Consider the following 57,671-nt stretch of genomic DNA (forward strand, 5'->3'; position numbering starts at 1 on the left):
TCACCGCTTACTAAGCAAGGGAAAGAAGATGCTTTAAAATTAGGTGAATATATGAAAACAATACATATTGATCAAGTATATTCTTCGCCTTTATTAAGAGCAAAATCTACAGCTAGACTTATTTTTAAAAATGAAAATATTATTGAAGATAGTCGTTTAAAGGAAATGAACTTCGGTGATTATGAAGGAGAATATATTCAAGATTTAAAAAAGAAACATGATTATTTTTGTTTGTGGCATCAACCGCAATTGTCATTTTCTTTGCCAAATGGAGAAACATATGAAGAAGTTGTTTTTCGTTTGAATGATTTTATTTTAGAAAAATATAACGAAGATCCTCAACAAACAATTTTTATAACAATTCATGGTATGTTATTTACAATATTACATGGAATTTTTTTAGATTTACCTGTTGAACGATTAAATGAAGTTAATCAAGAAATTGTAAGAGGATGTTCGCTTTCGTTGTTTGAATTTGATGGAAAAAAACATAAAATAGATTTTATTGGGAAAGATTGTTTTTTAACACCTTTAAAAGAAAAAATTAGTTATAAATAAAAAAGATTAGTTTAACGATCATAAACTAATCTTTTTTACATCCATTGAATTTTTGATTCAGTATGATTTTTAATACGTTTGATATTATCTTTATGTCTATAAACTAATAAGATAACAGCTATAAGCATGCATAATTTTGCTGTTATGGACACCGCTAGAAACGGTGTAATACATAAAACAATCAAAGCAGTAGAAATTGAAGATAAAGATACATATTTTGAAATTTTTAAAACAAGTAAAAATACAACAATAGCAACAACTGCATATAATGGTTCAATACATAAAAAATAACCTAGACTTGTTGAAACAGCTTTCCCTCCTCGAAATTCAGCAAAGATAGGATAACAATGTCCAAAAATACATGCTAATCCAGCGATATATTTAATATCAGGATTTAAATTGAATTTTAAAGATAAATAACTACTTAAATAAAATATAATAACTGCTTTAAGAGCATCTAGTACAATTACAGAAATACCTGCTTTTTTTCCTAAGACTCTGCCAGCATTTGTTCCTCCTAAATTGCCCGAGCCACTTTCTCTAACATCCGTATTATAAAATACTTTTCCAATAACTAGGGCAAAGGGGATAGAACCGTATAAATAACCTAATAGAATCAATAATATTTCATACATTTTTATCACCAAGCTAAATTATACAGTTATCCTATAAAAATGCAATTAAACTTTGAAAAAAAACAAGAGTATTGATATAATAGTTCAAGTATAACAAAAGGAGTGATTATATGGCAAAAAAGAATACATATGATGAGTCAAATATACAGATTCTAGAAGGATTAGAAGCAGTTAGAAAAAGACCTGGTATGTATATTGGATCTACAGATAGTAGAGGATTACATCATTTAGTTTGGGAAATTGTTGATAATGCAATAGATGAAGCTCTTTCTGGATATGGTAATTTAATAGAAGTCACTATTTGTAAAGATAATAGTATTATGGTACAAGATCATGGACGTGGAATGCCAACAGGCATGCATGCTTCAGGAAGGCCAACAACAGAAGTTATTTTGACAATTCTTCATGCAGGGGGTAAATTCTCTGAAGATGGTGGTTATAAGACTTCGGGAGGACTTCATGGAGTAGGTGCTTCTGTTGTTAATGCACTTTCTCATTGGTTAGAAGTGACTGTTTGTAGAGATGGAAAGATTTTTAAGCAACGTTTTGAAGATGGCGGAGAAACAATAGGAAAATTAACAGTTATTGGAAAAACAAAAGAAACGGGAACATTGATTCATTTTTTACCAAATGATCAAATTTTTTCAACAATAGAATTTAATTATAAAACAATTAGTGAAAGACTAATGGAAAGTGCTTTTTTATTAAAAGGCATCAAAATTGTTTTAAAAGATGAAAGAACTGGAAAAATGGATGAATTCCATTTTGAAAATGGATTAGAAGCATTTATTGATTATTTAAATACTAATAAAGATGTACTTCATCCAACAATTTCTATTGAAGGTGAACAAAATGGGATGGAAGTAGATATTGCTTTACAATTTACTTCTGGATATCAAGAAACGACATTATCATTTGTTAACCTCGTAAGAACGGGTGATGGTGGAACACATGAAACAGGTTTTAAATCTGGACTTACAAAAACATTCAATGATTATGCGAGAAAATATGGTCTATTAAAAGAAAAAGATAAAAATTTAGAAGGAAATGATGTACGAGAGGGGCTTTCAGCGATTATTTCCATTAAAGTTCCTGAACATTATTTACAATTTGAAGGGCAAACAAAATCAAAATTAGGGACACCAGAAGCTAGAAATATTGTAGATAGTATCGTATATGAAAAATTATCTTATTTTTTAGAAGAAAATAAAGAAATTGCAGATAATCTTGTTAAAAAAATGATTAAAGCTGCTCAAGTAAGGGATGCAGCAAGAAAAGCAAGAGAAGCAGCAAGAAAAGGAAAAGGTGCAAGACAAGAAAGAATATTAAGTGGGAAATTAGCTCCTGCTCAAACTAAAAATAAAAAGAAAAATGAACTTTATTTAGTCGAAGGGGATTCTGCCGGAGGTAGTGCTAAACAAGGACGAGATAGAAAATATCAAGCAATTTTACCTTTAAGAGGAAAAGTTTTAAATAGTGAAAAAGTATCCTTACAAGATATTTTAAAAAATGAAGAACTTGCGACATTAATCAATACTATTGGTGCTGGATTTGGTGCAGATTTTAAAGTTGAAGATAGTCATTATGATAAAGTTATTATTATGACGGATGCAGATACGGATGGGGCTCATATCCAAATATTATTATTAACTTTCTTCTATCGCTATATGAAAGATTTGATTACAGCAGGGAAAGTTTATATTGCTCTTCCACCTCTTTATAAAGTATCTAAAAAAAGTGGAAAAAAAGAAGAGGTTATTTATTGTTGGGAAGATTATGAACTTGAAGATGCTAAAAAGAAAATTGGCAGAGGATACAATGTTCAACGTTATAAAGGTCTGGGGGAAATGAATGCTTCTCAATTGTGGGAAACGACCATGGATCCCGAAACAAGAACCTTGATTCAAGTTTCAATTGATGATGCTGCTGTGGTTGAACGTAATGTGACTGTTTTAATGGGTGATAAAGTTGAGCCAAGACGTGAATGGATTGAACAAAATGTACAATTTACATTAGAAGATAATTATCAAATTTAGGAGGTTTTTATGTCTGATAAAAAAATTGTAATGAATTTAGAAGCAATCATGGGTGATCGCTTTGGAAAATATTCAAAATATATTATTCAAGAACGTGCACTTCCTGATGTACGTGATGGATTAAAACCTGTTCAACGTAGAATTCTTTATTCAATGAATAAAGAAGGAAATACGGCTAATAAACCTTATCGTAAGTCGGCAAAAACGGTAGGGAATGTTATTGGTAATTATCATCCTCATGGTGATACGTCAGTTTATGATGCAATGGTTCGTCTTTCGCAAGAATGGAAAATCAGAGCACCATTAATTGATATGCAAGGAAATAATGGATCAATTGATAATGATCCTGCTGCAGCTATGCGTTATACAGAGGCTAGACTTTCACCAATTGCAAGTGAATTATTAAGAGATTTAGATAAAGATACTGTATTAATGTCTTTAAACTTTGATGATACAGAGTATGAACCAACGGTTTTACCAGCTGCATATCCTAATCTTTTAGTCAATGGATCTACTGGAATATCAGCTGGATATGCAACAGATATTCCACCACATAATTTACAAGAAGTTATTGATGCAACAATTCATCGAATTAAATATCCTCATTGTCATTTAGATAAATTAATGGAATTTATCAAAGGACCTGATTTTCCTACAGGCGCTATTGTTGAAGGATTAGATGGTATTAAAAAGGCCTTTGAAAAAGGAAAAGGAAAAGTTATTGTTCGAGCAAAAACTGAAATTATTGAAGAAAAAAACATGAATCAAATTGTGGTTACTGAAATTCCTTATGAAGTCAATAAAGCTGAATTAGTAAGAAAAATTGATGAGATTCGTTTTAATAAGAATATTGATGGTATTTTAGAAGTAAGAGATGAATCAGACAGAGAAGGTTTGAGAATTGTTATTGATTTGAAAAAGACTGTAAATGTTCAAAATACTCTCAATTATTTTTATAAAAATACCGATTTACAAAAAAACTATAACTATAATATGGTAGCCATTAAGGATAAAAGACCTGTTTTAATGGGAATTGAAGAAATTCTAGATGGTTATATTGATCACCAAATTGATGTTGTAACACGAGCAAGTTTATATGATTTAAATAAAGCAAATGAACGTTTGCATATTGTTGATGGGTTAATTAAAGCAATTTCTATTTTAGATGATGTTGTTAAAACAATTCGTGCGTCAAAAGATAAAAGCGATGCAAAAAACAATTTAATAAAACAATATGCATTTTCTGAAAAGCAAGCAGAAGCAATTGTGATGCTACAACTTTATCGATTGACTAATACTGATATTGTTTCTTTACAAGAAGAAAAAGCAGAACTTGAAAAACGTGTTCAAAGATTGAATGAAATATTAGAAAGTGATGATGTTTTACGACAAGTCATCATTAAACGTCTTAAAGAAATCAAACAAAAATATCCTATGCCTCGTTTAACACAAATTAAAGAAGAAGTTAGTGAAATTAAAATTGATGAAAAAGCTATGATTATTTCTGAAGATATCTATGTATCTGTTACTAGAGATGGTTATATTAAACGTATTTCACAAAGATCAATGAAAGCAAGTACGAATATTCCATTTGGTAAAAAAGAAGATGATATTCTTATTTCTTTACATCATGCAAATACTTTAAATCATGTATTATTATTTACTAATAAAGGAAATTATTTATTTGTACCAGTTCATAAAATAGAAGAATTTAAATGGAAAGATTTAGGTAAACATGTAAGTTATCTTGTAAAAGTAGGTGCAGATGAAAAAATTATTTCTTCAATTCTTGTTCAAGATTTTAATTTACCTCTTTATGTTTTAATGGCAACAAAAAATGGTCAAATCAAAAGGACGCTTTTAAAAGATTTTGAAGTTTCTAGATATTCAAAAGCAATCACATGCATGAAAGTAAAAGAACAAGATACTATGATTTGTGCTTTACTTACTGATAACCAACAAGGAATATTTATTGTTTCTAAAGCTGGCTATGGTGGATTATATAGTGAACAAGAAGTATCGATTGTTGGTTTAAAAGCTGCAGGTATAAAAGCTCTTAATTTAAAAAATGATTCAATAGCAGCGGTTGATGTGTTTGATCCTTTAGAAAATTATTCAGTATTGATTCTTAGTGAAGACGGTCAAATGAAACGTTTAAAATTGAATGATATACCAGCATGTAAACGTACAACTAAAGGAACAACATTGTATAAAAATTTAAAAACGAAAACAATTTATGTAAAGAATGCATTTGTACTTTCATCTAAAGAAAGTGCTTCTGTCTATACTTCAAAATCTAAAGAGTATACATTCAAGCCAACAGATTTCAATAACGCTTCATTAGAATCAAGATTTTCATCGTTTATTAAGTTAGAAAAAGACGAAACTATTTTATGGAGTCAAATAAATCGAGTAATCACAACAAATGATTACAATGTAAAACAAGAAAATCAAAATTTACAAAGTGGTGTTATTGAATTAAAAGAAAGTAAAGAAAAAACTTTATTAGATGATTTTGATATTCAAGAAGTTCCTATTAAAAAAGAAACATCTAATTCAAAAAAGAAAAATACAATTAAATATGAAAAGATTACGTTAGAAGATATTTTAAATGATGATGAATTTTAAAAGAAGGATGATTGATTATCCTTCTTTTTCTTGTAAATAACATTTTAATAATTTAATTAATGCTCTTTTTTCTATTCGAGAAATATAAGAACGTGAAATGTGATACTCTTTAGCAATTTCTTTTTGGGTCATTTTTTTAGATGAATTTAGCCCATAGCGTTTTATTAAAATATCTTTTTCTTTTGAAGTTAATACATCAAAACATTGAATAAGCTTTTGAAGATTATCAGCATCATATATTTGATCTAAAATAGGTTTTTCCTTATTATCAATTAAATCTTCTAAAACAACTTCACTGCCATCTTTATCAACTCCAATTACTTCATTTAAAGAAACTTCTTGATTTATTTTTTTTGCTGATCTTAAATGCATTAGAATTTCATTTTCTATACATTTTGAAGCATAAGTTGCTAATTTTGTTTTTTTATCAATACTGTAACTATCGATGGCTTTAATAAGTCCAATAGTGCCAATTGAAATGAGATCTTCTTGCAAATCTCTATTGTTATTATATTTTTTGGCAATATGGGCAACAAGCCTAAGATTCTTTTCAATAAGTAGATCTCTGGCGGCTTTATCGCCATTACATTTTTTTTGTAAGTAAAATTGTTCTTCTTTGAAAGTGAGTGGTAAATCAAAAGTTTTAGACTTGATATAAGATATAAAGTAAGCATTATTCAATAATGAAAGTAATAAAGAAAATATGTTGATCACCTCATTATAATTAATGCTATTTTTGACAAAAAATGATAAATAAAATTAATATTTCTTTTGCTTAACATTTCTTTAAAAATCAAGTATAATAGAGTACAATTGTTATGTGATAAAGAGAGGTAATTTATGGAAGAGTTAAGATGTTACGGCTGTGGAGCTATTATTCAAAGTGAAGATGAAAAAAAGATTGGTTTTGTTCCTAAAAATGCACTAGATCGAAGTCAAGTATTATGTAAAAGATGTTTTCGTTTAAAAAACTATCATCAATTACAAGCAACAAATTTATCAGATGATGATTTTCTTGAAATTTTGAATAAAATTGGAGAAAAGGATTGTTTAGTTGTTTATCTTGTTGATTTATTTGATTTCAATGGAAGTTTAATTCAAGGATTGGTTCGTCATATTAATTATAATGATGTCATTGTTGTTGGTAATAAGAGGGATATTTTACCTCGTTCAATCAAAGATACGAAAATTATTCATTGGTTGAGAAGGCAACTTAAATTAGAGGGAATTAAACCGTTAGATGTGTTACTTACAAGTGGAAAAAAGAATTATCATTTAGATGAATTAATGCAAATGATTGATCAATATAGAAAAGGTAGAGATGTTTATGTTGTAGGAGTTACTAATGTTGGTAAATCATCTTTAATCAATTCTTTATTGAAAGCCTATAGTGATGTTCAAGATAATTTAATTACAACTAGTGAGTTTCCTGGTACAACATTGGATCTTATTGAAATTCCATTAGATGAAAATTCGTCCATTTATGATAGTCCAGGTATTGTCAATAGACATCAAATAGCACATCTTATTGATGAAAATACATTAAAAGATATTTTACCACAAAGTGAATTACGACCTGTTAATTATCAGTTGAATTGTAAACAAACTTTATATTTTGGTGGATTAGCACGTTTAGATTTTTTAAATGGTTCAAAAACATCAATGACATGTTATTTTCATAGAAGATTGCAAATTCACCGTACAAAATTAGAAAATGCGGATGCTCTTTATAATCGACATAAAACATTAAAACCTGAAGTTGAAGAATTAAAAGATATTCAATCATTTAAAACATATCAATTTAGATTACCTGAAAATAAAGTCGATGTTGTTATTTCAGGATTAGGATTTGTGACAATTCATTGTCCAAATGCATTAATAGAAGTGAAAGCTCCCGAACAAGTTGGAGTCTTTATAAGAGAAGCGTTAATTTAAAGGAGGATATATTATGTTAACTGGAAAACAAAAAAGATTTTTAAGACATGAAGCGCATCATTTAAACGCTATTTTTCAAATTGGAAAAGATGGTTTACATGAAAATCAAATTATTGGAATTGATGAAGCTTTAGAATCAAGAGAACTTATTAAAGTAAAAATTTTAGAAAGTTGTCAACAAGATAAAAATGAAATCGCACAAGAATTATCTTTAAAAACTGATGCTGAAGTTGTTCAAATATTAGGGCGTACAATCATTTTATACCGTGAAAGCGAAAAGGAAATTTATCGTTTACCATGAAAATAGGAATTTTTGGAGGCTCTTTTGATCCTATTCATTTAGGTCATACAAGAATCATTAATGAAGCAATTATATCTCTTCAACTTGATAAGATGTTAATTGTACCTACCAAACACAATCCTTGGAAAGAAGACAGTGTTGCAAATAATCAACAACGTATAGAAATGATTCAAATTGCTCTTAAAGATAATTCAAAATGTGAAGTGTGTACATTAGAAATTGATCGACAAGATAATGAAAAAAATTATACGATAGATACAATTAAAGAATTAAAAAAAATATATAAAAATGATCAGCTCTATTTTATGATGGGAATGGATCAAGCTAGCCAATTTGATAAATGGAAATCTGCTAAAGAAATTAGTGAACTTGTTCAATTAGTAGCTTTTAATCGAAAAGGATATCAAAAAAATGATGTTTTAAATGATTATCATTTTGAATTTATTCAAGCTGATTCAACGACTGAATCAAGCACTCAATTTAAAGCGGGAAATAAAGAAATCGTTGATCGAAATGTTTATACATATGCATTTCAAAATGGCTTATATTTAGAAAATTTTGTTTCAGGATATATGAGCGAAAAAAGATTTAAGCATACATGTTCTGTTGCAAAACTTGCTAGAGAATTTGCTGTTGCAAATGGAATTGATGGTAAAAAAGCATATATTGCAGGAATGTTGCATGATATTGCCAAAGAAATGGATAAAAAACAAGAAGATGATTTGATGGAAAAGTATTTTAGTAAATATGTTGATAAACCAAGAGCAATTTATCATCAATGGTTATCAACATATTTAGCACAAAAAGATTTTATGATTGAAGATGCTGAAATATTACAAGCAATTCGTCATCACACAACAGCTTCAACCAACATGTCTTTGTTAGATATGTGCGTATATTGTGCAGATAAACTTGATCCTTTAAGAGGGTATGATTCTTCAAAACAAATTGCATTATGTAAGGAAGATATCATAGAAGGTTTTAAAGGAGAACTAAAGAATTTTTATAAATTTTCGAAGAAGAAAAATAGACCTATTGATGAATGTTTTTTTGATGTTTATCAAGTATATTGTAAAGGAGATTTAAATGGATAAATTAAAAACAATTGTAAAAGTATTAGATGAAAAATTAGCAGAGGATATTGTTGTTATTGATATGTCAATTGACAGTCCTATTTGTGATTATTTTGTAATTGCAAGTGCAAGTAACGAAAGATTACTTCTTGCATTAAAAGATCATATTGAAGATGCTTGTGATAAAGAAAGATACTATGTAAAAAATATTGAAGGTAGAAAAAATTGTAAATGGATTTTAATGGATTACGGTGATATTGTTGTTCATTTATTTGATCCAGAAGAAAGAAAAAATTATGGAATTGAAAAACTATGGTCTGATAAGCCATTTGTCCAAGTAGAGGATATTTTGTAATGTCGTACGAAGCATTTGCCTATTATTATGATAGTTTAATGGATCAAAATTTTTATAATGATTATATTCAATTTATTAATGAGCATGTAAAAGATTATCAAACTGTATTAGAGCTTGGATGTGGTACAGGAGAAATTGCAATACGTTTGGCTCATTTAGGAAAACAAGTTTGTGCTACAGATATTTCAAAAGATATGTTAGAGGTTGCTAAATACAAATGTATTGATTTTAAAGTGGATGTGATGTTATCACGTATTGATATGTGTGATTTTGCAGTTGATAGTCAATTAGATCTTATTCTTTGTTTATGTGATTCTTTAAATTATGTTATTGATTTAAAAAATGTAAAACAAGTATTTGAAAATACGTATAATGCTTTAAAAAAAGGTGGATCATTTATTTTTGATATTGATTCTATGTATAAAATGGAAACAATTTTAAAAGATTATGATGAAGAAAATGATGAAGATGATTTTTATTTTCATTGGCATGTTGATCGTATCAGTAAAGGATATGTAAAACATAGTGTAGAAATTATTGATAAAGTAGAAAATGATCGAGTTTATGAAGAACATTATCAAAAAACGTATGATGTTGAAACCTATATTGAATTATTAGAAAAAATTGGTTTTAAAAACATTAAGTTATATAGTGATTTTTCTAAATATGATACTGAATGTGAAAGAGTTATATTTGTATGTCAAAAGGGGTGATTTTATGATAGGTATTATTGGAGCAATGGAAGAAGAAGTAAAGGCTTTGTTAGATAAAACAGAAGATATTCATGAAAATAAAATTTTAGATTGTGTTTTTTACGAAGGAAAAATAGATAATAAACAAGTCGTTATCTTACAAGGTGGAATAGGAAAAGTAAATTCTGCTATTTGTGTAACATTATTACTTACAAATTATGACATTGACTATGTTATTAATATTGGTTCTGCTGGTGGTTTAAAGGATTATCAAAATGTTGGTGATGTTGTAATTTCTAGTCATGTAGCATATCATGATGTTGATTTAACAGCTTTTGGGCGTCCTATGGGTGAATTACCAGAACTTCCTGTATTCATTCCTGCAGATGAAAATTTGGTTAATAAAGCAAAAGATATTCTTCATAAAATGAATATTCATGAAAATGTTGGATTAATTGTTTCTGGAGATCAATTTATTGCTCAAGAAGGACAAGTTTCTAAAATAAAAAAAGATTTTCCAAATGCATTATGTTCAGAAATGGAAGCTTCTGCAATAGGACATACTTGTTATAAATTTGGAGTTCCTTTTATTATAACAAGATCTTTATCGGATGTTTATGGTCATGGTGAATCTTCTATGCAATTTGATGAATATTTAAAAATTGCTAGTGAAAATTCGGCTAAATTATGTGTTGAATTAGTAAAAGCCTAAGGAGGTTTTTTATGAAAAAAAGAGAAGATATAGAATTATTAGCTCCTGCAGGGAGCTTTGAAGCATTAGTCGCTGCTGTTCAAAATGGCGCTAATGCTATTTATTTAGGTGGCCAAAAATTTGGGGCACGAGCGTTTGCTCATAATTTTGATTATGCTGCATTAAAAGAGGCTGTAGATTATTGTCATTTAAGAAATGTTAAATTATATGTTACTGTAAATACTCTTTATAATAATGCAGAAATCGATGAAATTTTTGATTATTTAAAATATCTTTACCATATTGGTGTAGATGCTCTTATTATTCAAGATATGGGGCTTTTTTCTCTTATTAAAAATCATTTTCCTGATATAGAGATACATATGTCAACACAAGCAAGTGTTAGAAATATTGAAGGAGTCAAATATTTTGCTAAACAAAATATAGATCGTGTTGTACTTGCAAGAGAAATGAACATTCGTGAAATTGAAGAAATATGTCATAATTGTTCAATTGATATTGAAGTGTTTGTTCATGGTGCATTATGCATGTCATATTCTGGTCAATGTTTAATGTCATCAATGATTGCTAAAAGAAGTGGAAATAAAGGCGAATGTGGTCAACCGTGTAGATTGCCGTATTCTTTATTAGAAGATAATAAAATAATCAAAAAACAAAAATACTTATTATCACCAATGGATCTATGTACAATTGAAAAAGTACCTAAACTTATTGATGCGGGTATTAAATCATTTAAAATAGAAGGACGTATGAAAAGACCTGAATATGTTGGTGAAGTCGTAAAAGCATATCGTCAAGCTATAGATTATTATTTTGATCAAAAAAATTACACGCCTGATATTTTACAGATGAAAAAAGTATTTAATAGGGGATTTACACAGGGATTTCTATTTCAAGATTATCTTAATCTAGCACAAGATATACCTGGAAACCAAGGCATCAAAATTGGTAAAATGGTTAATTATTCTAAAAAAAGAAAAATGCTGGATATTAAGTTATCAGATACCCTTTATCAAAATGATCGTATTTATTTTCCTAAAAATGATTTTACACGTACAATTACTAAATTATATAAAAATAATCGATTAGTTAATACTGCATATCAAGGTGATCTTGTTTCTATTGAAATGGACCAGTTATTGGATTTTCAAGATATTTATAAGGTTGTTGATGCAAAAATTGTTGAAGAAAATAGTAAATATATAAAAAATGAACATATTAAATTACCAATTCAAATGAAAGTTTTTGGGTTAATTGGTTTACCATTACAATTAACAGTGATTTATAAAAATAAAAAAATTAGTGTTAAAAGCGATCAATACATTGAAAAAGCACAAAACGTACCTTTAACAAATGAAAGAATAAAAGAACAATTATCTAAATTAGGAAATACAACTTTTTATTTAGAAAAATGTTCAATACGTTTTCCAAATGATGGAATTATTTCCATTAAAGAATTAAATAATTTAAGAAGATTGGCTATTGATGAACTTGAAAAAGAAATGTTAGATATGTCTTTTAGAAAGATGAATGATTTAGAACAATTTAATTGCCTTTCTAAAAAAAGAGAAGATCATAAGAAAATAGCAATTCAAGTATCTGATATTTCTCAACTTGAACAGCTTGATTTGCATGGTGTTGAGCAAGTATTTGTTCCTTTTTACCAATATCAAGCGCAATGCGATAAATATATACCTTATGTGCCATTTTTATATGATGAACAAGATTTTATTGAATTTTTAAATAGTGTTTATTATCAAAAGTGTCAATCAATTCAAGTGAATGATTTTGGTGCATTGAATCTTGTTAATGATAAAAATATAGTCTTAGGATATCATATGAATATTACAAATAATAAAGCAATTCAAGAATTCAATTTACCATTTGTTGTTTCTTATGAAGCATCGAAAAATGATATACAATCTTTTAAAACAAATCAGGACATTTATTTTACAGCTTACTCACAAATTATTAATATGAATTTAAAACATTGTATTATTTCAAATCATTATTTTTCTAGAAAACAAAAAGGCTGTCATTTGTGCAAACAACATCAATATTGTTTAAAAGATAGAAAAGAAATGAATTTTAAAATAGTAACAGATCAATACTGTAATAATTATGTTTTACATACACATCGTTTTTACTTTGATAAAATCAATGATCTAAACGTGGATTATATTTTATTGAATTTTTTAGATGAAACATCTCAAGAAATTCAAACAATTGTTAATGATTATCTTAATATTACAAAACATTTATTATCTAAAAATAAGAATAATTATGATATTTTTCAAGGATATTTTACAAAATAAAAATAATTTTTATTAAATGTTTTTTTTAAAAATAATAATTAAAAAAAATATAATTGAATGTCTTTAATGAAAATGCTAAAATTTTTATATGGGAGGATTATTGTATGGCGATTGATACTGAATTAGCAAAAAGATTACGTTCATATCGTAATTTTAAACATTTAACACAAAAAGATGTTGCTGCGCATTTAAATGTTCCTCATTCTGCAATTTCCGATATAGAAAATGGTAAAAGAGACATTACTGTTAGCGAGTTAAAAGTGTTTTCAAATTTATATGGTAGAAGTGTAGAAGAAATTATGAGCGGGAAAAAATATGACTATTATAATATTGCCAATATCGCTCGTTTACTTACTGAACTTCCTGATGATGATTTAAAAGAAATCATGTTTATTATTGAATATAAAAGAAAAAGAAATGAAGAACGTCATTTGAAATAATATTATTTTTGACAAGCAAAACGTTTAAATTCATTCAAAATATCTTGATCTTTATCAATTAAAGATTGGGGTATTTTTTTTTGTGTTCTTGAGTCAAAAAAATCAACATGAAGTTTATCATCAACAGATACAATAGCATAGCTTCCACATTGAGATTGCCCTCTATTAAACATAATACTACCAGGATTAATAAATATTTTATTCTTATATATTTCATAATGTGGGACATGTGTATGTCCATGAAAACAAATATGAATATCCGCTTTGTTCATGTACTCAACTAAATAATCATATCCTGCATAAACATTAAATTTATGGCCATGTGTAATTAATATATTGCCTAATGCTGTTGGTAATGTTGCAGTTAAAGGGAAAAAACCTTGATCATGATTTCCATCTACAATAGCAGCAAATTCTTTTATAAATGGAGAATTTTTATCAAAACAACTATCTCCACAATGTATTTTTAGATCGCATTTTACATTTTCTAAAACTTTTTTTAATTCATCATCATAGCCATGGCTATCGCTTACCAAAAGTATCTTCATAAAAAACCTCCATTATATCAATATAAATTATTATAGTCTAATTTTAATAAAAAATCTATTTCAAATCTATTTTCTGAAATAGAAAAAAAAGAGCGGAAAGGGTTTACATTTAAAGGGATAATTGATAAAATATATATAGGTTATAAATGAGAAGGAGTGTTAAAAATGAAACAAATTTTATTAGTTTGTTCAGCTGGTATGTCTACTAGTTTATTAGTAACTAAAATGGAAGGTGCTGCTAAAGATGCTGGATATGATGCAAAAATTTTCGCATTACCATTTTCTGATGCACCAAGAGTTTTAGAAGACGTTGATGTTATCTTACTTGGCCCACAAGTTAGATTCCAAAAATCTGCTATTGAAAAATTAGCTGCTGGACGTAAAAAAGGACCAATTCCTGTTGAAGTAATTGATATGAGAGATTATGGAACAATGAATGGTAAAGCTGTTTTTGAAATGGCTAAAAAATTAATTGGTGATTAATCACATAAAATAGTAAAAATTGGGGTTAACCCTTTAAAAAATCAGTTAAGGAAGGTATTTATTATTATGAAAAAAATTATGTTAGTTTGTGCTGCTGGTATGTCTACTAGTTTATTAGTAACTAAAATGGAAAAAGCAGCTGCAGCAATGGGTGATGAAGTTGAAATCTTCGCTTTACCAATTTCTGAAGGAGAAAAACGTGTTGGTGATGTAGATTGTATTTTACTTGGCCCACAAGTTAGATTCCAAAAAAATACTATTGAAAAAGCTATGGAAGCTGCTGGTGTAAGCAAACCATGTGACGTAATCGATATGAAAGATTATGGAATGATGAATGGTGAAGCTGTTTATAAAAAAGCTAAAGCTATGATGGGTGAATAATTCACTAGAGACGACTGTTTAACAGTCGTTTTTTATTTTAGTCTTTTTTAATTTTTTTTCATATGCTATAATATTCCAAAAGTATAAGGAGGATAATTATGGAAAAGGGTATTATTACTGTTGTTGGGAAAGATCAAGTTGGAATTATTGCTAAAGTTTGTACATATTTAGCTGATAACAAACTTAATATTTTAGATATTTCTCAAACTATTATTCAAGGATATTTCAATATGATGATGATTATTGAATTACAAAATGCAACAAAAGATTTTGGTGCTATTTGTGATGAACTTAATGAATTAGGAAATGAAATAGGTGTTAATATCAAGTTACAACATGAAAATATTTTTAATAAAATGCATCGAATTTAAAGGAGATTAGAATGATTAATTTATTTGAAGTTGCAGAAACAAATAAAATGATTGAACAAGAAAATTTAGATGTACGTACAATTACTATAGGGATCAGTTTATTAGATTGTATGGATCATGATATTGATGTTTTATGCAAAAATATATATAACAAAATAACAACTGTAGCAAAAGATTTAGTTAAAACGGGTGAAGAAATTGAAAAGAAATATGGTATTCCAATTGTTAATAAACGTATTTCTGTTACACCTATTGGTTTTGTAGGTTCTAATGCATGTAAATCAACAAAGGATTTTGTTAAAATTGCTAAGACTTTAGATCGATGTGCTGCCGAACTTAAAGTTAATTTTATTGGGGGATATAGCGCTATTGTTTCTAAAGGAATGACACCTGCTGAAAGACTTTTAATTGAATCTATTCCAGAAGCAATGAAAGTAACAAACAATGTTTGTAGTTCAGTAAATGTTGGTTCTACTAAAACTGGAATTAATATGGATGCTGTTAAATTAATGGGTGAAATTATTAAAGAAACTGCTGATTTAACAAAAGAAAATGACTCAATTGGATGTGCTAAACTTGTTGTTTTATGTAATGCACCTGATGATAACCCATTTATGGCTGGAGCATTTCATGGTGTAAGTGAAGCTGATTGTATTATTAATGTTGGTGTAAGTGGTCCAGGAGTTGTGAAAAACGCAATAGAAAAATGTAAAGGTGAAGATTTTGGTAAATTATGCGAAACAATCAAAAAAACTGCTTTTAAAATTACTCGTGTGGGTCAACTTGTTGCTCAAGAAGCTTCAAAAATGTTAAATATCCCATTTGGAATTATTGACTTATCTCTTGCACCTACACCAGCTGTTGGTGATAGTATTGCAGATTGCTTAGAAGGTATGGGATTAAAGAGTGTCGGGGCACCTGGAACTACTGCAGCATTAGCAATACTTAATGATCAAGTAAAAAAAGGAGGCGTAATGGCATCATCTTATGTTGGGGGACTAAGTGGTGCATTTATTCCTGTAAGTGAAGATCAAGGAATGATTAATGCTGTAGAAAATGGAGCATTAACACTTGAAAAATTAGAAGCAATGACATGTGTATGTAGTGTCGGATTAGATATGATTGCTATTCCTGGTAAAACATCATCAGCTACTATTTCTGGTATTATTGCTGATGAAATGGCTATTGGTATGATCAATCAAAAAACAACAGCTGTAAGAATCATTCCAGTAACTGGAAAAGATGTAGGTGAAACGGTTGAATTTGGAGGATTATTAGGTTATGCTCCTATTATGCCTGTTAATGAATTTGATTGTTCAGAATTTATAAATCGTGGTGGAAGAATACCAGCACCAATTCATAGTTTTAAAAATTAGAGGAAACTCTAATTTTTTAATATATAAAAAATATTGACGATAATAAATTTGCATTATACAATATTTACGTCACGGGGGTATTATATGGATTATATGGATAGAGAATTACATGAAGAATGTGGTGTTTTTGGGATAATTGGTCATCAAGATGCATCACAAATATGTTATTATGGATTACATAGCTTACAACATAGAGGTCAAGAAGCTGCTGGTATCTGTTGTGAAAACAATGGTAAAATGATTTTTCATAAAGGCGAAGGACTTGTTACAGAAGTATTTAACCAAGATAAATTAAAAGAGTTACATGGTAATTCAGCTATTGGACATGTTAGATATTCTACTGCTGGTGGAGGTGGAATTGCTAATGTTCAACCATTTGTATTTAGAACTATGCAAGGATCTATGAGTATATGTCACAATGGAAACTTAGTTAATGCAAATATTCTAAAACAAGAATTAGAAGAACAAGGAAGCATTTTCTCCTCAACTTCTGATACTGAAGTATTAGGGCATCTTATTAAAAGACAAAGTGGACATATGATTGATAGAATATGTACTTCTTTAGATAAATTAGATGGTGCATTTGCATTTTTAATCATGGTTGATAATAGAATTTATGCTGCAAGGGACAAATATGGATTACGACCTTTATCAATTGGAATTTTACCAAATGGTGCTTATGTGTTTGCATCAGAAACATGCGCATTAGATGTCGTTGGAGCAAAATTTGTAAGAGATGTTGAACCAGGTGAAATTGTTAGGGTAAAAGATGGAAAATTATTAAGTAAGATTTATACAAAAGATCCATTACAAGATAAAATATGTGCTATGGAGTATATTTATTTTTCAAGACCTGATAGTAATTTAGATGGTATAAATGTTCATACAACAAGAAAATTAGCTGGTAAGCAATTATATTATGAAAATCCTATCGATGCAGACGTTGTTATTGGTGTTCCAGATTCATCGATTTCAGCAGCAATTGGGTATTCAGAAGCATCAGGAATTCCTTATGAAATGGGATTGGTAAAAAATAAATATGTGGGTAGAACATTTATACAACCAACTCAAGAAATGAGAGAACAAGGTGTACGAATGAAGCTGTCTGCAGTATCGGCAATTGTCAGTGGAAAAAAAGTAGTTATGATTGATGATTCAATTGTACGAGGAACAACTTCGAAAAGAATCGTAAGACATTTAAAAGATGCTGGTGCAACAGAAGTACATGTTAGAATTGCTTCTCCAGCTATTAAATTTCCATGTTTTTATGGTGTAGATACATCTACAATAGAAGAATTAATTTCTAATAAAATGAATGTTGAAGAATTATGTAAATATATTGAAGCTGATAGCCTTGCGTTTATTAGTGAAGAAGGATTAAAAAAATCTATTCATTTTTCAAAAGAACATACATGTGGGTTATGTATGTCTTGCTTTAATGGAAATTATGTAACTAATCTATATGATTCATTTGATAAAGCAAATAAATTTGAAAAATAATTTATTTTGATATTATTCAACAATTATTGATCATATTTATTGAAATATTTCAATTTTTACTGTATTCTTTAGATGTTGGTAGTAGGATCATCTTAAAATTAGAGATATCCTAAAAGAGCAATATTTATTGGTAATTTAAAATAACGAGGGGTTTCTCATATTTTAATTATCAAATGATGTGGGGCAACATTTGCCCCACGTTTCTTTATACATTAGAAGTCAATTTTGGAAATATCTAAATCTGATGATGTATCAACATCATCATTTTTTATTAGAGCTAGCTGTATATCACCTATTCGGTTAGAAATCGATGCCAGACTATTAAGAATATCTTCTAAAATTACATCTTCTTCGACAATAATTGGTTCATTATCTTCATCAATAACAAGTGTAAATACTTTTTTCATTTTAATTTTTGTCCTTTCTTATACATGTAAAATAATATATCGTATCATCATTTAAAGTGCAGAGAATACAATTACGGAATCTTTCCCAGTTCAGATAGCCATTCGAAGCATGTTTGATAAGTTTAATAGTCTTATTTCTGTTTTCAATGATGGTAGTGTTCATTCTTCTTTTTGATTTGTCATCTACAATGATAAAGCTAAGGTTGCATTTGGAGATTTAAGATCCTTGAGAACATTGGATACAGTAACAATAGAGAGTCTACCTCCAAAAAAAAGAAATATAATCAATAATAAAGGAAACATGAGAAGACGATAAAAAATCTTTATTTTTTAAAACATCAATGATGATATCAAAAGAAACAATAGAATAAGGAATCGTATCTTCAATCAGGACAGCATGGGTAGAATTACAAGATGGGCATTTAAGGCGTAATATTCTGATGGTATGATTTCGATCAAAGATATCGACATGGCGGTCATAGTAGGCATGAATGATCAAACCGTTGGAATGACAAGGAAAATGAAATGTTTTATGGATTTGAAAATACATTTGAATCATTAGATAATTTAAAACAAGCGATGATAGATTATATTCATTATCATAATAATTTTAGAATTACAGTAAAGGGAAAAGGCTTAACTCCTTTACAAATTAGGAATCAAGCCTTATCATTAAGTTAATTATTTTTTGTCCAACAAAGTCGGTTCAGTATAATGCCCCTGGATTATTTATAGCTTGAGAAATCCCCACGATTTTTTAGTTACTCTATTTATTTTTAATATTGCTTTTTATTTTAACAACATTATATACAAATAAATAAAATATATTTGCACTCATTGAAATGATTTTTTATATTACTATAATACTTGTTGTTTTACTGTTTGGCATTCTAGATGTTAAAAATAGAAATCATTTAGTATAAGATTAAAATGTACGAATTGGAGTTGTTAATTTACAAATTATTTTGTATGAAATCGAACAGGGTAAGTTATCTATGAAAATAAATTTAATAGTTTTTGTTATAAATGATAATATTTGAAATCAAATTACAAAATTTGAATTCGAGTAGATTAAATTGCTAAAAAAATATAAACTTATTATAGTAGATAAAAGATAAAGGAGAATTTCAAATGAAAAAAATCATGTTAGTTTGTTCGGCTGGAATGTCGACAAGTTTATTAGTAACAAAAATGGAACAAGCAGCAGAAAAAGTAGGAGATGAAGTAGAAATCTTTGCTCTTCCAATGTCTGATGGAATTAACAGACTTTCAACTGTGGATTGTGTTTTACTTGGCCCACAAGTTAGATTCAATTTAGGAAAAATTAAAGAAGAAGCTGCCAAAGTCAATCCAGGACTTCCAGTAGATGTTATTGATATGAAAGATTATGGAATGATGAATGGTGAAAAAGTATACAATTATGCTAAAAAACTAATGGATGAATAAATTTTAATAAAAATACTATTATAATTTTTAAGATCTATTATTTATAGAAGGAGAATAATTTACATCTTGCATTTATTCTCCTTTTAAATTTTAACTATTAGCAAAGTAATGTAATTTGCCCAGAAGGCGTCGAAACAGAAGTTATGAATAGTCAAAAAATATTAGCCAATTTGGTGGGGGGTATAGATTATATAACTTTTAGGACTAATTTCAAGAATAAAAATCCCGTTCATTGAAAAATTAAAATAAAAGAATAAAATATAAGAGGAGTAAAAAGATTGCTCTGATTAGTTTATCGTATTACATAGAAAAGTAATCACAAACTTTCCAGGCTGGTGATTACTTTTTTTCTTTTCAATCTTTTAAACGTTTTAAACTTTTTAAAAATAAGAAAATAAAAACGACTTGCTTATTTTCCTGTTTTCAAAATTTCTAATTTGTGGTAAAATTAATTTGCTGATGGCAAAAAACTAGTGTATTTAGCACTAGGATAGTTATCGTTTAAAATTAATTAAATCAAATTTGCCTCTAGTTTAAACAGCGCGAATATGACAGAAAAACTATATTAGAAAAAAATTCTCAATCCAAAATTTCGAAGTGTAGAATATATTATTGCCGTTAGCAAAAAGGACATTAAGTTGTCCTTTTTATTTTTGCACCTTTTTCTAATTTTTAACTTTTTGTTTTACATCCTTCTTACTATTCTACTTAAATTCATATTCTTTTAAATGAAGTCCATCAACTATTGTCAATTCAAAATACATTTCATAAAAATACTGATTAAAAATTATCATTATCATCTTATATCCATTTATATCAATTCTTTTCATTGTGTCAAAAACAATGTTTATTTTATCAACGTAATATACATCCTCTTTTTCAATATTTTCTTCAATATTATCTCCAACATTTTTATCAATTCTTACAATGTTTTCTACATTATTTTTCTCTATGTTTTCAAATACATTCTTTTCTAAAAAGTTTCACGACAAAGTCTTTTGAAATAACATTAATTTCGAAGGTTACTCTTATAGTATGACGAAATAATTTTGGATAGGTTACACTTTATTGGACAATTCTAAAGAGAACTGTTTATAATAAATAAAAATGAAATGAGGTAACCAAAATGGCAAGAAAAAGAAGAAATTACACTGATGAATTAAAAAAGAAAATTGTTGAATTGTATAATAGTGGAAAACCAAGGGCTGAACTTGTAAGAGAGTATGAGCTAACACCATCAGCTTTATCATCATGGATCAATAAATGCAATAATTCAGGTTCATTTAAAGCAGAAGATAACAGAACTCCTGAAGAAAATGAATTAATCAAACTTCGTAAAGAAAATCAACGATTAAAAATGGAAAATGATATTCGCTGATTATGGGACGAAAATAAATGTTATTTTATCCAATTCGTATAAATATCCAATCAGCGCGATGTGTAAATTACTCAATATTTCAAGCTCATCTTTATATTACGCTAAAAATAAACCTGCAAAAAAATATAACGCAGAAGAAGAAAAACTAACACAACATATTAAAGAAATATTTAAAAATAGTCGTAATAACTATGGATCTAGAAAAATCAAAGTTGAATTAAAGAAAAAAGGAATTATAGCCAGTAAGCAACGAATTAGACGTATCATGAAGGAAAATGGCCTTGTATCAACGTACACAGTCAAACAATATAAAGTGCATAAACAGATATGTAATAACGATAAAATAGATAACAAGTTAAAACGAAATTTCAATCAAGAAGAAAGAATGAAAGTAATTCTAAGTGATTTAACTTATGTCAATGTTGCAGGAAAATGGAACTACATATGTTTAATGTTAGATCTATATAACAGGGAAATTGTAGGCTATACAGCAGGAAAACATAAGGATGATGATTTGGTTAGAAAAGCAATAACTACAATAAAATATGATTTAAATAAAATTGAAATATTTCATACAGACAGAGGAAATGAATTTAAAAATAATATTATAGATGAAGTACTAGATACTTTTAAAATAGATAGGTCACTTAGTGCTAAAGGATGTCCATATGATAATGCAGTAGCAGAAGCAACCTATAAGATAATAAAAACAGAATTTGCATTTAATAGAATATTTAATGATTTTGAAGAATTAGAAAGAGAATTGTTTGATTATGTAAATTGGTAAGGAGTGTGTTAAGTATGTTATCTAAAAGTGAATGTAGAAGTTATTTAAATGATGTTAAACAATATCTTAATATTACTACTTTTTGTAATGAGTTAGGTATTGCAAGACCACATTTAACAATGTTTTTAAAAGATTATCATTATGATCATTATCTAAACGTAGAAAAGGCTAATTTATTAGTTGAATCAATTAAATCAAAATTTTAAAAGCAGTTTAAGAGCACTTCGCATAATGTATATTATATAACTTTTATAGTATATATAAATAGTTTTTTATTATTTTAACTATTTATATACTTGTATTAGATAATAATAAAATATGTGCATAACATGACAAGTATTACGGAAATAAACATAACAAATATGAATATAAGTTTATTATTACTTTTAAGATTTTTATATAAAGCTAGAAATGAAACGATAAATAATAATATAGATAAAAGATAAAATGAATATAAAATAACATTACTGTGCATTTGAATTGCAAATATAAATAATAAAACTCCTAATAAATCTGCAAATAATGAATAAAGAATGATTTTTCTATTTTCCATTTTTCTATCCCTATTTTAATAATTTTAATATAGATGAACCTATACCATTATATTTAACATTGAAGTTATCGCAAATTGTAGAACCGATAATTCCAAAAGAATCACCATCATTTAATACTTTCATTTCATTAAATTGTTTTGAATAAATTATAAGTGGTACTTGTTCACGTGTATGATCTGTTCCTCTATATGTTGGATCATTTCCATGATCAGCAGTAACTATTAATAAATCATCTTCTTTTAATTCATTTATTAATTCTCCTAATTGTACATCGAATTCTTCAATTGCTTTTCCATAACCAGCAGCATTTCTTCTATGCCCATAGACCGCATCGAAATCAACTAAGTTAATAAATGCTAAACCATTAAAATTGTCACTTGCTAATTCAATAGTTTTATTCATACCATCTTCATTACTTACTGTTTTAATTTTTCTTGTAATCCCTTGATCAACAAATATATCTGGTATTTTACCTACACCTATAACATCTAATCCAGCATCTTTTAAAGAATCAAGCGCAGTTTTAGAAAATGGGGCTAATGCATAATCATGTCTATTAGATGTACGAGTAAAATGTCCTTCTTTTGTTCCTATATATGGTCTAGCGATAACTCTACCAACCTTCCATTTATCATCCATAGCTATTTCTCTAGCAATTTGACATGCATGATATAATTCTTCTAATGGGATAATATCTTCATTTGCAGCAATTTGAAAAACAGAATCGGCAGAAGTATAGACTATCCAATCCCCTGTTTTGATTTGATGTTCTCCATACATATCTAGAATTTTAGTACCACTACATGCAATATTTCCTACACATTTTCTACCAGTTTTTTTCTCAAATAGGTCAATAAATTCTTTAGGAAAACCGGTATCTGTAAATGTAATAAAAGGTTTTTCTGTTTTAAGCCCCATCATTTCCCAATGTCCAGTCATTGTATCCTTACCATTCGATGCTTCATTTAATTTTAAAACATAAGCTTGTGGGTTTTCTGTTTTGGCAACACCTTTAAAATCACCTAAATTACCAAATCCTAAATTTTGCAATGTTGGTATATTTAAACCATCACATATTGAACAAATATGACCAACGGTATTTGCTCCAAAATCATTATATTTTTTTGCGTCTTTTGCATTTCCAATTCCCATTGAATCACAAACAATGAGAAAAATTCTATTAAATTTCATGAATACTATCTCCTTTTTTTGTTTTTGCTCTTAAATGATATTTATTATAATCATCAATAATTTTATTATTTGAAACATGAGTATAAATAGTGGTTGTTGAAATATCACTATGCCCAAGTAATTCTTGAATAGAACGTAAATCAGCACCATTTTCATACAAGTGAGTTGCAAATGTATGTCGAATAGTATGAGGCGACACTTTCTTTTTGATATTTGCATTTATACATGCTTCTTTTAGGATTTTATAAAAATACTCACTAGATATTTTATTTAAATGATTATTAAAAAACAAGTAATCATTATCTTTAAAATCTAATTTAGGGTATCTAAAATCATAAATATAACATGATAAAATTTCACATACATAGTCATTTAAAGGCAAAAGCCTTTCTTTATCCCCTTTTCCAATTACGTTTAAATATTTCATTTTTAAATTAAGTTGTGATAATTTTAAATTACACAATTCAGAAACTCTCATACCTGTTGCATATAATAGTTCTAGCATAGCTCTCGTTCTAGCATTTTTAAAATTATCCATTTCAATACTATCAAGTAATGTTTTTATTTCTTCCATATTTAAAACCTGTGGAAGTCTTTTAGTGTTTTTTGGTAAATCAAAAGTCTCCATAAGATTTTTTTTAACAATTTCTTCTTTCATCAAAAATTTATAAAATGAGCGTAGTGAAACCATTTTTCGTGATAAAGAAGATGCTGCTAAAGATGTAAATTGTTGTAAATATTTTCTAATCATATCTTTATCAATTTGATCGATTAAAACAACTTGATTTTGTTTTTGAATATAGTTTATAAAATGTTCAAGATCTCGCATATAATTTTTTAATGTATTATCTGATACCTTTTTTTCTATTAATAAATATTGTTTATATTCGTTAAGTGCATCATATATGTTCATATTACCACCATATTTATTATATCACGAATGATTATTGAAGAACAATTTTATATAAGGTAAATTTTTAACAGTGCAGATATGAATATTAAAAAACATATAATAATTAAGTAATTTAAAATATAATTAAATAAATATTTTAAACTGAAGTTATCTTTTTGTATGAAAGTTAATTTGAAACTTTGTATAGAAAGATACGTTGACATAAAAGACATCACATACGTAATTAAAATTTCAATAATCATTTGAGGTAATACAATAATAAAAATATTATGAAACGAAAGAAGCGATTGATAATATTTAAAAATAAAAGAAATAATACATAAAATTCTATAAATGATTCCAATTGATATAACTGGAGCACCAATAAAACTTGTTGCTGAAACCATGATGATTATTATGTACATAAATGTACATAATAGATATGAATTTAGTTGATGTGTTTTAAAGAATATGAGATCAACCGAAATTTTATAAAGAGAATATTTATTTAATGAAAAAAATATAATTGAAATAATTGTTGAACAAAGAAAATTTAAGAATAAATATTGATGTAAATACATATTTTTCTTTTGAATAAAAAAAGACATCATATCTCCTCCTATAGCATAGGATATGATGTATTCTTTTTTTTATGATTATTCTTTTCTGTACTTGTTTTTTGATTTATTTAATAAAGCAGAAGCCGTTGTCAAATGATATTTATTCTCACTATTAATTTTATTGATTACAGCCTCTGTTGTTTTTATTTTATTTTTCTCAATATTTTTGTCAAATAGACTTACTTGTTTTTTATAACTGCTTCGATTGATAACATTATTTAACGAAACTCCAATAAGTCTAAGAGGTTTTCCACTATAATTTTTATCAAATAAGTATTTTGCAGTAGAAAGTATTATCTCATATTCATTGATATAATCAATTAAAGGAGTTTGTCGTGTAACTGACTCAAATCGAGAATACTTAATCGTAATACTGATCGAATTGCCAATCAAATTTCTTTTTTTTGCTCTAAATGAAACTCTAGAACATAATATACGTAAAGTTTCATAAATAGTCTCTATATCATTTGTATCGTATTGTAAGGTTGTTGAATTACCTACAGATTTTAATTCGTTTTTTTCAGTATTTACTTTAGAAATATCTATTCCATTGGCTTTTCTATATAATAGAAGTGCATTTTTCCCAATAATCTGACGTAATTTATTATAGTTATCATAATTAGCTACATCTCCAATAGTTAAAATGCCCATTTCTTTGAGTTTAGGTGCAGTTTTTTTACCGATTCCAAACATTTCAGAAACATCAAGGGGCCAAAGTAATTGTTTATAATTAGATTTATTTAAAATGGTAATACCCATTGGTTTTTTCATATCACTAGCCATTTTAGCCATAAATTTATTAGGAGCAATTCCAATAGAACATTTTAGTTTTAATGTATTTAAAACATCATTTTGAATGATTTTTGCAAGTTTGTAAGGATGAATATTATGTTCGATAATGTAATTAGAAAAATCAACATAACATTCATCAATACTTGCTATTTCTAACAAAGGACTATATGTTGAAATCAATTCAAAAAATTGACTTGATAAACGTCTATATAAATCAAAATTTACGGGTTTTATGATTAAATTTTTACATAATTGTTTAGCTTGAAATAATGGCATTGCAGAATGGATTCCATATTTTCTTGCTTCATATGAAGCAGTAGAAACAATCGCACGCCTGTTATTTCCAGATATTACTAAAGGTTTTCCTTCCAAAGAAGAATCATGTGCCATTTCAGCACTTGCATAAAATGCATTTAAATCTATATGAAATATAATTTGCATATAGCAGCTCACTCCCTTAGCAACATTGTAACATATTTTAATTATAAATAGTGCCCTTTATTTGCTAATGCTGTTTTATGTGCTAATCTCAATTTATCAGCAATCATTGCAATAAATTCAGAATTTGTTGGTTTAGATTTGGAAGCAGATACTGTGTATCCAAAGATATCATCAATGGCCTCAGTATTTCCTCTATTCCATGCAACTTCGATTGCATGTCGGATAGCTCTTTCTACTCTTGAAGAAGTGGTATTATAATTTCTTGCAATTTCTGGATATAGTACTTTCGTTACTTGACCTAAAATATCAATATTATCATATGTTTTCATAATTGCTGTTCTTAAATACATATATCCTTTTATATGAGCAGGAATACCCACTTCATGTAAAATTTCTGTGATTTCATTTTCGATTTTAACTTTTTGAATTTTTTCAGTTTCATTAACATGAGTCTCATTGATTTTTGTCTCATCTGAAAAAACGCGTTTAATAACATCCATAAAATAATTAAAATCAAAAGGAATTTTAAAACAATAGCTTACATTTAATTTTTCTAGTGCATTACTTATCAATGGACTAGTAAAACTTGTAATACATACAACTTTTTGATAAGCATTTTTATTGACTTCCCTCACTTTCTCTAATACTCCGACACCATCAATATCAGTGAGCATCAGATCAATAACTAATAAATCACAATTGTTTGTTTTAAAAAAAGTAATTGCATCACCTGCACTATTAGCAGTACCTACAATTTGATAATTGGAAAATTTTTCAAATTGTTGTGCTATACCTTCTAACAGTTCATGATTTTCCACAATAATAAAGATTTTCTTTTTTTCCATAATTACCTCCCATCCACTACCAACAACCATATTATATAAAGTATTCTAATTTATGTTTAGATTTTAGATAAAAATTAACATAAATTTATAAATTTAATAACTAATATTTAGTATTTTTAAAAATATATCTACATTTTTCTTAAGTATTTTTTATTATTTGTCGAATTTTAGAAAAATAAGAAATACAAATTATTACATGTTTTGTTAAAAATAAGATAAAATTAGTATTATTTTTTATAAAAGCCATGTTAAAAACATGGCTTTTATTCGTTATCTATCATCCATTGTATATACATGCCATACCCTTCCAATATTTCTGATTTACTTGCATGTGTAACACAACCTATTAATTTGTTATTTTGAATGATCGGAGAACCACTCATACCTTGAATAATACCTTGACATTGTTCTATGATTTTTTGATCTGTAACAATAAATTTTATTCCTTTTTCCATAGGTTTATCTTGTTTTAATAGATCAGTAATTTTTATCTTACATTTTTCTACATTATTTTCATTTAAAACCGTAAGAAAATAGGCATCTCCTAATTTAACTTCATCTATGGTAGCAGTTTTATAAACATTTTTATTTGGAAGATTATTAATTTTCCCATAAACGCCAAAATTATTATTTTTTTCTATCTCACCTATAGATTGATTATCAATATTACCAATTTTTTGACCTATATTGTATGACTCGGTTTTCTTTATACCTTTTATGGAAGCAGAATACAGTGAACCATCATTTATATCAAGATCATCATCAACCATATTGTGCCCCAAACAAGCAAATTTGCCTGTATTTAATTGATAATAGGTAACAGTTCCTATTCCTTTAGCACAATCTTTTACATATAACCCTGTACTAAATTCAGCATTATTTTTATAAATTTTCATAGTTTTATGATAAATATTCGATGCCCTTTTTATTGTGAATTCTAAATTACTTGTATTGCAATTTTTTATTATATTTGTTAAATCATCAATTGTTTTAACATTTTTCTTTTCAACACTGGTAATAATATCATTGATTTCAAAATAATTAGATGGATCAATAATTTCATTGTCAACTTTTATTTTATAGAAACCAGTAATGCAAACACCATCATAATTTAATATTATTCCAACAGATTCTCCTCCAATTAAAACATCAATTGCATTAATAGGTACTATCATTAATATAATAGATAGACAACAGGTATAGAAGGATATTTTAAGCTTTTTAAAAAGCATAGATACCTCCTGTAGCTTTTTTTTGCTACAACATATTTTGGTATCTATGCTTTAATTTTATACACATATTTCTTTCAATTTTTTTGCATGGTCTATAGATTGTTGTGTAATTTCTTTACCAGAAATCATTTTAGCTAATTCATAAACACTTTCTTTTTCATTAAGTAATCTTACATGTACTTTACTTGTGTTATCCATTTGCTCTTTTTCAATAAACAAATGGTTATTAGCAAAACATGCGACTTGAGCTAAATGTGTAATACAAACAACTTGTTGTTTTTTTGAGATTTTTTTCATAACGTGCCCAATGCTTTCAGCCACTTTACCACTGACTCCTGTATCTGCTTCATCAAAAATGATTGTACCACCATCTTTTGAATTTTGTGAAACAGCTTTAATTGCTAGCATAATGCGTGATAATTCTCCACCCGAAGCAATTTTTTGAAGTGGTTGAAGTGGTTGACCACTATTTGTTGAAACAACAATTTTAACATTATCTATTCCGTTATCATTAAAATCATTAATTTGAAAATCAAATTTAAATTGAACTTGTTGAAGATACATTTGATTTAAAATATATTTTACTTCTTTTTCTAATTCTAATGCTTTATTTTTTCTTAAAATAGAAATTTTTTTAGCATAGTAAATCAATTGATTTTCTGTTTCTTTAAGTTTTAAATTGATATTTTCAATCATTTGATCTCTATTTTTGAATAATTCTATTTTTTCTATTAAACTATTTTTAAAATCAATAATAGCATCAATTGTTTGGCCATATTTACGTTTAAGCTTGTTTAATTTGAAAAAGGTTTCTTGCACTTCATTATAATGTTCTTCACTAAAGTATGATTGAGAAAATTGATCATAAATATCTTGATTTATACCATCTACTGTATAATAAAGATCATATAGTTGATCATAATTGTGCTTAATATCATCAATTTCGAGATATGAAAGTTCGTTTAAACTTTGTTTGAAGAGATCCATTATTCCTTTTGAAGAATCCATTAATGCTTTATAGTTTTTAATATGTTGAGAATTTTTTTCATAATTTAATAGATTATTTCTCTCTTTTAAAAACTCTTCTTCATCAAAATTTTCTAAATCTAATTCTTCTATTTCTTCTAATTGAGCTAAATAAAAATCTAATTGTTCATCAGTTAATTCTTCTTTTGTTAAAGAAAGATATTTTTGATTTAGATTTTTATACGTTTGATAAAGAGTAAGGTATTCTTTTTTTAAATCAGTTAATTCATTTCCAATAAAATTATCTAATAGCTTTAAATGATAGGATTCATTAAATAATTGATGTGTTTCAAATTGAGAATGTATGTCTACAATTTGTGACATTATTTTTTTCAATAATAATTGACTAGAATTACGATAATTAATTTTGATTGCTGATTTACCATCGCGATTAATTTTTTTTGAAATAACAAGATGCTCATCAATGGGAAAATTATTATCCAATAAAATTTTATCTATTTCTTTATTAGAAGAAAAAACACCTTCAATAAATGCATAATCAGCCCCATTTTTTACAAATGATGGTTGACTACGTTGACCTATCAATTGACCAATAGCATCAATGATAATTGATTTCCCTGCCCCTGTTTCTCCAGTTAAAACTGTCATTCCTGATTGAAAGTCTATTTGAACTTGATCAATGATTGCAAAATTTTCTATATATAAACTTTCTATCATAGTATCACCCATCCTTTACCCTTTAAAACAAATATGTGCTTCATTTACAACATTTTCAATATCAATAGGATTATTTACTCCACCAACTTTAAAATGAGCTAAAAACTCAATATTACCTTCTCCACCGGTAATTGGAGAAAAAGACAATGCTTGTAAGCTCAAATGACATTCATTTGCATACGCAATGACATTTTCAATAACCTTTAAATGTGTTTTAGGATCTTTTACAATTCCCTTTTTCCCAACTTCATCTTTTCCTGCTTCAAATTGAGGCTTGATCAACGCTACAATATCATCATTTTCATTTAATATATCTTTAAGAGGAATAAAAATATGTTTCAAAGAAATAAAAGAAACATCAATCGTTGCAATATTAGGTATCCCATTTTCAAACAAATCACGGGTAGCATACCTAAAATTCGTTTTTTCTTTAACAATAACTCGTGGATCATTTCTTAATTTCCAAACAAGTTGATTCGTACCTACATCTACAGCATAAACACATTGTGCACCATTTTGAAGAGCACAATCTGTAAATCCTCCTGTTGAAGAACCAATATCAACCATAACACGATTTTGCATTGAAATATCAAATATTTTTAGTGCTTTTTCTAATTTTAAACCACCTCTAGAAACATAGGGCATAACCGTTCCCTTTACAAAAAGCTCCATATCTACAGGAACTTTTGTGCCAGGTTTATCAATAATTTCATGATCATTATGAACTATTCCAGCCATAACAGCACGTTTTGCTTTTTCACGCGAATCAAAGAATCCTTGTTCTACTAGTAATACATCAATTCTCTTTTTTTCCATTCATTAATTCCTCACATTTATTTATAACAGTATCTAAATCAATTTTTTCATCATCATATATTTCTTGTACAGATCCTTGCTTTGAATAATGATCTGCAAGTGCAATATGTTCAAAAGTTCTTAAAATATGTTTTTCATTACAATAAGTCAATAATATCGAACCTAATGATCCTGTTTTTAAAATAGTTTCATATACAAGAATCGGTTTATCATTTTCAGTAAATATTTTATGTACCATATCTTCATCTATAGGCTTAATAAATCTCGCATTTATAATTCTAATATTTAAATGTTTACTTTTGATTATTGTTTTTATCTTTTCAACATTATCACCATAACAAATTAAAGTCATTTTATAGTCATCTTTGCAAGATTCAATAGTCCAAGTACCTAATTCTAATTGATTATTATAATCAACTTTTATATCATCTATACTTCCTCTAGGTATTCTAATAAAATAAGGTTTATTAAAATTATGAAATGCTGTATTTACAAATTGACGAAGTTCTCTAGCATCTTTAGGAGCAAAAAGAACGATGTTAGGAATAGGTGATAAAATACTTACATCAAATACCCCATGATGCGTTGGGCCATCTTCTCCTACAATACCTGCACGATCAATACTGCAAAGACATGGTAAATCCATTCTAGCAATATCATGATTAATTTGATCATAAGCTCTTTGTAAAAAAGAAGAGTAGACAGAAATAAAAGGTTTTTTTTGAGAAATAGATAAACCTGCTGTAAAAGTAAGAGCATGCTCTTCAGCAATTCCTACATCAAAACATCTTTCTGGGAATACTTTAAATAAAGTATTCATTGCCGATCCTTTAATCATTGCAGGAGTAATTGAAACAATATCCTTATCAATTTTCATCCATTGTAAAACCTGATCAGATATAATTTCCGACCATGATTTTTTTGAAGAATTTCCAGAAGAAAGCACACGGCCATTTTTTACATTAAATGGTGGAGTTCCATGCCATTTACCTTCTTGATCATTTTCAGCAAATGAATAACCTTTTCCTTTTTCAGTAACAACATGTACAACGACACTCTTTTTATTCTTTTGTGCAAGTTGCAATACTCTTATCAATTCAACAATATTATGTCCATCCACCGGACCTAAATAATCAATACCAAAGTCTTCAAAAATAGTATCATTTATAAAACCTCTTTTTATAAAGTCTTTAATATATTTTGTAGCTTTATAAACACCTTCTCCTAATTTCCCATGTTGTAAAATCGAACGATAGTCATCTTTCATTTTATTATATGTATTAGACATACGCACATTATTTAGAAAGTTGTTCATACCACCAATGCTTTTAGAGATTGACATTTGATTATCATTTAAAATTAAAATTACTTTATTATTAATTGAACCAAGATGATTTAAAGCTTCTAAAGATTCGCCGCCTACAATAGCTCCATCGCCTACTACAGGAACAATGCTAAAACTTTCTTTATTTAAGTCTCTTGCGATTGCCATTGCTACAGCTGCCGAAAGAGCTGTAGAAGAATGACCAGCCTCCCAAACATCATGTTTACTTTCACAACGTTTTTGAAAGCCTGATAAGCCATTGAATTTTCTTAAATGTGTAAAATCTTTTGCACGTCCTGTTAAAATTTTATGAACATAACATTGATGTCCTACATCAAAAAATATTTTATCTTCAGGTGAGTTAAACACATAATGCAAAGCAATAGTTAATTCAACAATTCCTAAATTACTTGATAAATGTCCACCTGTTTGAGAAACAGATTCAATAATAAATTGGCGAATATCCTTTGCTAAGTCATTCAATTCCTTTTCTGTTAATTCTTTTAAAAAAGAAGGACCTTTAATTTTTGTTAAATCCATTTATCTCACTCTTTTCCATAATTTTTCAATAATTTCCAAAATCAACCCATGATTTAGTGTTAAAGAATACACAAGTTGCTGAGCTTCATTAAATAGTAAATCAACTTCTTTTTGAGAATTTTCAATTCCTAAAAGTGTAACATAAGTTTCTTTATGATTTGCTTCGTCACTTCCTGTATTTTTACCCAATGTTTTGGCATCAGATGTCACATCTAAAATATCGTCTTGAATTTGAAATGCTAAGCCAATTTTATAACCTATTTGTTTTAAAATTTCTAAATCGTTTGGTGAGGCAATTAAAGCCCCCATTTGAAAGGCACAAGATAATAATTTTCCTGTTTTATAATGGTGAATTTTATCTAATGTTTCTTTTGAAAGCTTTTTACCTTCATTTTCAATATCATATTCTTGTCCTAAAATCATCCCGTTTATACCACTTGATGTATATAAACAAGAAACAAGTGAAAGTTTTAATGAATCATCTAGATTGGTTTGTAAAATGATGTTTACTGCTTCATTAAGAAGACCATCTCCTGCTAAAATTGCTGTTGCTTCACCAAATTGTTTATGACATGTTGGTTTTCCACGTCTTAAATCATCATTGTCCATTCCAGGTAAATCATCATGGATCAATGAATAAGTGTGTATCATTTCTAATGCACAAGCAATATCAATATACTTTCTATAATCAAGACCATATGCTCTAATCACTTGTAAAACAATTAATGGTCTAATTCGCTTTCCCCCTGCTTTTAAAGAATAATACATTGCTTCCTTAACCTTACTATCAGGATATTGAGATAAAATATTTTCAAGTCTTTGATTAATTTCATTTATAACATTATTCATTATTTTCTACCTCTACATCAAAATCTTCTAATTGACCATCAATAAGTATTTTAGAAACTTTATTTTCTACATTTCCTAATTTTTTTGAACAATATTGAGAAAGCTGTACGCCTTCTTGAAAAAGTTCAACACTATCATCTAAAGATGTTTCGTTATTTTCTAATAAATCGACAATTTCTTCTAATCGTTTTATTGCCTGTTCGAATGTCATTTTTTCCATATACATTACTCCTTATGAATCGTTGCTTTAACGTAACCGTCTTTTAAATAGATAGAAACATTATCTTCATTATTTAAATCATCTATACTTGAAACATATTGATTTTCTTTTTTTACTAAAGCATAGCCCCTTTCTAACGTTTGTAAAGGACTTAATGCATTTAATTTAGAAATCAACATACTTAAGTTATTTTGATTGGCTTTAAGTTTATTATGAAAATTTATTTTTAATAAATTTTCATATGTTTGAATCTTTTGTTGATAATGACTTACAAATACTTTATTTTGAGATTGTAATTGTAAATTAAGTTTTGTATAAATAACCATATTATTATTTAAACGTTTTTCCATGAAATTAGAAATTTTATCTTGTAAATAAGAAACATATTGTAAGTGATCACCATATAGTTTTTCAGGATTTTTAAATAAATAAAAGTGTGTTAAGCGATTTAATCTTGTATTCAATGTTTCAATTTTATACTTCATATTTGATTTTAAAAGACCATCTAACATTGATAAATGCTTATACATATCTTCTATATTAGGTGTGGCTTCAATAGCTGCATAGGTAGGTGTTAACGCTCTTAAATCACATACATAATCACATATTGTAAAATCTATTTCATGCCCTATTCCACAAATAATAGGTGTTTTTAATTCAAAAATTGTTCTTGCTAATGCTTCTTCATTAAAATTCCATAAATCCTCTAACGAACCACCACCTCGTGCCAAAATAATGGTATTAAAGTGAAGTTCATCTACGAATTTCAAAGTTGAAATAATTTTCAAATATGCGTCTTTCCCCTGTACAGGTATAGGAAAAATGATAACTCTACACACAGGAAAACGTTTTTTTAAAGTACGCATTACATCCATTAATGCAGCACTAGGATATGCTGATAAAACAGCAATTTTGCTAGGGTAAGAAGGAATATTTTTTTTATATTTTTCATCAAACAAACCTTCTTGTAGTAATGATTTTTTCAAATTCTCAAATTTTAAAAATAATGAACCTACTCCATCAGGTTCAATATTTTTAACTATTAATTGATTATATCCTGTAACTGCATAAACAGAAACAGTTGCTTCTATTAAAACTGAATCACCATTTTTTACATCAAAATTTAATTGTTCAGCAAATCCTTTATACATAATCGCACTAATATGTGATTTACCATCTTTTAGTGTAAAATACAAATGACCAGAACTCATATTTCTTTTAAAATTAGATATTTCACCCTTGATGAAGACATGCTGTAATTGCATATCAACATCTATTTTTCGCTTTAAATAGTTATTTAAAGTAGAAACTGTTATATATTTTTTATCCAATGGCACCTAAAACTCCATTAATAAATTTATAAGCATCTTCATCACAGTATTTTTTTGCTAATTCAACTGCTTGATTAATTGAAATTTCTTTAGAAACTTCATTTCGTTCATAAATAGCTACATAAAGAATTGCTTTTTCCATTATAGAAAGACGATCAATTGACCATGATTTTTTCAAATTCTTTTCAATAAGAGGCACATATTCATCAATACGTTCAATCGTATTGAAAACAATTTCTTTACAAAGTTCAATTTCTCTTTCATCCATTCTTGGTTTATAACATTCGTTTAAATAATTCATAATTTCTTCTTCTGTTGAATTTGTTAAAAGATATTGGTAAACTGCAATAACAGCTTTTTCTCTAATTAATTTTTTTCTTACTTTTTCCATACACATTTCCTTCCAAAATATATTCATATTCTATCATAGTTTCTTACGAAATTAAATAAATAAACACAATAAAAAAGGAATTGCTAGACAATCCCTAGAATTTAATTTTATTGACATTAACATTCACTTTAACATTTCTAAAGCCAATATATCTATCAATAGCATTTACAACTTCATTTTGAATTTCACTAACAACTTTTCCAACATTAAGCCCATAATCAATGACAATGTCAATACCGATGATTACTTGATTATGATCATTGATTTCAATATTTACAGAATTTTTTCCACCATCAAAATCAATCCCGTTTATTTTACTCACTTCATGATTAGTAATTGCTTGAAAAACAGATAATTCAATATATTGTTCACCTAAATTATTTTTCTTTTCTACTGTATAGTATTCCATAAAATTACTCCTTTATATCTCTATACTTTATTTTATCTAAAAATCATTGATTATTCAAGTTAGAAGTATCATTAGTCTTCAACAAATTTAACTTCAATGATATATCCATTATATTTATTATGAATAAGCTTGATGATTTTATTAGCATCTTTCGAAGTTGCATCTTTTAATTTTACAACTACTTTCATGTGTTCACCATCAATCTCACAAAAACATTCTTTATACCCTTTATCAGTTAATAACTGACAGATATCTTTTTCATTTTTTATAATTGCTTTTGTTTTTTCATTAGAAGTAAGTGCTGTTGAAATTTCTTTTTCAGATGCTTTTGAAGAGGCAATTACCGTATTATTGTCATTAATTTTATTTTCATGATTTTTATTGAGTTCACTTTGCAAAATTTCTATTCTACTTAATGATTTTTTTGAGACCGTGTCACCTTGATCAATTGGTGGTACTAATAAATAATAAATTGATAAAACAAGAATCAATGTAAATAATGATAAAAATGTTATAGCTTGTTTATTCATGAACATCCCCTCATTACCTACTGTATGCAATCACGTTTTAGAATATGAAAAAACACTAGGTTTTGTCCTAGTGCTAAGCTCTGCCTGAATATTTTCCTTCAGCAGTTGAAATAACGACCATTTCTCCTTCATTAATAAATAAAGGGACTTTGATTTGGAATCCAGTTTCTAAAACAGCATTTTTTGTTGCTCCAGTTGCTGTATCTCCTTTAACCGCTTGTTCTGCTTCAGTAATTTGTAAAGTAACTTTATCAGGTAATTGTACACCTAATACTTCACCTTCAAAACTTCTAATCGTTGCTGTATCACTTTCTTTTAAGAAATTCTTTTCCCATTCTAAATTTTCAGCTGGAATTTCAATTTGTTCATATGTTTCTCCATCCATAAATACAAATGCATCCCCTGTATTATACAAGTATTGCATTTCTTTTTTATCGATTTGTGCTCTTTTTACTTTATCATTTCCACCGAATGTCATTTCAGTAGTAGATCCAGTACGTAAGTTTTTCATTTTAACTTTAATATTTGCTGCTGCTCTGGCAGTTTTATTATGAGAATAATCTAATACTACAAATAAATTTCCATCCATTTGAAAAGTAACACCTGGTTTTAAATCACTAACGTTAATCATAATAATCTCCTTTTTAATAATATCCTTGTTGATTGTAACAAAAAATTATTATGAATGGAATAGTTTTTTTATTTTTACAATCGATATTCTTACTATTTATATTTTTTGAAAAAAATTAACTTAAAAAAAGAAATTTAAGAATAAATTGTCTATATAATAATAGGAGGATTTTTATGGAGGAACTATTTGAACAGATTATTTATCAAGCTATTAAAAAAAATGTAAGTGATATTCATTTACAATGTACAGAGAAAGGAGTGATTAAATTTAGGATTTGTGGGGAACTACTTACTTATGAAACCTATGAAAAAACAAATATTATTCAATTAATGAATTATATTCGTTTCATTTCTAAAATTGATTTAAATTATTACCGTAAACCTCAAACAGGACATTATGTGTATGTTTTAAATAATAAAAAATATAACTTAAGAATTTCCTCACTTATTGGAAAAGATATGGATTCCATTGTTATTCGTATCCTAAATAATCATCAAAAATTATCATTAGAAAATATTAGTAAAGATATTCATGTTTATCAATTTTTAAAACAGATTGTCCAAAAGGATAGCGGATTATTTGTAATAAGTGGTGCAACTGGTTCTGGGAAATCTACAACATTATATGCTATTTTAGATGCAATTAATAAGATGTATAAAAAAAATATTATTACACTAGAGGATCCTATTGAAATCAATAAAGATTATTGTTTGCAAATTGAAATTGATGACAGAAAAGGTATCAGCTATCATGAATCGTTAAAACAAATATTAAGACATGACCCAGATGTCATAATGGTCGGTGAAGTACGTGATGAAAAGACAGCTCAATTAGCACTTACATGTGCTTTAACTGGACATCTTGTACTAACAACTATTCATGCAAGTAATTGTATAAATACGATTAAAAGATTAGAAAACTTAAACATTTCATCTCTTGATTTAGAAGATGTTCTTCTTGGTATCATGACACAAAAAATGCGTTTTAACGATAAAAAAGAAGTATTTATTTTAAGTGAATACATTGATCAAAAAAACTTATTAAAATATTTTGATCGAAAGAAAATAGATTACTATGATTTTTCGAAAGCTGCATGCACATTAAAAAATGTAGGTGTTTTAAATGAAAAATAAATTACTTAATTTTATTGATCTACTTATTTTTTTCTTTAATCAAGGATATTCATTACAAGAAACGCTTGATTTTTGCAGTTTGCTTAACTATGAAAAAGAAGTAAAGGAAATAAAGAACTATTTAAATCAAGGTTTTTCTCTTGACGAAATTTTTATAATGCTTCCCTTTCCTACTCTATTTAAAGAATATTATTCATTTTTTAAAAATGAATTCACATTAGAAACTGCATTAAAAAAGTCAATTGAAATTTGCAAAAAAAGAGATGAGTATAAAAATACTTTTTTAAAAAAATTGGCATATCCAATTATATTGCTTATTTTCTTATTTGTTTTTTCTATTTTTACTGTTTTTTACTTATTACCACAGGTTGAAATTTTATTTAACGATTTTGATATTCAAAAATCATTTATTATTCAATGTCTATTTGTATTATTACATGCAATTCCTGTTTTTTTAACACTAATTACTATAATAAATATTATTTTAATGATATTTATCTATCAAAGCATTGCAAAACAAAAATTCAATCAGATAGATTTTTTGATTAATCACACACATTTTATTAAAAAATTGATTTGTAAGTATTATTCGTTAAAGTTTGCAATTTATTATAATGAATTACTCATACAGCACTATGATACAACATCCATTATTGAAACTTTATATGATAAAATAACTGATAGTGATATTAAAATGATTGTTTATGAACTTTATCGTTTAATTATAAATGGTCATGATTTTAATTTAGCAGTTAATGATTTTCCTTATTTTTCAGATGATTTTAAAAAATTTATATCTATTATTCAAAATAGTCATGAAAACCAAAGTTTAGAAAATTATATCCAACTTACATTTATGCAATTAAATCAATTTGTTTCTAAATTTATAAAAATCATAGTTCCATTGATTTATGGTTTTGTTGCTACATTTGTAATTGTTGTGTATGTTTCAATAATAATTCCTATGATGAATGTTGTCTCAAATTTATAAAAAGGAGGATTATAAGGATTATGAATTCTAATAAAAAAGGTTTTACACTCATTGAAATGATTTTTTGTATTTCTGTAATACTAGTTATTTTACTGCTTGTTATTCCAAATGTTACAAGTAAAAATCGTTTAGTAAAAGAAAAAAGTTGTGATGCACAAATTGAAGTTGTTAACTCACAAATCATTTTGTACGAAATCGAGCATGGAGAATTACCAACTAGTATGTCTCAATTAACTTCTGGCAGCCATCCTTATTTAAAGGAAAAACAAGCTGTTTGTCCTTCAGGACTTGCCATAAGAATAAGTGATGGTGAAGCCTATGTTTCAAAATAAAGGATTTACTTTGATTGAAATGTTGTTAGTAATATCTATTATATTAACATTGTCAGTACTTTCGTTCCCTTTTATGAATACAAAAACAATTTATATAACGGATGAATGTGTAAAAAAACAAATAGGAATGATTATTAATCAGGCTAAAAGTAAGGCAATAATTAGTCATGAAAAAGTTAGTTTAATTGTATCAAAACAAGAAATATCTTTTATTGATCATCAAAAAAAATACAGAGTAGTTTTACCTAATAATTATTTTTTCAATAATATTAAAGAAATATATTTCAATAAAGATGGCAATATAAATCAAGCAAATCATATTGATCTCATTGCACCCAAAAAGAAATATACCATTATTTTTCATCTTGGAGCGGGTGATTATGAGTTTAAATAAAAAAGGTTTTACTTTGATTGAAAGTCTTTTTGCTTTTAGTATCTTTACTACTGTTATTATTCTATTAGTGTCTTTATATGTAACAAATTCAAAAACAAACATCAAAGTCAATCAAGAATACGAAACTTATCAGTCAGAGAAACAACAAATAGAATATACACTTAATTTAGATGAAGGAATAGAGACATGTCTAAAAAAGGCTTTACATTAGTAGAAGTATTATTGAGTTTATCTATCACATTACTTATTGTTTTAAACTGTTCATTACTAGTGAAAGTTTTAAAAATTTCTAATCAATCAAAATATATCGATACATCGCTAGAAAATGCAATATTTTCACTTAGTAATGAACTTATAACGGCTAAAAATATAGAATATGGTGATAGTTTAAGTTTTCTCGATGAAAATGACGATTCTCATAAAATAATACTACAAAACAAACGACTCGTTATTACACCTGGACACCATATTTTATATCATGACATTGATTCTGTATATTTTGAAAATACGAATGGATTTATCAAAATAAATTTAATGAGTAATAATAAAGAATATCAATTTATTGTAGGTAGTGATTATGAAAAAAAAGAAGAATAACGGAAATGTTCTACAAATCACCCTTATTTTATTGTTCATGCTTTCTCTTAATATATTTTCATTATGTCATTTGACAATTCTAAATAGTCGAGGTTTTCAATCTATAAAACAAACGAATGATATAAGACTACTTAAAAATATACTTATTGCAAATTATAAATACGAAAATCAAAATAGCATTTTATTAAGTAATTATTTAGAACTTGAAAATTACACAATTTCGTATACTGTTGATGATATGGGAGATTATTTTTTAATAGAAACAAGATTAAAAAATGATCGATATAAACTCAATATCACATTTTATCTTGAATTGGATAAAGAAAAAAATGTTATAAAAAAAGTAGAATAAATTGTTATTCTACTGAAGATATGGATTATTTAATTTTTCTTGTATTAAAGTTGTCAATTCACCGTGTCCAGGATATATTTCATAATCATCTTTTATTTCTTTAATTTTTTTTATACTATTTCTTGTGTCTGTTGAAGATGATGTTGGAAAATCAAATCTACCAATTCCATTTTTAAACAAAACATCTCCTGAAAAAATAACATGGTAATTTTTTAAGATGATAAAGCATGAACCAATTGTATGTCCTGGCAAATGTAAAAATTCAAAATGAAAGTCACCAATATCTATATCCTTATCAACAGCTGTTACTTTAGATTTAATTTTTAATTCACCGTAATAGTTAGATAAATTTAATTGATCATTGTAAATCATTTCATAATCATCTTGATGAATATAAACAGGGCAATTATATTTTTCTACTAATTCATCTATAGCTCCAATATGATCAAAGTGACCATGTGTTAATAAGATAGCAGTTAATTGTAAATTATTTTGTGTTAAATAATTTATAAGTAGCTCAGCCTTATCCCCTGGATCAATTAGAATCGAATGATTATTATTTTCTATCAAATAACAATTTGTTGACATTATTCCAAGTACAAATTTTTTAATAATTAATCTTTCCATAAAATATTCTCCAATAAAAAAATAAGCCTAAGCTTATTTTTTTTCTTTGTGTACAGTTTTTTTATTGCATCTAGGGCAATATTTATTTACTTCCATTCTATCTGGATGATTTCTTTTATTTTTAGTGTTGATATAATTTTCTTCTCCACATTCTGTACATTTTAAAATGATATTATCTCTCATGATTACACCTCCGCATCACTAAAACTTTCTTAAATATAATAACATATTAATTAATGAAATACTAGCATTTTTTTAATTTAAACCATATTTTTCTACATATTTATCAACAACTTGATGTGCAATAATTGGTGCAGATGAATCAGCGCCCGATGAAGAACGATCTTCTCTAAATGCAATACTAGCAAATGCAACTAATGGTTTACTATCTTCTGTTGCTGAAATATAACCAATTTGTAGATGGTTTGGGTGGTCAACATTTGAATTACCATCATATTTTTCAGCTGTTCCTGTCTTACAATAAACAGCATATGGCTTTTCTGACCAATACGTATGTGATGTTCCATCTGTTCTTGTAACACATGCGCGCATTCCAGCTTTTATTTGTTTAAATGCATCTGCCTGTGAAGAAACATCATCTTGAATATTTGTTTTGAATTTATAAGTTGTGTATCTATTTCCTTCTCCATCACTTTTAAATGATTCAATAAGGAAATGAGGTTGAACTTTTTTACCCATATTAGCAAGAGTACATGTATATTGTGCCAATTGAATTGGAGTATATGTGTCATATTGTCCGATACATGCATCTAATAAATGCCCAGGGGCAGTATCTCTTCCTTTATATCCGTCACTTTCATTTGGAACATCCAATCCAGTTTTAACACCTAAACCTAATTCACCAAAATCCCTTCTGATAGTAGAGAGAGTTTTGACAAAACGATTGAGATCAACATTTAAAGCGCCATGAGGTACATATTCAACACCAGCTAACTTCATAGCAATTCTAAACATATAAACATTTGATGACCAAGCAAGCGCATCTATTTCATTAATGTTTCCCATTGTTTTCCATGATTGTTTAGCTTTTGTAGAACCTTTAAACCAAAGCGGCTCATCTACAAAATAAGTATTAGGAACAATGATATTTTCTTTAAATCCTGTATATAATGTACCCGCTTTTGAAGTAGAACCAATTTCTACCGCTTCTAAAAAGTTACCTGTAGAAATATCTTTGACCTCGCCAGTTTCTTTGTTAATTTCTTTAGCTGACATAACTAAAATTTCTCCATTATTAGGATCCATCATTACAAAATACATTTTATTGAAATAAGTATTAAAGCTATTACATGTCGTTAATTCATTAGTAATAAGTTCATCAGCAAAAGATTGTAACTCTAAATCAATAGATAAGCGAATGTTATCTCCTTTTTCACCATTAACATTGTTTGTGATAATAGGATCACCATTACTATTATATTTAACAGAATATGATGAATTTGATGCTTTTAAAATATCTTCATATTGTTTTTCTAAACCACTTGTACCGACTCGTGAATTACCAGTATACCCTTTTGCAAGTAATTCTGTTTTTAATTCCGTAGGCAATCCTTGTCTTTTAGTTGTTAATTTTCCAATCAACGCGCCAAGTTGACCATTCACCATTGATTGACGAGACCACCCACTACTTATTTGAATACCTTTTAAAATATTTGTATTTTCTCCTATAACACTAGCTTCTTCGACTGTAATCCCTTCTACTAAAGTTACAGAACCTGTTTTACATCGTTTCATTAAATATTCAAAACGTGTTTGTTCTATTTCATCTTGTGTCATATTTTGATATATATATTCCATAGATAATTTAGAAACAATCAAATTGGTTTTTGCCTTAGAATAATCAGCATCATCAGGGTTTTCTGTTTTTAATTTTTTTAACTCTTTGTCACTTAACAAAGATTCTGCTAATTTTTCATGAGCAATAATAAAATAATCTTTTATATTTCTTTCAGTAATGTTATTAACGTTATTTTTAGAAAAGTCAATTGTAATTTTTTCACTTAAAAATTTTGCAATATACGTAATTTCTTTATTTGTAATTTTCTTAGGTGCATAATAATCAACACAAATAACATTTTGATTACCCATGATTTTTGTATAATTACGATCATAGATTTCTCCACGCGGTGCATCATTTGTATATGTTGTACTTCCATAAGTTTCCAGTTTAACTTCTAATGTATCAGCTTGAGTTAATTGTACATAAGCCAATCTAATAATTAAAATAAAAATTAAAACAAGTGTCACAGCAATTAGTTCAATTAATCTTTTAGATACAATTATATCAGATTTACTATTTTGATATTTCTTTTCTTCATTAAATCCATGAAATCTTACAGTAGCAGTTTTTTTGTTAAAAAACTTTGGCATATTTTTCCTCCTTCCTTGAACAATTATATTATACTTTAGATTATTAGTAAATTTGAATTAATCGATAATATAAATTTATTTAACATATTTAACATATTTAAAATAGCAGCGATTGCTGCTATTTATTCATCATCAACTGATAATATTGCCATGAAAGCTTCTTGTGGAATTTCAACACTTCCTACTGCCTTCATTCTCTTTTTACCTTCCTTTTGTTTTTCTAGAAGTTTCTTTTTACGCGAAATATCTCCACCATAACATTTAGCAAGGACGTTTTTACGCATTGCCTTAATTGTGGTTCTTGCAATGATCTTACCTTGTAATGCTGCTTGTACAAGAACTTCAAACATTTGTTTTGGAATAATTTCTTTTAATTTTTCACAAATTACTTTTCCTCTTGAATAAGCAAAATCTTTATGAACAATAGATGATAAAGCATCTACAACATCACCATTTAATAAAATATCCATTTTTTGCAATTTACTTTCTCGATATCCTATTAATTCATAATCAAATGAGGCGTATCCCTTTGTACTAGATTTCAATTTATCAAAGAAATCATAAACAATTTCTGATAAAGGAATATTATAAATAATATTACGACGTGTTTCATCAATATAATCTATATCAACATATTCTCCTCGTTTTGATTGACATAGTTCCATGATAGATCCAATATACTCATTTGGAGTCATAATTGAAGCTTTTACATAAGGCTCTTCAATATAATTTATTACTTGTGGAGATGGCATCATTGCAGGATTGTCAATTTCAACCATTGTTTTATCTGTTAAAAATACTTTATAAATAACAGATGGTGCAGTAGCAATAAGTTCTAAATCAAACTCTCTTTCTAATCTTTCTTGAATAACATCCATGTGTAATAATCCTAAAAAACCGCATCTAAAACCAAATCCCAATGCTTGTGATGTTTCTGGTTCAAAGACAAGAGACGAATCACTAAGTTGTATTTTTTCCAATGCTTCTCGTAAATTTTTATACTTAGAATTATCAACTGGATATAATCCACAATAAACCATAGGATTTAACTTTCTATACCCTGGCAATTGCTCATGACTTTCATTTTCTAAAGTTGTTATTGTATCCCCTACATGAACATTTTGAATAGATTTAATAGAAGCTGATATCCATCCAACTTCCCCACAAACTAATTTATCTTTTTTAACTTCCGCAGGAGTTCTTACACCTAATTCAGTTACTTCGTAAGTAGCTCCTGTAGCCATAAATTTAATTGTATCTCCAACCTTTATAGATCCTTCTTTAATTCTAACGAATACAACAACACCTCTATAGCTATCATAAAATGAATCAAAAATAAGTGCTTGAGTAAGATGATTAATATTCCCACTTGGTGCAGGAACCTCTTTAACAATCATCTCTAACACATCTTCAACGTTTAAGCCACTTTTAGCCGAGATACGAGGTGCATGGTCTGCAGGCAATCCAATAACATCTTCGATTTCTTGAATAACATGTTCAGGGTTTGCACTAGGTAAATCTACCTTATTTATAACTGGTAAAATTTCCAAATCATTATCTAAAGCCAAATAGACATTTGCCAATGTTTGTGCTTCCACACCTTGTGCTGCATCTACAACTAACACTGCTCCTTCACATGCAGCTAATGAACGAGATACTTCATAAGTAAAATCGACATGGCCAGGAGTATCAATAAGATGTAAAAGATAGGTATTTCCATCTTTTGCTTTGTATTGAAGTTGAACAGCATTCAATTTGATTGTAATGCCTCTTTCACGTTCTAACTCCATGCTGTCTAATAGTTGAGCCTTCATCTCTCTATTTGAAACCGCACCGGTCATTTCTAAAATACGATCCGCTAAAGTACTTTTCCCATGATCAATATGCGCTATGATTGAAAAATTTCTTATTTTATCTTGATTAATTGTCATTTATTTTCACCGACTTTCAATAATAGATTTTATCAAAAAACAATATAAATGACAATTTATTTATTTAAAAATATTTGTTTAAAATTTCAATGAGTTCTCCATATACAATCACTTCTTTAAAATCATAATTAGCCATTGTAAATTTATTAGCTATTAAACGCCCTCTAACAGCAATAATCATTCCAATTTGAGTAACATCAGACATCATGTCTTCTAGCCCCTTCCACAAAGCAATAGAAAAAACATCAAATTTTTCTTTTCCTATCTCCTCAGGAAATGGTCTTTTAACCTCAATGTCAATAAAAGCCATGTTTTCAACATGATATACATTTTTTACTATTTTTCCTACTAAAGAAATTGAATTTAACATAAACGATCCTCCTTAGTATTATCATAGTTCTTATAAAAAAATAATCATGCTAAATCGACTAAAAGGTCTATTTAAACGACTAAAAAACATATAAAAAACATTAATAAATATATCCTAAGATATATTTATTAATGTTTTATTACTCTATACTTTATTGATTAGGGTCATTATTTTCAATAACAACAAAGGCAACTGCATAATGATTTTCATGAGAAATAGAAACATGACAAGGCTCATCTTTAATATAGGGTTTACCATTTTCATCATTTAAACAGCATATCTCCTTAAATGATTTATAACCTGCTGCTTTTACAAATGCCTCTTTGACTGCAAATCTACCACCCACAAATTCTCTTTTTGCTTTATCATTACCTTTTGATAAATACAAAGAAAATTCATCTACATGTAAAATTTTCTTTGCAAGTTGATCCAAATGATTTAATCTTCTTAAATCACAAATATCTACACCAATTCCTTTAATCATCACTAATCCTTAAATTTCTTTTCATACAGACTCATCAATTCATCCAAAGACATATTGTCATCAATTTCATCAATTAAAGAATTTTGTTCCTCTGATTTTTTTTGACCAAAATCAAGTTTAAACTCCCCTGTTCGTTCCTCAATAATTTTAAGTTGATCTTGTTCTTCTTCAACAATTTTAGCAATATTTCTTAAATTATCTTCAACTGTTGGAAGCTTTTCTTCTTCAACAATTTCGGGTTCTATTGTTTTTTCATCATCAGTATTTGTTTCATCTTGAAAATCTTTTGAATCTTCAACAGCAGTAAGAACAGCTTCACTATCTGTTTCTTCTTTTTCTTCAAAATTACCATAATACGGAGATATTACTTGAACAAGTGAATTATCTTTTTTCTTTGGTTTTTTTACTGAATTTTTCTTAACTGTTTTAACTATTTCTTTTTTTTCTTCATGCATTCCAAACATTGGAGAAATGATATCCATCATTTCATAATTTTTCTTAATTTCGGGTTCTTCTTTCTTTTCTACTTTTTTTTCAACCTTTTTAACATTTTTGGAAGTAGTTTCTTTTGGTACTTGTTGACCTTCACTTTTTTTAGTAACTTCTTCTTTTTTAAATTCTTCGTCATAAATAAGTGGTTTAGAAAACTTTTCATTTCTTCTTTGTTCAACAATTGGGTCTACAGTTTCAAAAATATCATCATCGTTTGATTTTTTAAAAAAATGTTTAAACATAATAACTCCTTCCTTCAATACACTTTATTTTATTGATTGTATAAATGTTTCTATTTCTTCTTGCGTTTTTCTTAATTTACTTACAAAGCGACCTGTCTCTTGTCCATTTTCATAGCTGACAAAAGAAGGGATTCCTAAAATATCTAAATCTTGACATAAATCAATAAAATAATCTCTATTAATACTATAAAATGTAAAATTTGGATATTTTTTTACAACATTACCTATAAAAGGTTTGATAAACATACAATCAGGACACCAAGAAGCTGTAAATAAGATGATTGATTTTGTTTGAATAGCTTTTTCATATTCTTCTAATGAGTTTATTTCAATTAATTGATCCATTTTTTTACTCCTTACAATCACTAATAATCATTTTATAAATAGGTCCATTTACTGAAAATTTTCTTTCATATTCTGTCATAATATTATCACCTGCTTCTGGAGAATTATGTAAATCTAAAGAAACATAATCTAAATGATAATTATTTTCTGTTACTGACTGTAATGAATATTCAAATAGACCTCGATTATCTGTTTTAAATTCAATAACACCATCTTTTTTCAATAATCGACGATAAACATTTAAAAACGCTGAAGACGTTAAACGTCTTTTTGCATGTCTTTTTTTTGGCCAAGGATCACTAAAATTTAAAAATAAATGATCAATTTCACCATTTTCAAAAACATTTTCTAATTCAATTGCATCAAAATGCATTAATTTTAAATTAGGCAATGATTGATTTTTATTAATTTTATTAATTGCTGCTGCTAAGACACTTGGAAATTTTTCAATCCCTATGTAATTGTTTTCTGGATGTTTTAAAGCATTTTGATAAATAAAATCGCCTTTCCCCATTCCAATTTCTATATATAATGGCTGATTTATTTCAAATATATCATGATAATGACCTTTATGTTCTTCAGGCTTTAAGATAACTAAATCAGCATTCTCTTCCATAATTTCATAAGCTTTTGGGTTGTTTCTTAATCTCACAAAAAATCCTCCTTATTTTTTATACAAATAGTATCACAAATCATTCATTAAGTCGACTAATTCATCTTCGGATAATTCTCTAAATTTTCCAATTTGTAAAGAAGTATCTAATTTTAAATTCTTCATCTGTAACCTTTTTAAATAAGTTACTTTTTTACCGACACTTTCTACCATTTTTTTCACTTGATGAAACTTTCCTTCAAAAATTTCAATTAATACTTCAGATGTATTATCTTCAGTTTTTATAATGGATAAATTTGAACTTTGACATCTATAATGATCAATAGTAATTCCTTCTTTAAACTTTAAAATATCATTTTCATCCATTATTCCTTCGACACATGCATAGTACAATTTAGAATGATGTCGACTAGGTGCTAATAACTTATGTGCAAAATCTCCATCATTTGTTAGTAATAATAAACCCTCCGTATCCAAATCTAACCTTCCTACTGGAAATAAATCATACTGTTCATAACCATAAATCAAATCAACAACTGTAGGATGAACATTATCTTTTGTAGCAGAAACATAACCAGCAGGTTTATTAAGCATAATATAGACATATGGTTTATATGTAATAAGCTCACCATCAAAGATAATTTTATCTGTTTCATAATCTACTTTAAAATCATCCTTTTTTATAATACTTCCATTAACAGTAACAAAACCTTTTCTAATATAATTTTTTACTTCTTTTCTAGTTCCGATACCATAATGAGCTAATAATTTATCAAGTCGCATTACCATGTAAAATAATATACCTTTCTATTTGTTTATCCTCTGTGTTATATGTTAAATAGAGCTTAACATCAAATTTGTTTTTGGATGTTGTTCCTGATAAATTGATGCCTTTATAATAACCATTCTTCTTATCAATATAATTAGGCTTTAATGAAAAAGTATCCTTTTCTAATAAACCAATACTCGGAATATTTTTATCCTTTTTATCAATAAATGCGATTGCTTTAATATTTTTCATTTCAATAACAGGATTATTAATGATAATATCATACCGTATTTTTTTATTTGATATTTTATTAGTAACTAATTGAATTGAACAATCATCACAGCTTTCATCAAATGAAGTAGACATCTTTAAACGATTATAATAACTAACATATTCATTATATTGTTTTTTTGAATAAGATGTTGTATTTTTTTGACTTGAACAACCTAATAAAATAAATAAAGATAAAAAAATAATTAATCTATTTTTCATATAATCACCTTTTATATTATAACATAGAGACAATAAAAAAAAATTAAAATAGGAAATAATCCTATTTTAATTTAAAAGTTCCGCACTCTGTTTCTTGCTCATCACATGGTGAACTACAATTACATTTTGAAACTTTAATCTCATTTGCCAAACATTTATTATTAGAATCATGATATGCACATGTCGTAACTGAACATCTTACATCTTTTGCCATATGTTTCACCTCCGTTAATTATTTTAACCAATAATATAAAATCTATGCAAAAATAAAAGTCCTTTTATTTAGGACCTTTATCATCATATTCAATTAAACAACTAAAAGAGTATTCTAATTCAGATGAAAAACACATTGCAACACAATAATGCATCCGTATTATATGATATCCCAGTTTAAGAAAATCATTAATTTCATCTTGTAAGTCTAATTCATGAGTACATTCTATAAGTTTAACTTTCATAAACAAAGTATAATCTACAAAAATTAAAAAAATTGTCATTATTGGTTAATTTCTACAGCAAATTCAACTTCAAAATTTTTACCAACAGGTAATTCAACACAACTTTCTTTTTCTTTAAATTCACCATTAAAATCAGTATAGTCAGCATGTCCAACCCATGGTTCAATAGCAATTAATCCACCAACATGTTTTGCGGCCCAAAGTCCAACATGGTCAAAACCATTCATATGAAAAACAATTGATTTATCATGATTTAATGATTTAAGAGCAATATTTTCTGATTTAAAATTTTTAATAACAATTGCATCTGTATTAAAAAGCTCTTGTCTAACAAAAAATCTTTTTTCATTATCAAAGAAAGGTTTTTCAACTCTTGACATACCTCTTTTTTCAACATCAATTATTTTTCGATTACATGTTTCATTTTCTGAAAATTCTAAATAATAATCGTTGCTTGATTCATTTTCCATAAATGGACAAGCAAAAGCAGGATGTCCTCCAACTTGGAAATAAATAGGTTGATGATCCGTATTTTTTACTTCAATATGACATTTTAATTTATTTTCAACAAGTCTATATGTGACATTTAATTCAAATAAGAAAGGATATTGTTTTATAATTTCATCATTAGATTTTAATGAGAATATTACCTCAGTATCACTAACTTGGTTTATTTCAAATTCATTGTGTCTTGCAAAACCATGTTGTGTCATATGATACTCTTTACCATTAATCACACATGTATCATTTTTTAATGCTCCAACAATTGGAAATAAAATAGGTGCACTGTTTGCCCATTGAGATGCATCTCTTCTCCACATATAATTCAATTGATCTTTTTTCCCTTTAATTGAAATAATTTCTGCTCCTTTTGGATGTAAAGAAACAGTTAATAAATCATTAGATAATTCTACCATAATAATCCTCCTATCAGTATTTTCATTATATCATAAAATAAATTCTAAAAAAAAGAAAAAGATTATTTCTAATCTTTTTCATGTAATGAATTAATAATACTTTCAATTTTATTTCCATATTCTAAAGAAGTATCTAAAACAAAATGTAATTCAGGACACTTTCTTACTTTTAATTTTTTAGCAAGTAAATTACGAATGAATCCTTTAGATCTTTCTAATGCTTCCATTCCTTTTTCTTGATTATAATTTTTTCCTAAAAAAGTAACATACACTTTAGAAATAGATAAATCATTTGTTGTTTCAACAGCAGTAATTGTACACATACGTAAATCTCTATCACGTACTTCATTTTGTAAAATCAAAGAAACTTCTCTTAAAATTTGAGTATTTATTCTATCTGTTTTTAATGACATAAGACTCAACTCCTATTTTTTTTCTACTTCTTCCATAACATAACCTTCAATGATATCGCCTTCTTTAATATCATTATAGTTTTCAATGTTTAAACCACATTCAAAACCAGCATTGACTTCTTTAACATCATCTTTAAAACGTCTAAGTGAAGCAAGTTTTCCTTCGTATACAACAATACCATCACGAATCAAACGAATACCACAGTTTCTTTTAATTGAACCATCGGTAACATAACATCCTGCGATATTTCCTACTTTACTTGCTTTAATAACTTGTCTAATTTCTGCTTGACCAGTAATTACTTCATGATATTCTGGTGCTAACATACCTTTCATTGCAGTTTCAATTTCTTCAACCATTTTATAAATAACATTATGAAGACGAATTTCAACATTTTCTTCTTCTGCTTTATTTCTAACTTTTGCATCTGGTCTTACATTAAAACCATAAATAATTGCTTGAGAGGCACTTGCTAAAATAACATCAGATTCAGAAATTGCACCAACAGTTGAACGAATAACGTTAACACGCACACCATCTACATCGATTTTTTCTAATGAAGCTTTTACAGCTTCTGCAGTTCCTTGTACATCCGCTTTAACAATAATATTTAAATCAATAATTTGACCTTCTTTAATTTGAGAATACAAATCATCAAGAGATAAAGCAGCTCCAGAATTACGATCTTTTTCAATTTTAGCTTTCATACGTGTTTCACCAACACTACGTGCTTGTTTTTCAGTTTCGAAAACCATAAATTTATCACCGGCAACAGGAACTTCATTTAAACCTGTAATTTCTACTGGTGTACCTGGTAATGCTTCTTTAATAACACGTCCTTTATCGTCTAACATTTGTCTTACTCTACCATAAGCAGCACCAACAACGATTGGATCGCTTGCACGTAAAGTTCCGTTTTCAACCAATAATGTTGCAACAGCGCCTCTACCTTTATCAAGTTTACCCTCAACAACACTACCATATGCATAACGATTAGGATTTGCTTTTAAATCAGCTAATTCAGCAACAACCGTTAATGTTTCTAATAACTCTTCAATACCAATTTTCTTTTTAGCAGAGATTTCACAATAAACAGTATCTCCACCCCATTCTTCAGGTAATAATCCTTCTTCAGCCATTTCAGCTTTGATTCTTTCAGGATCAGCACCTTCTTTATCAATCTTATTAATTGCAACAACGATAGGAACTCCTGCAGCTTTTGCATGGTCAATAGCTTCTTTTGTTTGAGGCATCACACCATCATCAGCAGCAACAACGATAATAACAATATCAGTCACTTGTGCTCCACGTGCTCTCATTGCTGTAAAAGCTTCATGACCTGGTGTATCTAAAAATGTAACTTTTTTACCGTTTACTTCTACTTGATAAGCACCAATATGTTGAGTAATACCACCAAATTCACCATCAACAACTGCAGATTTTCTAATAGTATCTAGTAATGTTGTTTTTCCATGATCAACATGTCCCATAATTGTTACAACTGGACATCTTGGTTGTAAATCAGCTTCATCATCCACAACTTCAATATTTTCAAAATTAACTTCATCTACTGGAACATGTTTTTCACATTCACAACCATATTCTAAACAAATTAATTCAACTTGTTCATCATTTAATGATGAATTGATTGTTACCATAGTTCCTAATAAAAATAATACTTTTATAACATTAGCAGGTGTTTGTCCTAGCTTTTCAGCTAGTTCACCAACTGTAATTCCTTCTTCATAGGAAATCACACCATCTTTTATTACTGATGTTTCTTTCTTTGCAGGAAAGTTTGATTGTAATTGTTTCTTCTTTTGAGAACCTTTTTTCTTTTTAAATTGTTTTGCCATAAAATCAACCTCCTATCAATTCTTTTATTTTTTTCGCAAACCCTTGATTTGTAATACCTAATGCAACGCGATTATTTTTTCCAACTGCTTTTGAAATGGTTTCAATATTTTCATCAACAATGAAATAATCAACATGATAAAAATGACATTTATCAGTAATTTTTTTCTTAGTATTAGCACTAGCATCATTTGCAATAACAACAAGTTTTGTTTCATTTGCAGCGATACTTTTTATCAAAGTTTCTCCTGAAACAATTCCCTTTGCAACATTAGCAAGCCCTAATAAATTTAAATATTTTTTATTCATCACAATATTTTTTTAACTCCTCAAAAATTTCATCAGGAATTTCTACTTGTAAAGAACGAGATAAAACTTTTTTCTTTTTAGCAATTTCGATTGCTTCTAAGCTTCTTTTTAAATAAGCACCTCGTCCATTCATTTTACCAGTAGCATCTACAAATACTTGACCTTCTTTATTTCTTACAACACGAATTAACTCTTTTTTAGGTAATTGTTCATTTGTTGCAAGACATTTTCTAAGTGGAATTTTTCTCATTCTATCTCATCCTAATCTTCATCATAATATTTGTCATATTCGTCATAGTCGATATCTTCATCATATTTACTGTATTCATCATCTTCATAATCATCATAATCTTCATAATCTTCTACATCAGATTCTGAAGTGACTTCTTCAACTTCATTTTCGGTATTTTCTTTTTCTTCAACAACAGTTTCTTTTTCTTCTTGGTTATCTAGCATTTCTTGAGCAAATTCATCTTGGAATGTTTCATCAACAGGTAATTCTTCTTTTTGTTGAATTTGTTCCATTAACCCTAATTCAGTTGCTTCAGATAATGATTTAATATCAATTTTCCATCCAGTAAGTCTTACTGCTAAACGAGCATTTTGACCACGTTTACCAATAGCTAATGATAATTGATCATCAGGTACAATAACTAACGCACTATGTTTTTCTTCATCAACAGAAACAGTTAACACATCTGAAGGTGATAATGCATGTGAAATATAAACAACTGGGTCACTTGACCATTCAACGATATCAATCATTTCACCATGTAATTCATCAACAACGTTTTTAACTCTTGAACCCTTAGGTCCAACACAAGAACCAATAGGATCTAATCCTTCAACTGCAGTGTATACAGCAATTTTACTTCTTTCACCAGGTTCACGAGAAACAGATTTAATTTCAACTGTACCATCATAAACTTCAGGAACTTCTAATTCAAATAATCTTCTTACAAATTGTGGTTCTGTTCTGCTTACAACGATATGTGTTCCTTTAGTTCCACGATCAACGTCACTTACATATACTTTGACATGTTGTCCTTCATGTAATGTTTCTCCAGGAATTTGTTGATTTAGTCCTAAAAATGCTCCAGTTTTTCCAATATTGATAATAGCAAATTTAGGTTCAACACGATCAACAATACCTGTAATGATATCATCTTTTTTATCAGCAAATTCATTATATAATGTTTCTTTTTCAGTTTCGCGTATTTTTTGTCTGAAAAGTTGTTTTGTTTGAATTGCTGCTAAACGACCAATATGATCTACATCTGCTTCAGTTTCTACGATATCACCCACTTGGTAATTTGGGTTGATATCATGTGCTTCATCTAAAGATACTTCTAAATCTTCATCTTCTAAATCATCAACAACTGTTCTAATTTCAAATAATCTAATTTTTCCAGTTTTTTCATTAATTTCTACACGTACATTTGCTTCTGGAACCATATAATTTTTTTTATAAGCTTTTGCAATTGATTCCTTTAACATTTCTAAAAACACGTCTTTTTCAATACCTTTTTCTTCACATAAAGCATTTAAGGCGCTCATAAATTTTCTGTTACTAGCCACTTTTATTTCCTCCTAAAATTTTACAGCTAATCGTATAAATTGAATGTTATCATAATTGACAACAATTTTTTTCTTTATATTTTTTACAAGATATTCAAATTCTAATTCTTGATTATCAACAGATTTTAAATATCCTTCAACTTCATATAATCCGGCTTTAGGATTTTTAAATTTTGCATAAACATATTCACCAACAGATTTTTGAACTTGTTCAAAAGTTTTTAATGGTTTTTCAATTCCAGGTGAAGAGACTTCTAAAATGTATTCATCTTTAATTGGATCAGTTTCGTCAAGTTTATCACTAATTAACTCACTTACCGCAACACATGTATCCATATCTAGATACCCTTCATTTTTTTCGATATAAATACGTAAATACATTTCATTATTATCTTTTACATATTCAATATCATCTAAATAACAATCATTTTGTTCGATCAAAGGTAAGACCATTTCTTTAATACTTTCCAATAACTCCATTTTTTCACCCCATTCAATAATAAAGAGTGGGTTCCCCCCACTCGTTTCTCTTTATGAAACTATAAGTAATATAGCACATTTTTCATTTATAATCAAGTCACTAGAAAAGTGATAATTGATTTTCTTCTTGCATACCATCAAAAACACCCATTTTTGTTAGTTGTTTAATATGCGAATTGTTTAATTTAGTCCTTTTAATCACGTCTTCTTTAGATAAGAAAGAACCATGTTTACGTGCCTCAATAACAGTATTAGCTACCGATTCACCTAATGAATCAACTGAACTAAACGGTGGAAGTAAGCCACTTGGATCATCTGGATCTAAAATGAATTTATTGGCATCAGACTTTTCTAAGTTTAAAGGACTAAAATGGAATCCTCGATCAATCATTTCTAACGCAATTTCAAACACATCCCACAATCCTTCATCCTTATTTGAAGATTGTCTGTTTTCCCTTAACATTTCAATTTCTTTTCTTCTTGAAAGAATAGCATCTTTACCAGCAACTAATGTTTCAATATCAAAAAAATCACATCTTGTGGAAAAATATACTGCATAATATTCTCTTGGATAATATAATTTCCACCAAGCTACACGAATAGCTGATAAAACATAGGCTACCGCATGGGCTTTAGGGAACATGTATTTAATTTTCTTACATGAATCAATATACCATTGAGGAACATTGTATTCTTTCATTAATTCTTCGTATTTCTTTTCTGGGAAAACTGAAGGTGATTTTCCTTTACGAACACATTCCATGATGTCAAAAGCATCTTTATTAGGAAGGCCTTTTTCAATCAAATAAACCATAATATCATCACGACATCCAATAACTTCTTTTAAGGTACATGTTCCATTTTTAATCAACGTCTCTGCATTACCTAAATAAACATCTGTTCCATGTGAAAGCCCCGAAATGATTACTAAATCATTAAAAGTTTGTGGTTTTGTCTGATCTAACATACTACGTACAAAGGTTGTACCAAATTCAGGTAATCCTAAAGCACCGCTCTTGCAATTGATATAGGATAAATCAACACCTAAAGCATCACTCGTTGTAAAAAGTGACATAACTTTTGTATCGTTTGTTGGAATTGTTTTAGGATCAACACCTGTTAAATCTTGTAACATACGAATAACGGTCGGATCAACGTGTCCTAAAATATCGAATTTCAAAACGTTATCATGAATAGCATGGAAATCAAAGTGAGTCGTACGCCATTCAGCAGATAAATCATCCGCTGGATATTGGTAAGGCGTAAAATCAAAAACATCATAATCTCTAGGAATAACAATAATTCCTCCTGGATGTTGGCCGGTCGTACGTTTAACGCCACCACACCCTCGAGCAATTCTTTCAAGTTCAGCACTACGTACTTCATTATCAATTCCTAATGTTTCAGCATATCCTTTTGCATAACCATAAGCTGTTT

At 27.7% G+C, this 57,671-nt stretch carries 67 protein-coding genes and 1 pseudogene (2 of these 68 running past the window's edge); 27 read left to right on the forward strand and 41 right to left on the reverse strand.

Annotated features, from left to right (window positions below; all coding sequences use genetic code 11):
- Positions 1–558 carry the 3' portion of a histidine phosphatase family protein gene (locus HUU89_RS02225; protein ID WP_117792905.1) on the forward strand. It extends 72 nt beyond the left edge of the window, so 558 of the gene's 630 nt are visible here — the last part of the coding sequence; the start codon falls outside the window, past its left edge; its stop codon occupies positions 556–558.
- A 35-nt stretch (positions 559–593) separates the two neighbouring features.
- Here the strand turns inward: HUU89_RS02225 and plsY are convergent, their stop codons facing one another.
- Positions 594–1,193: a glycerol-3-phosphate 1-O-acyltransferase PlsY gene (gene plsY, locus HUU89_RS02230; RefSeq protein ID WP_147580268.1), complete on the reverse strand. Its 600-nt coding sequence runs from the start codon at positions 1,191–1,193 to the stop codon at positions 594–596.
- A gap of 110 nt (positions 1,194–1,303) precedes the next feature.
- Between plsY and parE the strand changes: the two genes are divergently transcribed.
- The gene (parE, locus tag HUU89_RS02235; RefSeq protein ID WP_022001275.1) at positions 1,304–3,229 is read left to right on the forward strand and encodes a DNA topoisomerase IV subunit B; all 1,926 of its coding nucleotides are present in this window, start codon (positions 1,304–1,306) and stop codon (positions 3,227–3,229) included.
- A 9-nt stretch (positions 3,230–3,238) separates the two neighbouring features.
- Positions 3,239–5,857: a DNA topoisomerase IV subunit A gene (gene parC / locus HUU89_RS02240; RefSeq protein ID WP_175300890.1), complete on the forward strand. Its 2,619-nt coding sequence runs from the start codon at positions 3,239–3,241 to the stop codon at positions 5,855–5,857.
- Between the two features lie 15 nt (positions 5,858–5,872).
- On the opposite strand, the gene sigK is transcribed toward parC, so the two are convergent.
- A complete protein-coding gene (gene sigK, locus HUU89_RS02245; RefSeq protein ID WP_107029510.1) occupies positions 5,873–6,562 on the reverse strand; it encodes an RNA polymerase sporulation sigma factor SigK in 690 nt (229 codons plus the stop codon).
- Between the two features lie 135 nt (positions 6,563–6,697).
- Between sigK and yqeH the strand changes: the two genes are divergently transcribed.
- From yqeH to HUU89_RS02285, 8 genes are all read left to right on the forward strand, one after another.
- Complete coding sequence (gene yqeH / locus HUU89_RS02250; RefSeq protein WP_032090046.1) at positions 6,698–7,792, forward strand: ribosome biogenesis GTPase YqeH; 1,095 nt, start codon at positions 6,698–6,700, stop codon at positions 7,790–7,792.
- A 13-nt stretch (positions 7,793–7,805) separates the two neighbouring features.
- Positions 7,806–8,093: a ribosome assembly RNA-binding protein YhbY gene (gene yhbY, locus HUU89_RS02255; RefSeq protein WP_022001271.1), complete on the forward strand. Its 288-nt coding sequence runs from the start codon at positions 7,806–7,808 to the stop codon at positions 8,091–8,093.
- Positions 8,090–9,187, forward strand: a complete 1,098-nt coding sequence (locus tag HUU89_RS02260) for a nicotinate-nucleotide adenylyltransferase (protein ID WP_175300891.1) — start codon at positions 8,090–8,092, stop codon at positions 9,185–9,187. Before yhbY ends, HUU89_RS02260 begins: the two co-directional genes overlap by 4 nt.
- The gene (rsfS, locus tag HUU89_RS02265) at positions 9,180–9,521 is read left to right on the forward strand and encodes a ribosome silencing factor (protein WP_022001269.1); all 342 of its coding nucleotides are present in this window, start codon (positions 9,180–9,182) and stop codon (positions 9,519–9,521) included. The genes HUU89_RS02260 and rsfS overlap by 8 nt, the downstream gene beginning before the upstream one ends.
- A complete protein-coding gene (locus HUU89_RS02270; protein WP_119363369.1) occupies positions 9,521–10,234 on the forward strand; it encodes a class I SAM-dependent DNA methyltransferase in 714 nt (237 codons plus the stop codon). Before rsfS ends, HUU89_RS02270 begins: the two co-directional genes overlap by 1 nt.
- 4 nt (positions 10,235–10,238) lie before the next feature.
- Positions 10,239–10,925: a 5'-methylthioadenosine/adenosylhomocysteine nucleosidase gene (locus tag HUU89_RS02275; RefSeq protein ID WP_119363370.1), complete on the forward strand. Its 687-nt coding sequence runs from the start codon at positions 10,239–10,241 to the stop codon at positions 10,923–10,925.
- An 11-nt stretch (positions 10,926–10,936) separates the two neighbouring features.
- The gene (locus tag HUU89_RS02280; RefSeq protein WP_175300892.1) at positions 10,937–13,240 is read left to right on the forward strand and encodes a peptidase U32 family protein; all 2,304 of its coding nucleotides are present in this window, start codon (positions 10,937–10,939) and stop codon (positions 13,238–13,240) included.
- Positions 13,241–13,344: 104 nt separating this feature from the next.
- Entirely contained in the window at positions 13,345–13,680 is a 336-nt protein-coding gene (locus tag HUU89_RS02285; RefSeq protein WP_022001265.1) for a helix-turn-helix domain-containing protein, read from the forward strand.
- A gap of 2 nt (positions 13,681–13,682) precedes the next feature.
- On the opposite strand, the gene HUU89_RS02290 is transcribed toward HUU89_RS02285, so the two are convergent.
- On the reverse strand, positions 13,683–14,228 hold the full coding sequence (locus tag HUU89_RS02290) for a metallophosphoesterase family protein (protein WP_147580263.1): 546 nt from the start codon (positions 14,226–14,228) through the stop codon (positions 13,683–13,685).
- Between the two features lie 165 nt (positions 14,229–14,393).
- On the opposite strand from HUU89_RS02290, the gene HUU89_RS02295 reads away from it, so the two are divergent.
- The 5 genes from HUU89_RS02295 (at position 14,394) to purF (ending at position 18,339) form a co-directional block, all read left to right on the forward strand.
- Positions 14,394–14,711 carry a PTS sugar transporter subunit IIB gene (locus tag HUU89_RS02295; RefSeq protein ID WP_022000846.1) on the forward strand — a complete coding sequence of 106 codons (318 nt, stop codon included), beginning with the start codon at positions 14,394–14,396 and terminating at the stop codon, positions 14,709–14,711.
- 66 nt (positions 14,712–14,777) lie between these two features.
- Positions 14,778–15,092, forward strand: coding sequence for a PTS sugar transporter subunit IIB (locus tag HUU89_RS02300; RefSeq protein WP_022000845.1), 315 nt, complete (start codon positions 14,778–14,780; stop codon positions 15,090–15,092).
- Between the two features lie 98 nt (positions 15,093–15,190).
- On the forward strand, positions 15,191–15,463 hold the full coding sequence (locus tag HUU89_RS02305) for an ACT domain-containing protein (protein ID WP_022000844.1): 273 nt from the start codon (positions 15,191–15,193) through the stop codon (positions 15,461–15,463).
- Positions 15,464–15,474: 11 nt separating this feature from the next.
- Positions 15,475–16,839, forward strand: a complete 1,365-nt coding sequence (locus HUU89_RS02310; protein WP_175300893.1) for a PFL family protein — start codon at positions 15,475–15,477, stop codon at positions 16,837–16,839.
- Positions 16,840–16,923: 84 nt separating this feature from the next.
- Complete coding sequence (gene purF, locus HUU89_RS02315; protein ID WP_175300894.1) at positions 16,924–18,339, forward strand: amidophosphoribosyltransferase; 1,416 nt, start codon at positions 16,924–16,926, stop codon at positions 18,337–18,339.
- A 212-nt stretch (positions 18,340–18,551) separates the two neighbouring features.
- Here the strand turns inward: purF and HUU89_RS02320 are convergent, their stop codons facing one another.
- Positions 18,552–18,746 carry a hypothetical protein gene (locus HUU89_RS02320; RefSeq protein WP_175300895.1) on the reverse strand — a complete coding sequence of 65 codons (195 nt, stop codon included), beginning with the start codon at positions 18,744–18,746 and terminating at the stop codon, positions 18,552–18,554.
- 259 nt (positions 18,747–19,005) lie between these two features.
- Positions 19,006–19,305 (reverse strand): DUF6431 domain-containing protein, encoded by a 300-nt coding sequence (locus HUU89_RS15400; RefSeq protein ID WP_411897121.1) that lies wholly within the window; start codon positions 19,303–19,305, stop codon positions 19,006–19,008.
- Here HUU89_RS15400 and HUU89_RS02325 point away from each other — a divergent pair.
- The 4 genes and pseudogenes from HUU89_RS02325 to HUU89_RS02345 all read left to right on the forward strand — a co-directional run bounded on the left by HUU89_RS02325 (position 19,272) and on the right by HUU89_RS02345 (position 22,563).
- Positions 19,272–19,427 (forward strand): IS3 family transposase, encoded by a 156-nt coding sequence (locus HUU89_RS02325; protein WP_175300896.1) that lies wholly within the window; start codon positions 19,272–19,274, stop codon positions 19,425–19,427. The two genes, HUU89_RS15400 and HUU89_RS02325, sit on opposite strands and share 34 nt — an antisense overlap.
- Positions 19,428–19,877: 450 nt before the next feature.
- The gene (locus HUU89_RS02330; RefSeq protein WP_032090055.1) at positions 19,878–20,192 is read left to right on the forward strand and encodes a PTS sugar transporter subunit IIB; all 315 of its coding nucleotides are present in this window, start codon (positions 19,878–19,880) and stop codon (positions 20,190–20,192) included.
- 1,126 nt (positions 20,193–21,318) lie between these two features.
- A pseudogene (locus HUU89_RS02340) lies at positions 21,319–22,354 on the forward strand (IS3 family transposase); the annotation flags it as partial.
- Between the two features lie 17 nt (positions 22,355–22,371).
- Complete coding sequence (locus HUU89_RS02345; protein ID WP_175300899.1) at positions 22,372–22,563, forward strand: hypothetical protein; 192 nt, start codon at positions 22,372–22,374, stop codon at positions 22,561–22,563.
- Positions 22,564–22,920: 357 nt separating this feature from the next.
- Here the strand turns inward: HUU89_RS02345 and HUU89_RS02350 are convergent, their stop codons facing one another.
- The 15 genes from HUU89_RS02350 to efp all read right to left on the reverse strand — a co-directional run bounded on the left by HUU89_RS02350 (position 22,921) and on the right by efp (position 37,669).
- On the reverse strand, positions 22,921–24,102 hold the full coding sequence (locus tag HUU89_RS02350) for a phosphopentomutase (RefSeq protein WP_175300900.1): 1,182 nt from the start codon (positions 24,100–24,102) through the stop codon (positions 22,921–22,923).
- Positions 24,092–25,015, reverse strand: coding sequence for a site-specific tyrosine recombinase/integron integrase (gene xerA, locus HUU89_RS02355; RefSeq protein WP_175300901.1), 924 nt, complete (start codon positions 25,013–25,015; stop codon positions 24,092–24,094). Before xerA ends, HUU89_RS02350 begins: the two co-directional genes overlap by 11 nt.
- Before the next feature lie 635 nt (positions 25,016–25,650).
- The gene (locus HUU89_RS02360) at positions 25,651–26,847 is read right to left on the reverse strand and encodes a DNA polymerase IV (RefSeq protein WP_175300902.1); all 1,197 of its coding nucleotides are present in this window, start codon (positions 26,845–26,847) and stop codon (positions 25,651–25,653) included.
- 41 nt (positions 26,848–26,888) lie between these two features.
- Positions 26,889–27,692 (reverse strand): sporulation transcription factor Spo0A, encoded by an 804-nt coding sequence (gene spo0A, locus HUU89_RS02365; RefSeq protein ID WP_032090061.1) that lies wholly within the window; start codon positions 27,690–27,692, stop codon positions 26,889–26,891.
- A gap of 263 nt (positions 27,693–27,955) precedes the next feature.
- Positions 27,956–28,924, reverse strand: a complete 969-nt coding sequence (locus HUU89_RS02370) for a SpoIVB peptidase S55 domain-containing protein (RefSeq protein WP_175300903.1) — start codon at positions 28,922–28,924, stop codon at positions 27,956–27,958.
- Positions 28,925–28,981: 57 nt separating this feature from the next.
- A complete protein-coding gene (recN, locus tag HUU89_RS02375; RefSeq protein WP_175300904.1) occupies positions 28,982–30,628 on the reverse strand; it encodes a DNA repair protein RecN in 1,647 nt (548 codons plus the stop codon).
- A 15-nt stretch (positions 30,629–30,643) separates the two neighbouring features.
- Positions 30,644–31,444 carry a TlyA family RNA methyltransferase gene (locus tag HUU89_RS02380; protein ID WP_032090064.1) on the reverse strand — a complete coding sequence of 267 codons (801 nt, stop codon included), beginning with the start codon at positions 31,442–31,444 and terminating at the stop codon, positions 30,644–30,646.
- A complete protein-coding gene (gene dxs, locus HUU89_RS02385; RefSeq protein WP_175300905.1) occupies positions 31,425–33,308 on the reverse strand; it encodes a 1-deoxy-D-xylulose-5-phosphate synthase in 1,884 nt (627 codons plus the stop codon). The genes HUU89_RS02380 and dxs overlap by 20 nt, the downstream gene beginning before the upstream one ends.
- Entirely contained in the window at positions 33,309–34,157 is an 849-nt protein-coding gene (locus HUU89_RS02390; protein ID WP_032090066.1) for a polyprenyl synthetase family protein, read from the reverse strand.
- The gene (xseB, locus tag HUU89_RS02395; protein ID WP_022001564.1) at positions 34,150–34,377 is read right to left on the reverse strand and encodes an exodeoxyribonuclease VII small subunit; all 228 of its coding nucleotides are present in this window, start codon (positions 34,375–34,377) and stop codon (positions 34,150–34,152) included. Before xseB ends, HUU89_RS02390 begins: the two co-directional genes overlap by 8 nt.
- Positions 34,378–34,382: 5 nt before the next feature.
- Positions 34,383–35,714: an exodeoxyribonuclease VII large subunit gene (gene xseA, locus HUU89_RS02400; protein ID WP_317992316.1), complete on the reverse strand. Its 1,332-nt coding sequence runs from the start codon at positions 35,712–35,714 to the stop codon at positions 34,383–34,385.
- Positions 35,701–36,099, reverse strand: coding sequence for a transcription antitermination factor NusB (nusB, locus tag HUU89_RS02405; RefSeq protein ID WP_032090068.1), 399 nt, complete (start codon positions 36,097–36,099; stop codon positions 35,701–35,703). Before nusB ends, xseA begins: the two co-directional genes overlap by 14 nt.
- A gap of 94 nt (positions 36,100–36,193) precedes the next feature.
- Entirely contained in the window at positions 36,194–36,508 is a 315-nt protein-coding gene (locus tag HUU89_RS02410; protein WP_022001561.1) for an Asp23/Gls24 family envelope stress response protein, read from the reverse strand.
- 71 nt (positions 36,509–36,579) lie between these two features.
- A complete protein-coding gene (locus HUU89_RS02415) occupies positions 36,580–37,038 on the reverse strand; it encodes a SpoIIIAH-like family protein (RefSeq protein ID WP_032090069.1) in 459 nt (152 codons plus the stop codon).
- A 73-nt stretch (positions 37,039–37,111) separates the two neighbouring features.
- Complete coding sequence (gene efp / locus HUU89_RS02420) at positions 37,112–37,669, reverse strand: elongation factor P (RefSeq protein WP_022001559.1); 558 nt, start codon at positions 37,667–37,669, stop codon at positions 37,112–37,114.
- Between the two features lie 173 nt (positions 37,670–37,842).
- On the opposite strand from efp, the gene HUU89_RS02425 reads away from it, so the two are divergent.
- The 7 genes from HUU89_RS02425 to HUU89_RS02455 are packed head-to-tail and all read left to right on the forward strand — an operon-like array spanning position 37,843 to position 41,468.
- Positions 37,843–38,802 (forward strand): ATPase, T2SS/T4P/T4SS family, encoded by a 960-nt coding sequence (locus HUU89_RS02425; protein WP_022001558.1) that lies wholly within the window; start codon positions 37,843–37,845, stop codon positions 38,800–38,802.
- Positions 38,792–39,793 carry a type II secretion system F family protein gene (locus HUU89_RS02430; RefSeq protein WP_175300906.1) on the forward strand — a complete coding sequence of 334 codons (1,002 nt, stop codon included), beginning with the start codon at positions 38,792–38,794 and terminating at the stop codon, positions 39,791–39,793. Before HUU89_RS02425 ends, HUU89_RS02430 begins: the two co-directional genes overlap by 11 nt.
- Before the next feature lie 20 nt (positions 39,794–39,813).
- Positions 39,814–40,125, forward strand: coding sequence for a competence type IV pilus major pilin ComGC (comGC, locus tag HUU89_RS02435; protein ID WP_022001556.1), 312 nt, complete (start codon positions 39,814–39,816; stop codon positions 40,123–40,125).
- Positions 40,112–40,519 (forward strand): competence type IV pilus minor pilin ComGD, encoded by a 408-nt coding sequence (comGD, locus tag HUU89_RS02440; protein WP_175300907.1) that lies wholly within the window; start codon positions 40,112–40,114, stop codon positions 40,517–40,519. The genes comGC and comGD overlap by 14 nt, the downstream gene beginning before the upstream one ends.
- Positions 40,506–40,730, forward strand: a complete 225-nt coding sequence (locus HUU89_RS02445; RefSeq protein ID WP_032090073.1) for a type II secretion system protein — start codon at positions 40,506–40,508, stop codon at positions 40,728–40,730. The genes comGD and HUU89_RS02445 overlap by 14 nt, the downstream gene beginning before the upstream one ends.
- Positions 40,706–41,116: a prepilin-type N-terminal cleavage/methylation domain-containing protein gene (locus HUU89_RS02450; protein ID WP_022001553.1), complete on the forward strand. Its 411-nt coding sequence runs from the start codon at positions 40,706–40,708 to the stop codon at positions 41,114–41,116. Before HUU89_RS02445 ends, HUU89_RS02450 begins: the two co-directional genes overlap by 25 nt.
- Entirely contained in the window at positions 41,097–41,468 is a 372-nt protein-coding gene (locus HUU89_RS02455) for a hypothetical protein (RefSeq protein ID WP_175300908.1), read from the forward strand. The genes HUU89_RS02450 and HUU89_RS02455 overlap by 20 nt, the downstream gene beginning before the upstream one ends.
- Positions 41,469–41,477: 9 nt before the next feature.
- Here the strand turns inward: HUU89_RS02455 and HUU89_RS02460 are convergent, their stop codons facing one another.
- The 21 genes from HUU89_RS02460 to HUU89_RS02560 form a co-directional block, all read right to left on the reverse strand.
- Positions 41,478–42,095: an MBL fold metallo-hydrolase gene (locus tag HUU89_RS02460; RefSeq protein ID WP_175300909.1), complete on the reverse strand. Its 618-nt coding sequence runs from the start codon at positions 42,093–42,095 to the stop codon at positions 41,478–41,480.
- Between the two features lie 33 nt (positions 42,096–42,128).
- Positions 42,129–42,278 (reverse strand): 50S ribosomal protein L33, encoded by a 150-nt coding sequence (gene rpmG, locus HUU89_RS02465; protein ID WP_022001550.1) that lies wholly within the window; start codon positions 42,276–42,278, stop codon positions 42,129–42,131.
- A gap of 72 nt (positions 42,279–42,350) precedes the next feature.
- On the reverse strand, positions 42,351–44,486 hold the full coding sequence (locus HUU89_RS02470) for a penicillin-binding transpeptidase domain-containing protein (RefSeq protein ID WP_175300910.1): 2,136 nt from the start codon (positions 44,484–44,486) through the stop codon (positions 42,351–42,353).
- 122 nt (positions 44,487–44,608) lie between these two features.
- Entirely contained in the window at positions 44,609–46,417 is a 1,809-nt protein-coding gene (lepA, locus tag HUU89_RS02475) for a translation elongation factor 4 (RefSeq protein WP_175300911.1), read from the reverse strand.
- A gap of 64 nt (positions 46,418–46,481) precedes the next feature.
- A complete protein-coding gene (locus tag HUU89_RS02480) occupies positions 46,482–46,787 on the reverse strand; it encodes a hypothetical protein (RefSeq protein ID WP_175300912.1) in 306 nt (101 codons plus the stop codon).
- A 151-nt stretch (positions 46,788–46,938) separates the two neighbouring features.
- The gene (gene acpS / locus HUU89_RS02485; protein WP_119363397.1) at positions 46,939–47,271 is read right to left on the reverse strand and encodes a holo-ACP synthase; all 333 of its coding nucleotides are present in this window, start codon (positions 47,269–47,271) and stop codon (positions 46,939–46,941) included.
- A gap of 2 nt (positions 47,272–47,273) precedes the next feature.
- A complete protein-coding gene (locus tag HUU89_RS02490) occupies positions 47,274–48,005 on the reverse strand; it encodes a hypothetical protein (protein ID WP_175300913.1) in 732 nt (243 codons plus the stop codon).
- Positions 48,006–48,029: 24 nt separating this feature from the next.
- Positions 48,030–48,350 carry a thioredoxin family protein gene (locus tag HUU89_RS02495; protein ID WP_147580250.1) on the reverse strand — a complete coding sequence of 107 codons (321 nt, stop codon included), beginning with the start codon at positions 48,348–48,350 and terminating at the stop codon, positions 48,030–48,032.
- Positions 48,351–48,354: 4 nt separating this feature from the next.
- Entirely contained in the window at positions 48,355–49,002 is a 648-nt protein-coding gene (gene trmB, locus HUU89_RS02500; RefSeq protein WP_175300914.1) for a tRNA (guanosine(46)-N7)-methyltransferase TrmB, read from the reverse strand.
- A gap of 33 nt (positions 49,003–49,035) precedes the next feature.
- Positions 49,036–49,752 (reverse strand): pseudouridine synthase, encoded by a 717-nt coding sequence (locus HUU89_RS02505; protein ID WP_081918920.1) that lies wholly within the window; start codon positions 49,750–49,752, stop codon positions 49,036–49,038.
- On the reverse strand, positions 49,736–50,224 hold the full coding sequence (locus tag HUU89_RS02510) for a hypothetical protein (RefSeq protein WP_119363400.1): 489 nt from the start codon (positions 50,222–50,224) through the stop codon (positions 49,736–49,738). The genes HUU89_RS02505 and HUU89_RS02510 overlap by 17 nt, the downstream gene beginning before the upstream one ends.
- A 61-nt stretch (positions 50,225–50,285) precedes the next feature.
- Entirely contained in the window at positions 50,286–50,438 is a 153-nt protein-coding gene (locus HUU89_RS02515; RefSeq protein ID WP_022001540.1) for a DUF1540 domain-containing protein, read from the reverse strand.
- A gap of 64 nt (positions 50,439–50,502) precedes the next feature.
- On the reverse strand, positions 50,503–50,721 hold the full coding sequence (locus tag HUU89_RS02520; protein ID WP_227391653.1) for a sporulation protein Cse60: 219 nt from the start codon (positions 50,719–50,721) through the stop codon (positions 50,503–50,505).
- Positions 50,721–51,599, reverse strand: coding sequence for an aldose 1-epimerase family protein (locus HUU89_RS02525; RefSeq protein ID WP_175300915.1), 879 nt, complete (start codon positions 51,597–51,599; stop codon positions 50,721–50,723). The genes HUU89_RS02520 and HUU89_RS02525 overlap by 1 nt, the downstream gene beginning before the upstream one ends.
- A gap of 68 nt (positions 51,600–51,667) precedes the next feature.
- Entirely contained in the window at positions 51,668–52,012 is a 345-nt protein-coding gene (rbfA, locus tag HUU89_RS02530; protein ID WP_022001537.1) for a 30S ribosome-binding factor RbfA, read from the reverse strand.
- Between the two features lie 12 nt (positions 52,013–52,024).
- Complete coding sequence (gene infB / locus HUU89_RS02535; RefSeq protein ID WP_032090085.1) at positions 52,025–53,869, reverse strand: translation initiation factor IF-2; 1,845 nt, start codon at positions 53,867–53,869, stop codon at positions 52,025–52,027.
- 4 nt (positions 53,870–53,873) lie between these two features.
- On the reverse strand, positions 53,874–54,176 hold the full coding sequence (locus HUU89_RS02540) for a L7Ae/L30e/S12e/Gadd45 family ribosomal protein (RefSeq protein ID WP_032090086.1): 303 nt from the start codon (positions 54,174–54,176) through the stop codon (positions 53,874–53,876).
- The gene (rnpM, locus tag HUU89_RS02545; RefSeq protein ID WP_022001534.1) at positions 54,169–54,426 is read right to left on the reverse strand and encodes an RNase P modulator RnpM; all 258 of its coding nucleotides are present in this window, start codon (positions 54,424–54,426) and stop codon (positions 54,169–54,171) included. The genes HUU89_RS02540 and rnpM overlap by 8 nt, the downstream gene beginning before the upstream one ends.
- An 11-nt stretch (positions 54,427–54,437) precedes the next feature.
- Positions 54,438–55,733 carry a transcription termination factor NusA gene (gene nusA, locus HUU89_RS02550; protein WP_175300965.1) on the reverse strand — a complete coding sequence of 432 codons (1,296 nt, stop codon included), beginning with the start codon at positions 55,731–55,733 and terminating at the stop codon, positions 54,438–54,440.
- Positions 55,734–55,766: 33 nt separating this feature from the next.
- Positions 55,767–56,234 (reverse strand): ribosome maturation factor RimP, encoded by a 468-nt coding sequence (gene rimP / locus HUU89_RS02555; RefSeq protein WP_032090087.1) that lies wholly within the window; start codon positions 56,232–56,234, stop codon positions 55,767–55,769.
- Positions 56,235–56,334: 100 nt separating this feature from the next.
- A protein-coding gene (locus HUU89_RS02560) for a PolC-type DNA polymerase III (RefSeq protein WP_175300916.1) crosses the window boundary here: on the reverse strand, positions 56,335–57,671 show its 3' end. It continues 2,980 nt past the right edge of the window; 1,337 of the gene's 4,317 nt are visible here — the last part of the coding sequence; its start codon lies off the right edge, out of view; it ends in the stop codon at positions 56,335–56,337.

The sequence above is a fragment of the Faecalibacillus sp. H12 genome (assembly GCF_013361255.1).
GTDB classification, from domain to species: Bacteria; Bacillota_I; Bacilli_A; order Erysipelotrichales; family Coprobacillaceae; genus Faecalibacillus; species Faecalibacillus intestinalis.

Coding starts and splice junctions, on each gene's coding strand:
- plsY (WP_147580268.1), bottom strand. CDS start 1,193: ATGTATGAAATATTATTGATTCTATTAGGTTATTTATACGGTTCTATC.
- parE (WP_022001275.1), top strand. CDS start 1,304: ATGGCAAAAAAGAATACATATGATGAGTCAAATATACAGATTCTAGAA.
- parC (WP_175300890.1), top strand. CDS start 3,239: ATGTCTGATAAAAAAATTGTAATGAATTTAGAAGCAATCATGGGTGAT.
- yqeH (WP_032090046.1), top strand. CDS start 6,698: ATGGAAGAGTTAAGATGTTACGGCTGTGGAGCTATTATTCAAAGTGAA.
- yhbY (WP_022001271.1), top strand. CDS start 7,806: ATGTTAACTGGAAAACAAAAAAGATTTTTAAGACATGAAGCGCATCAT.
- HUU89_RS02260 (WP_175300891.1), top strand. CDS start 8,090: ATGAAAATAGGAATTTTTGGAGGCTCTTTTGATCCTATTCATTTAGGT.
- rsfS (WP_022001269.1), top strand. CDS start 9,180: ATGGATAAATTAAAAACAATTGTAAAAGTATTAGATGAAAAATTAGCA.
- HUU89_RS02270 (WP_119363369.1), top strand. CDS start 9,521: ATGTCGTACGAAGCATTTGCCTATTATTATGATAGTTTAATGGATCAA.
- HUU89_RS02275 (WP_119363370.1), top strand. CDS start 10,239: ATGATAGGTATTATTGGAGCAATGGAAGAAGAAGTAAAGGCTTTGTTA.
- HUU89_RS02280 (WP_175300892.1), top strand. CDS start 10,937: ATGAAAAAAAGAGAAGATATAGAATTATTAGCTCCTGCAGGGAGCTTT.
- HUU89_RS02285 (WP_022001265.1), top strand. CDS start 13,345: ATGGCGATTGATACTGAATTAGCAAAAAGATTACGTTCATATCGTAAT.
- HUU89_RS02290 (WP_147580263.1), bottom strand. CDS start 14,228: ATGAAGATACTTTTGGTAAGCGATAGCCATGGCTATGATGATGAATTA.
- HUU89_RS02295 (WP_022000846.1), top strand. CDS start 14,394: ATGAAACAAATTTTATTAGTTTGTTCAGCTGGTATGTCTACTAGTTTA.
- HUU89_RS02300 (WP_022000845.1), top strand. CDS start 14,778: ATGAAAAAAATTATGTTAGTTTGTGCTGCTGGTATGTCTACTAGTTTA.
- HUU89_RS02305 (WP_022000844.1), top strand. CDS start 15,191: ATGGAAAAGGGTATTATTACTGTTGTTGGGAAAGATCAAGTTGGAATT.
- HUU89_RS02310 (WP_175300893.1), top strand. CDS start 15,475: ATGATTAATTTATTTGAAGTTGCAGAAACAAATAAAATGATTGAACAA.
- purF (WP_175300894.1), top strand. CDS start 16,924: ATGGATTATATGGATAGAGAATTACATGAAGAATGTGGTGTTTTTGGG.
- HUU89_RS02320 (WP_175300895.1), bottom strand. CDS start 18,746: ATGAAAAAAGTATTTACACTTGTTATTGATGAAGATAATGAACCAATT.
- HUU89_RS02325 (WP_175300896.1), top strand. CDS start 19,272: ATGTTTTATGGATTTGAAAATACATTTGAATCATTAGATAATTTAAAA.
- HUU89_RS15400 (WP_411897121.1), bottom strand. CDS start 19,305: ATGATTCAAATGTATTTTCAAATCCATAAAACATTTCATTTTCCTTGT.
- HUU89_RS02330 (WP_032090055.1), top strand. CDS start 19,878: ATGAAAAAAATCATGTTAGTTTGTTCGGCTGGAATGTCGACAAGTTTA.
- HUU89_RS02345 (WP_175300899.1), top strand. CDS start 22,372: ATGTTATCTAAAAGTGAATGTAGAAGTTATTTAAATGATGTTAAACAA.
- HUU89_RS02350 (WP_175300900.1), bottom strand. CDS start 24,102: ATGAAATTTAATAGAATTTTTCTCATTGTTTGTGATTCAATGGGAATT.
- xerA (WP_175300901.1), bottom strand. CDS start 25,015: ATGAACATATATGATGCACTTAACGAATATAAACAATATTTATTAATA.
- HUU89_RS02360 (WP_175300902.1), bottom strand. CDS start 26,847: ATGCAAATTATATTTCATATAGATTTAAATGCATTTTATGCAAGTGCT.
- spo0A (WP_032090061.1), bottom strand. CDS start 27,692: ATGGAAAAAAAGAAAATCTTTATTATTGTGGAAAATCATGAACTGTTA.
- HUU89_RS02370 (WP_175300903.1), bottom strand. CDS start 28,924: ATGCTTTTTAAAAAGCTTAAAATATCCTTCTATACCTGTTGTCTATCT.
- recN (WP_175300904.1), bottom strand. CDS start 30,628: ATGATAGAAAGTTTATATATAGAAAATTTTGCAATCATTGATCAAGTT.
- HUU89_RS02380 (WP_032090064.1), bottom strand. CDS start 31,444: ATGGAAAAAAAGAGAATTGATGTATTACTAGTAGAACAAGGATTCTTT.
- dxs (WP_175300905.1), bottom strand. CDS start 33,308: ATGGATTTAACAAAAATTAAAGGTCCTTCTTTTTTAAAAGAATTAACA.
- HUU89_RS02390 (WP_032090066.1), bottom strand. CDS start 34,157: ATGAATAATGTTATAAATGAAATTAATCAAAGACTTGAAAATATTTTA.
- xseB (WP_022001564.1), bottom strand. CDS start 34,377: ATGGAAAAAATGACATTCGAACAGGCAATAAAACGATTAGAAGAAATT.
- nusB (WP_032090068.1), bottom strand. CDS start 36,099: ATGGAAAAAGTAAGAAAAAAATTAATTAGAGAAAAAGCTGTTATTGCA.
- HUU89_RS02410 (WP_022001561.1), bottom strand. CDS start 36,508: ATGGAATACTATACAGTAGAAAAGAAAAATAATTTAGGTGAACAATAT.
- HUU89_RS02415 (WP_032090069.1), bottom strand. CDS start 37,038: ATGAATAAACAAGCTATAACATTTTTATCATTATTTACATTGATTCTT.
- efp (WP_022001559.1), bottom strand. CDS start 37,669: ATGATTAACGTTAGTGATTTAAAACCAGGTGTTACTTTTCAAATGGAT.
- HUU89_RS02425 (WP_022001558.1), top strand. CDS start 37,843: ATGGAGGAACTATTTGAACAGATTATTTATCAAGCTATTAAAAAAAAT.
- HUU89_RS02430 (WP_175300906.1), top strand. CDS start 38,792: ATGAAAAATAAATTACTTAATTTTATTGATCTACTTATTTTTTTCTTT.
- comGC (WP_022001556.1), top strand. CDS start 39,814: ATGAATTCTAATAAAAAAGGTTTTACACTCATTGAAATGATTTTTTGT.
- comGD (WP_175300907.1), top strand. CDS start 40,112: ATGTTTCAAAATAAAGGATTTACTTTGATTGAAATGTTGTTAGTAATA.
- HUU89_RS02445 (WP_032090073.1), top strand. CDS start 40,506: ATGAGTTTAAATAAAAAAGGTTTTACTTTGATTGAAAGTCTTTTTGCT.
- HUU89_RS02450 (WP_022001553.1), top strand. CDS start 40,706: ATGTCTAAAAAAGGCTTTACATTAGTAGAAGTATTATTGAGTTTATCT.
- HUU89_RS02455 (WP_175300908.1), top strand. CDS start 41,097: ATGAAAAAAAAGAAGAATAACGGAAATGTTCTACAAATCACCCTTATT.
- HUU89_RS02460 (WP_175300909.1), bottom strand. CDS start 42,095: ATGGAAAGATTAATTATTAAAAAATTTGTACTTGGAATAATGTCAACA.
- rpmG (WP_022001550.1), bottom strand. CDS start 42,278: ATGAGAGATAATATCATTTTAAAATGTACAGAATGTGGAGAAGAAAAT.
- HUU89_RS02470 (WP_175300910.1), bottom strand. CDS start 44,486: ATGCCAAAGTTTTTTAACAAAAAAACTGCTACTGTAAGATTTCATGGA.
- lepA (WP_175300911.1), bottom strand. CDS start 46,417: ATGACAATTAATCAAGATAAAATAAGAAATTTTTCAATCATAGCGCAT.
- HUU89_RS02480 (WP_175300912.1), bottom strand. CDS start 46,787: ATGTTAAATTCAATTTCTTTAGTAGGAAAAATAGTAAAAAATGTATAT.
- acpS (WP_119363397.1), bottom strand. CDS start 47,271: ATGATTAAAGGAATTGGTGTAGATATTTGTGATTTAAGAAGATTAAAT.
- HUU89_RS02490 (WP_175300913.1), bottom strand. CDS start 48,005: ATGTTTAAACATTTTTTTAAAAAATCAAACGATGATGATATTTTTGAA.
- HUU89_RS02495 (WP_147580250.1), bottom strand. CDS start 48,350: ATGGATCAATTAATTGAAATAAACTCATTAGAAGAATATGAAAAAGCT.
- HUU89_RS02505 (WP_081918920.1), bottom strand. CDS start 49,752: ATGGTAATGCGACTTGATAAATTATTAGCTCATTATGGTATCGGAACT.
- HUU89_RS02510 (WP_119363400.1), bottom strand. CDS start 50,224: ATGAAAAATAGATTAATTATTTTTTTATCTTTATTTATTTTATTAGGT.
- HUU89_RS02515 (WP_022001540.1), bottom strand. CDS start 50,438: ATGGCAAAAGATGTAAGATGTTCAGTTACGACATGTGCATATCATGAT.
- HUU89_RS02520 (WP_227391653.1), bottom strand. CDS start 50,721: ATGACAATTTTTTTAATTTTTGTAGATTATACTTTGTTTATGAAAGTT.
- HUU89_RS02525 (WP_175300915.1), bottom strand. CDS start 51,599: ATGGTAGAATTATCTAATGATTTATTAACTGTTTCTTTACATCCAAAA.
- rbfA (WP_022001537.1), bottom strand. CDS start 52,012: ATGTCATTAAAAACAGATAGAATAAATACTCAAATTTTAAGAGAAGTT.
- infB (WP_032090085.1), bottom strand. CDS start 53,869: ATGGCAAAACAATTTAAAAAGAAAAAAGGTTCTCAAAAGAAGAAACAA.
- HUU89_RS02540 (WP_032090086.1), bottom strand. CDS start 54,176: ATGAATAAAAAATATTTAAATTTATTAGGGCTTGCTAATGTTGCAAAG.
- rnpM (WP_022001534.1), bottom strand. CDS start 54,426: ATGAGAAAAATTCCACTTAGAAAATGTCTTGCAACAAATGAACAATTA.
- nusA (WP_175300965.1), bottom strand. CDS start 55,733: ATGAGCGCCTTAAATGCTTTATGTGAAGAAAAAGGTATTGAAAAAGAC.
- rimP (WP_032090087.1), bottom strand. CDS start 56,234: ATGGAGTTATTGGAAAGTATTAAAGAAATGGTCTTACCTTTGATCGAA.